The sequence below is a fragment of the Paraburkholderia tropica genome, assembly GCF_900109265.1.
Classification (GTDB): domain Bacteria; phylum Pseudomonadota; class Gammaproteobacteria; order Burkholderiales; family Burkholderiaceae; genus Paraburkholderia; species Paraburkholderia tropica.
In genome coordinates, this window is sequence record NZ_FNZM01000016.1 from 113,518 (window position 1) to 168,958 (window position 55,441).

53 protein-coding genes (2 of these 53 running past the window's edge) are annotated in these 55,441 nt (G+C 64.4%); 30 read left to right on the forward strand and 23 right to left on the reverse strand.

Annotation, left to right across the window (positions count from 1 at the left end):
* The 3 genes from BMY06_RS26015 to BMY06_RS26025 all read right to left on the reverse strand — a co-directional run.
* Positions 1-192: the 5' end (the start) of a cytochrome P450 gene (locus BMY06_RS26015; RefSeq protein WP_244144413.1), read on the reverse strand. The gene continues 939 nt to the left of window position 1, outside the view; the window shows 192 of its 1,131 coding nt (coding positions 1-192); it begins with the start codon at positions 190-192; the stop codon falls past the left edge of the window.
* A 136-nt stretch (positions 193-328) separates the two neighbouring features.
* Positions 329-952: a TetR/AcrR family transcriptional regulator gene (locus BMY06_RS26020; protein WP_074986153.1), complete on the reverse strand. Its 624-nt coding sequence runs from the start codon at positions 950-952 to the stop codon at positions 329-331.
* 480 nt (positions 953-1,432) lie between these two features.
* Complete coding sequence (locus BMY06_RS26025; RefSeq protein ID WP_074986155.1) at positions 1,433-2,074, reverse strand: response regulator; 642 nt, start codon at positions 2,072-2,074, stop codon at positions 1,433-1,435.
* A 205-nt stretch (positions 2,075-2,279) separates the two neighbouring features.
* Here BMY06_RS26025 and BMY06_RS26030 point away from each other — a divergent pair, with 205 nt between their 5' ends.
* Complete coding sequence (locus tag BMY06_RS26030) at positions 2,280-2,612, forward strand: hypothetical protein (protein WP_110328675.1); 333 nt, start codon at positions 2,280-2,282, stop codon at positions 2,610-2,612.
* 243 nt (positions 2,613-2,855) lie between these two features.
* Here the strand turns inward: BMY06_RS26030 and BMY06_RS26035 are convergent, their stop codons facing one another.
* Positions 2,856-3,395 carry a cytochrome b gene (locus BMY06_RS26035; RefSeq protein WP_074986159.1) on the reverse strand — a complete coding sequence of 180 codons (540 nt, stop codon included), beginning with the start codon at positions 3,393-3,395 and terminating at the stop codon, positions 2,856-2,858.
* A 284-nt stretch (positions 3,396-3,679) separates the two neighbouring features.
* On the opposite strand from BMY06_RS26035, the gene BMY06_RS26040 reads away from it, so the two are divergent.
* From BMY06_RS26040 to ppsA, 6 genes are all read left to right on the forward strand, one after another.
* Complete coding sequence (locus tag BMY06_RS26040) at positions 3,680-5,971, forward strand: heavy metal translocating P-type ATPase (protein WP_074986161.1); 2,292 nt, start codon at positions 3,680-3,682, stop codon at positions 5,969-5,971.
* A 248-nt stretch (positions 5,972-6,219) separates the two neighbouring features.
* Entirely contained in the window at positions 6,220-6,678 is a 459-nt protein-coding gene (locus BMY06_RS26045; RefSeq protein ID WP_074986163.1) for a peptidase associated/transthyretin-like domain-containing protein, read from the forward strand.
* A gap of 52 nt (positions 6,679-6,730) precedes the next feature.
* Positions 6,731-7,630 carry a universal stress protein gene (locus BMY06_RS26050; RefSeq protein WP_074986165.1) on the forward strand — a complete coding sequence of 300 codons (900 nt, stop codon included), beginning with the start codon at positions 6,731-6,733 and terminating at the stop codon, positions 7,628-7,630.
* Positions 7,631-7,945: 315 nt separating this feature from the next.
* The gene (locus tag BMY06_RS26055; protein WP_074986166.1) at positions 7,946-8,890 is read left to right on the forward strand and encodes a 1-phosphofructokinase family hexose kinase; all 945 of its coding nucleotides are present in this window, start codon (positions 7,946-7,948) and stop codon (positions 8,888-8,890) included.
* 440 nt (positions 8,891-9,330) lie between these two features.
* Positions 9,331-9,780 carry a universal stress protein gene (locus tag BMY06_RS26060; protein WP_074986168.1) on the forward strand — a complete coding sequence of 150 codons (450 nt, stop codon included), beginning with the start codon at positions 9,331-9,333 and terminating at the stop codon, positions 9,778-9,780.
* The gene (gene ppsA, locus BMY06_RS26065) at positions 9,729-12,233 is read left to right on the forward strand and encodes a phosphoenolpyruvate synthase (RefSeq protein ID WP_074986171.1); all 2,505 of its coding nucleotides are present in this window, start codon (positions 9,729-9,731) and stop codon (positions 12,231-12,233) included. The genes BMY06_RS26060 and ppsA overlap by 52 nt, the downstream gene beginning before the upstream one ends.
* 124 nt (positions 12,234-12,357) lie before the next feature.
* Here ppsA and BMY06_RS26070 read toward each other — a convergent pair whose 3' ends face one another.
* Positions 12,358-12,588: a ChaB family protein gene (locus BMY06_RS26070; RefSeq protein WP_234774610.1), complete on the reverse strand. Its 231-nt coding sequence runs from the start codon at positions 12,586-12,588 to the stop codon at positions 12,358-12,360.
* A 246-nt stretch (positions 12,589-12,834) separates the two neighbouring features.
* On the opposite strand from BMY06_RS26070, the gene BMY06_RS26075 reads away from it, so the two are divergent.
* Together BMY06_RS26075 and ftsH are read left to right on the forward strand one after the other, a co-directional pair.
* Positions 12,835-13,332: a hypothetical protein gene (locus BMY06_RS26075; protein ID WP_074986173.1), complete on the forward strand. Its 498-nt coding sequence runs from the start codon at positions 12,835-12,837 to the stop codon at positions 13,330-13,332.
* A gap of 42 nt (positions 13,333-13,374) precedes the next feature.
* The gene (ftsH, locus tag BMY06_RS26080) at positions 13,375-15,315 is read left to right on the forward strand and encodes an ATP-dependent zinc metalloprotease FtsH (protein WP_074986175.1); all 1,941 of its coding nucleotides are present in this window, start codon (positions 13,375-13,377) and stop codon (positions 15,313-15,315) included.
* Between the two features lie 32 nt (positions 15,316-15,347).
* On the opposite strand, the gene BMY06_RS26085 is transcribed toward ftsH, so the two are convergent.
* Positions 15,348-15,575, reverse strand: coding sequence for a sigma factor-like helix-turn-helix DNA-binding protein (locus BMY06_RS26085; protein WP_074986177.1), 228 nt, complete (start codon positions 15,573-15,575; stop codon positions 15,348-15,350).
* Between BMY06_RS26085 and BMY06_RS40510 the strand changes: the two genes are divergently transcribed.
* The 5 genes from BMY06_RS40510 (at position 15,574) to BMY06_RS26105 (ending at position 18,208) form a co-directional block, all read left to right on the forward strand.
* Complete coding sequence (locus BMY06_RS40510; RefSeq protein ID WP_260696524.1) at positions 15,574-15,708, forward strand: hypothetical protein; 135 nt, start codon at positions 15,574-15,576, stop codon at positions 15,706-15,708. The genes BMY06_RS26085 and BMY06_RS40510 overlap by 2 nt on opposite strands.
* Before the next feature lie 571 nt (positions 15,709-16,279).
* On the forward strand, positions 16,280-16,765 hold the full coding sequence (locus BMY06_RS26090) for a hypothetical protein (protein WP_074986179.1): 486 nt from the start codon (positions 16,280-16,282) through the stop codon (positions 16,763-16,765).
* 217 nt (positions 16,766-16,982) lie between these two features.
* Positions 16,983-17,195 (forward strand): hypothetical protein, encoded by a 213-nt coding sequence (locus BMY06_RS26095; protein WP_065060536.1) that lies wholly within the window; start codon positions 16,983-16,985, stop codon positions 17,193-17,195.
* On the forward strand, positions 17,192-17,650 hold the full coding sequence (locus BMY06_RS26100) for a CBS domain-containing protein (protein WP_065060537.1): 459 nt from the start codon (positions 17,192-17,194) through the stop codon (positions 17,648-17,650). The genes BMY06_RS26095 and BMY06_RS26100 overlap by 4 nt, the downstream gene beginning before the upstream one ends.
* A 33-nt stretch (positions 17,651-17,683) precedes the next feature.
* Positions 17,684-18,208 (forward strand): flavodoxin family protein, encoded by a 525-nt coding sequence (locus BMY06_RS26105; RefSeq protein ID WP_074986180.1) that lies wholly within the window; start codon positions 17,684-17,686, stop codon positions 18,206-18,208.
* Positions 18,209-18,505: 297 nt separating this feature from the next.
* Here BMY06_RS26105 and phaZ read toward each other — a convergent pair whose 3' ends face one another.
* Both phaZ and BMY06_RS38955 read right to left on the reverse strand, forming a co-directional pair.
* Complete coding sequence (gene phaZ, locus BMY06_RS26110; RefSeq protein ID WP_074986182.1) at positions 18,506-19,804, reverse strand: polyhydroxyalkanoate depolymerase; 1,299 nt, start codon at positions 19,802-19,804, stop codon at positions 18,506-18,508.
* Between the two features lie 267 nt (positions 19,805-20,071).
* Positions 20,072-20,446: a hypothetical protein gene (locus BMY06_RS38955; RefSeq protein ID WP_124263173.1), complete on the reverse strand. Its 375-nt coding sequence runs from the start codon at positions 20,444-20,446 to the stop codon at positions 20,072-20,074.
* Here BMY06_RS38955 and BMY06_RS26115 point away from each other — a divergent pair.
* The 3 genes from BMY06_RS26115 to BMY06_RS26125 are packed head-to-tail and all read left to right on the forward strand — an operon-like array spanning position 20,411 to position 22,357.
* Positions 20,411-21,064, forward strand: a complete 654-nt coding sequence (locus tag BMY06_RS26115; RefSeq protein ID WP_074986183.1) for a dienelactone hydrolase family protein — start codon at positions 20,411-20,413, stop codon at positions 21,062-21,064. The genes BMY06_RS38955 and BMY06_RS26115 overlap by 36 nt on opposite strands.
* A gap of 48 nt (positions 21,065-21,112) precedes the next feature.
* Entirely contained in the window at positions 21,113-21,628 is a 516-nt protein-coding gene (locus tag BMY06_RS26120; protein ID WP_074986185.1) for a BCAM0308 family protein, read from the forward strand.
* 15 nt (positions 21,629-21,643) lie between these two features.
* Complete coding sequence (locus BMY06_RS26125) at positions 21,644-22,357, forward strand: phosphoribosyltransferase (protein ID WP_074986186.1); 714 nt, start codon at positions 21,644-21,646, stop codon at positions 22,355-22,357.
* 161 nt (positions 22,358-22,518) lie between these two features.
* Here BMY06_RS26125 and BMY06_RS26130 read toward each other — a convergent pair whose 3' ends face one another.
* A complete protein-coding gene (locus BMY06_RS26130; RefSeq protein WP_074986188.1) occupies positions 22,519-23,160 on the reverse strand; it encodes an HD domain-containing protein in 642 nt (213 codons plus the stop codon).
* A gap of 126 nt (positions 23,161-23,286) precedes the next feature.
* The gene (locus BMY06_RS26135; RefSeq protein ID WP_074986189.1) at positions 23,287-24,285 is read right to left on the reverse strand and encodes a GlxA family transcriptional regulator; all 999 of its coding nucleotides are present in this window, start codon (positions 24,283-24,285) and stop codon (positions 23,287-23,289) included.
* A gap of 385 nt (positions 24,286-24,670) precedes the next feature.
* Here BMY06_RS26135 and BMY06_RS26140 point away from each other — a divergent pair, with 385 nt between their 5' ends.
* Together BMY06_RS26140 and BMY06_RS26145 are read left to right on the forward strand one after the other, a co-directional pair.
* Entirely contained in the window at positions 24,671-25,267 is a 597-nt protein-coding gene (locus tag BMY06_RS26140; protein ID WP_074986191.1) for a carbonic anhydrase, read from the forward strand.
* Positions 25,268-26,108: 841 nt separating this feature from the next.
* Positions 26,109-27,425 (forward strand): dicarboxylate/amino acid:cation symporter, encoded by a 1,317-nt coding sequence (locus tag BMY06_RS26145; RefSeq protein ID WP_065060544.1) that lies wholly within the window; start codon positions 26,109-26,111, stop codon positions 27,423-27,425.
* A gap of 102 nt (positions 27,426-27,527) precedes the next feature.
* On the opposite strand, the gene BMY06_RS26150 is transcribed toward BMY06_RS26145, so the two are convergent.
* On the reverse strand, positions 27,528-28,925 hold the full coding sequence (locus BMY06_RS26150; RefSeq protein ID WP_074986192.1) for an MFS transporter: 1,398 nt from the start codon (positions 28,923-28,925) through the stop codon (positions 27,528-27,530).
* Positions 28,926-29,249: 324 nt separating this feature from the next.
* Complete coding sequence (locus BMY06_RS26155) at positions 29,250-30,647, reverse strand: DHA2 family efflux MFS transporter permease subunit (RefSeq protein ID WP_065060546.1); 1,398 nt, start codon at positions 30,645-30,647, stop codon at positions 29,250-29,252.
* A 148-nt stretch (positions 30,648-30,795) separates the two neighbouring features.
* Here BMY06_RS26155 and BMY06_RS26160 point away from each other — a divergent pair, with 148 nt between their 5' ends.
* Both BMY06_RS26160 and BMY06_RS26165 read left to right on the forward strand, forming a co-directional pair.
* Complete coding sequence (locus BMY06_RS26160) at positions 30,796-31,656, forward strand: LysR family transcriptional regulator (RefSeq protein WP_074986196.1); 861 nt, start codon at positions 30,796-30,798, stop codon at positions 31,654-31,656.
* A gap of 95 nt (positions 31,657-31,751) precedes the next feature.
* Complete coding sequence (locus BMY06_RS26165; RefSeq protein WP_065060550.1) at positions 31,752-31,973, forward strand: hypothetical protein; 222 nt, start codon at positions 31,752-31,754, stop codon at positions 31,971-31,973.
* Between the two features lie 80 nt (positions 31,974-32,053).
* Here the strand turns inward: BMY06_RS26165 and BMY06_RS26170 are convergent, their stop codons facing one another.
* Positions 32,054-33,505, reverse strand: coding sequence for an MFS transporter (locus BMY06_RS26170; protein ID WP_065060551.1), 1,452 nt, complete (start codon positions 33,503-33,505; stop codon positions 32,054-32,056).
* A 389-nt stretch (positions 33,506-33,894) separates the two neighbouring features.
* Between BMY06_RS26170 and BMY06_RS26175 the strand changes: the two genes are divergently transcribed.
* Positions 33,895-35,019, forward strand: a complete 1,125-nt coding sequence (locus BMY06_RS26175) for a GNAT family N-acetyltransferase (RefSeq protein WP_080180385.1) — start codon at positions 33,895-33,897, stop codon at positions 35,017-35,019.
* Between the two features lie 57 nt (positions 35,020-35,076).
* Here BMY06_RS26175 and BMY06_RS26180 read toward each other — a convergent pair whose 3' ends face one another.
* From BMY06_RS26180 to BMY06_RS26200, 5 genes are all read right to left on the reverse strand, one after another.
* Positions 35,077-36,267, reverse strand: coding sequence for a glycosyltransferase family 4 protein (locus BMY06_RS26180; RefSeq protein ID WP_065060552.1), 1,191 nt, complete (start codon positions 36,265-36,267; stop codon positions 35,077-35,079).
* Between the two features lie 354 nt (positions 36,268-36,621).
* Positions 36,622-37,410, reverse strand: coding sequence for an ABC transporter substrate-binding protein (locus BMY06_RS26185; RefSeq protein WP_074986198.1), 789 nt, complete (start codon positions 37,408-37,410; stop codon positions 36,622-36,624).
* Positions 37,411-37,439: 29 nt separating this feature from the next.
* Positions 37,440-38,594, reverse strand: a complete 1,155-nt coding sequence (locus BMY06_RS26190; RefSeq protein ID WP_074986200.1) for a methionine aminotransferase — start codon at positions 38,592-38,594, stop codon at positions 37,440-37,442.
* Positions 38,595-38,734: 140 nt separating this feature from the next.
* On the reverse strand, positions 38,735-39,628 hold the full coding sequence (locus BMY06_RS26195) for a LysR substrate-binding domain-containing protein (RefSeq protein WP_074986201.1): 894 nt from the start codon (positions 39,626-39,628) through the stop codon (positions 38,735-38,737).
* On the reverse strand, positions 39,625-40,584 hold the full coding sequence (locus BMY06_RS26200; RefSeq protein WP_074986203.1) for a substrate-binding domain-containing protein: 960 nt from the start codon (positions 40,582-40,584) through the stop codon (positions 39,625-39,627). The genes BMY06_RS26195 and BMY06_RS26200 overlap by 4 nt, the downstream gene beginning before the upstream one ends.
* 707 nt (positions 40,585-41,291) lie before the next feature.
* Between BMY06_RS26200 and BMY06_RS26205 the strand changes: the two genes are divergently transcribed.
* The 3 genes from BMY06_RS26205 to BMY06_RS38960 are packed head-to-tail and all read left to right on the forward strand — an operon-like array spanning position 41,292 to position 42,837.
* Positions 41,292-41,828 carry a PAAR domain-containing protein gene (locus BMY06_RS26205; protein WP_074986204.1) on the forward strand — a complete coding sequence of 179 codons (537 nt, stop codon included), beginning with the start codon at positions 41,292-41,294 and terminating at the stop codon, positions 41,826-41,828.
* Positions 41,829-42,416: a glycoside hydrolase family protein gene (locus tag BMY06_RS26210; protein ID WP_080180386.1), complete on the forward strand. Its 588-nt coding sequence runs from the start codon at positions 41,829-41,831 to the stop codon at positions 42,414-42,416.
* Positions 42,382-42,837: a hypothetical protein gene (locus tag BMY06_RS38960; RefSeq protein ID WP_124263175.1), complete on the forward strand. Its 456-nt coding sequence runs from the start codon at positions 42,382-42,384 to the stop codon at positions 42,835-42,837. Before BMY06_RS26210 ends, BMY06_RS38960 begins: the two co-directional genes overlap by 35 nt.
* A 512-nt stretch (positions 42,838-43,349) precedes the next feature.
* Here BMY06_RS38960 and BMY06_RS26215 read toward each other — a convergent pair.
* From BMY06_RS26215 to BMY06_RS26225, 3 genes are all read right to left on the reverse strand, one after another.
* Positions 43,350-43,721 carry a copper resistance protein CopC gene (locus tag BMY06_RS26215; protein ID WP_074986207.1) on the reverse strand — a complete coding sequence of 124 codons (372 nt, stop codon included), beginning with the start codon at positions 43,719-43,721 and terminating at the stop codon, positions 43,350-43,352.
* A 33-nt stretch (positions 43,722-43,754) separates the two neighbouring features.
* Positions 43,755-44,666: a hypothetical protein gene (locus BMY06_RS26220; protein ID WP_231957575.1), complete on the reverse strand. Its 912-nt coding sequence runs from the start codon at positions 44,664-44,666 to the stop codon at positions 43,755-43,757.
* Positions 44,667-44,767: 101 nt separating this feature from the next.
* Positions 44,768-45,157 carry a DUF2946 domain-containing protein gene (locus BMY06_RS26225; protein WP_065060560.1) on the reverse strand — a complete coding sequence of 130 codons (390 nt, stop codon included), beginning with the start codon at positions 45,155-45,157 and terminating at the stop codon, positions 44,768-44,770.
* A gap of 251 nt (positions 45,158-45,408) precedes the next feature.
* On the opposite strand from BMY06_RS26225, the gene BMY06_RS26230 reads away from it, so the two are divergent.
* Positions 45,409-47,481: an NADPH-dependent 2,4-dienoyl-CoA reductase gene (locus tag BMY06_RS26230; protein ID WP_074986209.1), complete on the forward strand. Its 2,073-nt coding sequence runs from the start codon at positions 45,409-45,411 to the stop codon at positions 47,479-47,481.
* Positions 47,482-47,611: 130 nt separating this feature from the next.
* Positions 47,612-49,717 (forward strand): hybrid sensor histidine kinase/response regulator, encoded by a 2,106-nt coding sequence (locus BMY06_RS26235; protein ID WP_124263176.1) that lies wholly within the window; start codon positions 47,612-47,614, stop codon positions 49,715-49,717.
* 55 nt (positions 49,718-49,772) lie between these two features.
* On the opposite strand, the gene BMY06_RS39715 is transcribed toward BMY06_RS26235, so the two are convergent.
* A complete protein-coding gene (locus tag BMY06_RS39715) occupies positions 49,773-49,925 on the reverse strand; it encodes a hypothetical protein (protein ID WP_167371423.1) in 153 nt (50 codons plus the stop codon).
* 173 nt (positions 49,926-50,098) lie between these two features.
* Here BMY06_RS39715 and ku point away from each other — a divergent pair, with 173 nt between their 5' ends.
* Positions 50,099-50,962 (forward strand): non-homologous end joining protein Ku, encoded by an 864-nt coding sequence (ku, locus tag BMY06_RS26240; RefSeq protein ID WP_065060563.1) that lies wholly within the window; start codon positions 50,099-50,101, stop codon positions 50,960-50,962.
* A gap of 44 nt (positions 50,963-51,006) precedes the next feature.
* A complete protein-coding gene (gene ligD / locus BMY06_RS26245; RefSeq protein ID WP_074986290.1) occupies positions 51,007-53,652 on the forward strand; it encodes a DNA ligase D in 2,646 nt (881 codons plus the stop codon).
* Between the two features lie 31 nt (positions 53,653-53,683).
* Here the strand turns inward: ligD and BMY06_RS26250 are convergent, their stop codons facing one another.
* The gene (locus tag BMY06_RS26250) at positions 53,684-54,151 is read right to left on the reverse strand and encodes a surface-adhesin E family protein (RefSeq protein WP_124263177.1); all 468 of its coding nucleotides are present in this window, start codon (positions 54,149-54,151) and stop codon (positions 53,684-53,686) included.
* 203 nt (positions 54,152-54,354) lie between these two features.
* Here BMY06_RS26250 and BMY06_RS26255 point away from each other — a divergent pair, with 203 nt between their 5' ends.
* Positions 54,355-55,441: the 5' portion of a pyridoxal-phosphate-dependent aminotransferase family protein gene (locus BMY06_RS26255; protein ID WP_124263178.1), read on the forward strand. Its footprint extends 68 nt past the window's final position; 1,087 of the gene's 1,155 nt are visible here — the first part of the coding sequence; it begins with the start codon at positions 54,355-54,357; its stop codon lies beyond the right edge, outside the window.

A 55,441-nucleotide genomic window follows, 5' to 3' on the forward strand; every position in this document is an offset into this window, starting at 1 on the left:
CGTGCCCTGCAAGGCCTGGTTCACACCGTCGTTAAAGCCGACGCCCTGAGCGGACGAGAATCGCGCCGGGTCCGCAAGCGCGTCCTTGATGACATCGTAGCCAGTCAAGGCGTAGAGATTCGAGTGCGTGAGATAGACGACGTCGCCGAGTTCGCGCAATGCGCGGTATGTCGGGTAAGGATCGACGAGCACATCGGCGGCCCAAAGGTCGATACCGGATGAACGGGGTGTCACAGGCCAGCTCCTCATTGTGGATGGATGGCCTGTATTCTTAGTTTCGCTTTACATCATGTAAACCCAATGGATACCATGACAGGGTAATCCCGGATCAGGTCGCGCCCAGCATCTTCCACCACAGTTCGGCCAGGACATCGAGCGCCGGTTCGGACGTCAGATCCAGCTCGCCGCGCATCCATGAGAGCGCGGTCTGCTCCAACGCGACATAGGCCAGTTCACCGCGAAAATGTCGCGTGCCCGGCTCGTAGCGGTTGGCGGCATCAAGGCCTTCCCGGATGTCTGCCACCACTTCCTCGATCCAGCCGCGCATCAGTGCGCGCATTTCGGCATCGACCGCCGCGGCCTCGGTGACGGCCAGAAGATAAGGCTTGATCAACGGCCAGCGCGCGGCCTGCGCGCGCAGCCAGTCGTCCAGCTTTTCGTGCGAGCCTTCGCGCACGGCCGCGACCAGCGAACTGGCGGTGGAACTGCGGCCTGGTTCGTCGCGCCGCTCAAGGATGGTGTCGAGCTCGTGAATCACCGCGCGCATCAATTCGCGGCGCGACTCGAAGTGAGAGTAGAACGTGACACGCGTGGTGTTCGCGGCGGCGGCAATGTCGTCGACGGTGGTCGCCACGTAGCCGCGCGAAACAAACAATTCGAGCGCGCTTGAAAGGATGCGCTGTCGAGTCGCTTCCTTCTGAATTTGCCGCTGGTTTTTGGGTTGTGTGGTCATGGCGGCCACGATAACACTATCATCGGCGCCATCGGGCTTCTTCCGGAATTGTGCGCGTCAGCAGCGCGGCGTCCCGAGGGCGGTTAGCGCTGCGGCCTGCTACGGCGGCGACCATAGGGTCGTTCTCGGCTGCAACCCTGGCGAATGGCGCCCCCGCCGGGCAGTTGCAGGGGCGCCCTGCGATTCGCGCGATGTCGGCGAGATTGACCCTGACCCCTGCGTGCTGCTGAGCACGGCTTCGAGCGCTCGCGCCTCCATCGACGAACGCTGGACTCGCGCGTGCTGCGTGTGTTGCGCGATTCCGGAGCCTCCGACGATCGTATCGCCCCGACGGCAACAGCACGCCGGTCATCCCTTGCGTAATGCTCAGGGAACCTGAATATTGTGGGCGGAAGATAAAGGCGAAGAACCCGATTGAAGCGAATCAGTTTGTCGCGCGGGACTGGTCATGTGCTGCGCTCAGCCAGAGCAGCGTCACCCTCATGGATCGTCGTCGGGCACGAGCTTGTAGGCAATCGCATAACGGATAACATCGATATCGTTGCGAAGTTCCATCTTCCTGATGATGTTTGCGCGATGAGTGCTGACGGTTTTCTGACTGATATCCATGGTGGTCGCTATTTCGACTCCGGATTGCCCGCACGCAATGCGTTGAAAAATGCGCATTTCAGTCGCTGTTAGCCTCTCGTGGGGAAGTCCACGCGATGTTGCGGCATCGACTTGCGTTTCAATACGACCTGAAAGGTTGATATATACCCCACCGCCAGCAATTTTCCGCAGCGCCGCGATCAGTTCATGTGCCGGACTGTTCTTCGTCACGAAACCTGAAGCCCCCGCTGCGAGGCATTCGCGGGCAACACCAGGGTCTGAGTATTTCGTCACCACCAGGACTTTCGGAGATTGGACTGAGCGTCGAATTTCGCGGATCAGATGTTCGCCGCGCAAGCCGCTCATTGCTAGACCAAGAGTCAGTATGTCTGGAGAGGCGTGTGTGACCAGACGAAGCGTCCCGTCGCCGTCCGATGCCTCGCCGACAATGTCGAAACCGCCTGCCAATTCCAGCGCGCTTCGGATTCCTACGCGGATGATCGCGTGTTCGTCAGCTATGCCAACCCTGATCATGACGCGCTCCATGGTTCCGCGACTATGCGGGTAGATTCAGACTGTATCGCCAGAAGATGGGCGAGGCAACCAGGTCCGATACAGAGGGGATTCTGTATACTTTTTGGCCGGCGTGCATTTCGTGAAACAGTTGTTGCGCTATGCAATTGAAAGGCACAGACTCGGGCAAACCCTTCCAGTCGAAGGTGAATAGTATGGGGGGGATATGGGACTCGGAATGGATGTGGCCTGCGTCGGCTTTGAGAAAACGCGGGAAATCGAATCTGCGGCAGCGCAGGCCCTTTTAAAACTGCTCCACTTCGCTAATGAAGTCACGCATTGCAGTCTCACGATAACGCGCTCGGAGTCAATCTATCTCACGACGCTCGAGGTCTTCGCGAGCAAAAGGCAGCGGGTTTTTACCCAGAAGTACAGTGGCGATACTCTGCTGCCTTTGATCGAGCAGGTTTTCACTGAAACCGAAGCTCGGCTGTCCGCTTTTATTTTTCGCCAGGCAACAACCTGTTCATCGGCAGCGGACCTCGCCCGGGGCACCTGAATACGCCAAACAAGGCAAGCAGCACCACCACAAACAGGATTGACCGTGTCGCCACGGCGCATCTCTCAGCGGACAGGCCTCTCGTTTTTTATTCTGATTTTCCGCCGCGGCGCCACGCGTGACGCATGTCAAACTGCCGAGGCAATAGCGAGGATCGATTAAAGGCACTAAATGAAAAACGGCTCGTTCCTTTTGCAGGAAACGAGCCATTGGCAAACTGTTGACGCGATGACCGGATGGCGATTACCCGGTTATCCGTTGTAGCACCTTATCCTTCAGCACGAAACGGTGGAACAGTGCTGCGCCGACATGCACGCCGATCAGCACCAGCAGCGCCCAGGCGAGCGTGCCATGGATGTCTCCCATCGCATGTCCGGCGGTTGATCCCGTGGGCACGAGCGCTGGCAACGGTAGTGCGCCGAAGACCGTGTCTTTCCACCCTCGTGACGATGCGTTGGCCCAGCCAAGCAGCGGAACCGCAATCAGCGCGGCATAAAGCAGGAAGTGCGTGGAGCGAGAAACGGTGTCCAGCAGCGGTGGCAGTGTGCCCGGAGGTGGCCTGTGCGTGACGCGCCAGACGACCCGTACAGCCATGGCCGCAATGAGTGCCGTACCAATTGCAAGGTGCCACGCAATGAGTCCGACCGGTTGCGTATCGCGGTGCACGTCGGGCATCGTCCAGGCCACGACGAATTGAGCAGCAACCAGGACGACAATCGACCAGTGAAGAAGTCGGGCAACGAGTCCGTAGGTCTCGTCGCCGTTTTGCTTGATGGCAGACATCGTCACTCCTTGAAGAGTTTGGAACGTGTGTAGCGTGTATCTTGCACGAGAAGCCTTATCCAATGCTTAAGAGACCGCCCGCTGCGCGAACCTCGCAGGGTCTCGTCGTAAGGACGCCTGTTTGCAAACGAGTCTGGATTCAGATCGGAGTCGTCGGCGTCCCGCCTGGTTTGACGCCAGTCAAGAGGTGCTAAGAACCGGTTAATACACTGTGTCAGGCACACCTTACAGTCGTCCGGAAATTCGTACCGCAATCTGCCTCGAGAGAACCTGGTGGTTTCGCCATGCGACGTCTATTGCGTTCCATCGACTTCGTCCTTCTGCTCATCACGGCCCTGGGTCTGATAGGCGGCCTCATGCTCACTGCATCAGGCCGAGGCGTGATCGCCCACGCGGTATGGACCGTCGGGGCAGCGCCGGTCCTGCTGGCGTTGTCGATTTCCATTTTCCAGGCGTTGCGGCGCCGCGAAGCAGGCATCGATATCCTCGCGCTGCTCGCCATAGGCTTTGCACTGGCACTCGGCGAATTCCTTACCGCCGCGGTGATCGCGCTCATGCTGGCGAGTGGACGCGCGCTCGAACACTATGCACACGAGCGGGCGCGACGAGAAATGACGGCGCTGCTCGCGCACGCGCCGCACTACGCCAATCGCTTCGAAGGCGGCGAGTGGCTTCGCGTGGAGTTGGACGCCGTTGTTCCGGGCGATCGGTTACTGGTGCGAAGCGGCGAGTTTGTACCGGTCGATGGCACGCTCGCTGGCCACGCGCAGCTGGACGAATCCGCACTCACGGGCGAGTCCGTGCTCCAGTCGCGCCCGCCCGGGGAGGCCGTGCCCAGCGGCGTAGTCAACGCGGGAGCGCCGTTCGAAATGGTGGCCGCAGCGGCCGCCAGCGATAGCACGTTTGCCGGGATCGTCCGCATGGTGCAGTCAGCGCAGCAAGGCCGCAGTCCCGCGGCGCGCCTCGCCGACCGCTATGCACTGCTTTTTATCCCCGTCGCCCTGTTGCTTGCCGGAGCGAGCTGGCTTGTCACCGGCAACGTCGAGCGGGCGCTGGCGGTTCTCGTCGTTGCAACCCCATGCCCGCTGATCCTCGCGGTGCCCGTGGCAGTCGTCTCAGGCATGTCGCGTTGCGCAAAGCGCGGCGTACTCGTCAAAAGCGGCGGCGCGCTGGAGCGTCTCGCTCAGGCAGGCATCCTGTTTTTCGACAAGACCGGCACGCTGACGGGCGGCCATGCTCGTCTGGTCGCGGTCGTCACGGATCCCGGGACAACGGCGGACAGCGTGTTGCGGTTTGCCGCTTCGCTTGCTCAAGCGTCGGGGCATGTGATTTCCCAGGGGGTAACCACGGCCGCACGCGAACGCAAGCTCTCGCTTGCCGTGCCAGCCCGTGTTGTCGAACAGCCCGGCGCGGGACTGACGGGGGAGATCGACGGTCAGGTGGTTGCGATCGGCTCGTTTGCCTATGTATCGACGGTCGCGACGCCGGCGCCCTGGAGCAAGGCCTTCCTTCAGCGCGTTGCCAGCGAAGGCGCCTCGGCCGTGTTCGTGGGCGTCGACGGTGTCATGGCGGGCGCCATTCAGATGGCGGACCAGATCCGCCTGGAGACGCCACGAGCGCTGAGGTTGCTGCGTCAGGAAGGTATCCGGCGGCTCATCATGCTCACCGGCGACAGACGCGACGTGGCCGAAACCATCGGTGCAATGCTCGGCGTCACCGAAGTGTGCGCAGAGCAAACGCCCGCGGACAAGCTCGCCGCTATCCACGCCGCTCGAGCGCAAGGCACGGTCATCATGGTCGGCGACGGCATCAACGACGCCCCTGCGCTCGCGGCCGCCGACGTCGGGATCGCGATGGGCGCGCGCGGGGCCGCTGCGTCATCGGAGGCCGCAGACATCGTGCTGCTCGTAGACCGCCTGGATCGCCTCGTGGAGGCATTGAGAGTGGCTCGCCGTACCCGACGGATCGCGATGCAGAGCGTGGTGACCGGCATGGCGTTTTCGATTGCGGCCATGGTGGTTGCGGCCCTCGGCTATTTGCAGCCCCTGGCGGGCGCGATGGTTCAGGAGCTTATCGACGTGGGTGTCATCGCGAATGCACTGCGGGCGCTGCGGATACGCGCCACGGCGACGACCGGTAGTCTCGCGCGGGACGATGCGGACCGTCTGAAAGCCGGTCACGTCGAACTCGGGCCGGTGATCGAACAGATCCGGAAACTGGCGGACGAGTTACCGCGACTGCCGCGAACGACGATTGCAAGCGCGCTCGAGAGCGTGAACGCGTCGCTGTCCCGAGAGCTGGTTCCGCACGAACAGCGCGACGATGCGCAGGTGTATCCGGATCTCGCGCGCCTGCTCGGTGGAGAAGATCCGATGGCGGCAATGAGCGGCACGCATCGGGAAATATTTCGCCTTGCCCGTCTGCTTGGACAGATGACGGCGGAGATACCGAGCGAGGGCCCCGACGCGGACAGCATTCAGGAATTCCAGCGACTACTGTACGGACTGGACGCGATTGTGCGCTTGCACTGCACGCAGGAGGATGAACTGTTCCACGCGCTCGATGAGGGCGCCTAGAAACGCAACGGGTGTCCATACAAACAACCGGTCGGTTCTTCAAGCGTGCCGATGGATCACGCCCCGGCCACGTTCGGCCACGGAGCGACGGGGCGAGCGGAGGAGGCGCGCTGTTCGAGTTTGTGACAGGAACGGCAGCGCCAATTGATGCATATCAATTGCCGTTCGAGCGACATTTCTATTCTTGCTTCATCGATGCCACGCCGAGCACCGGGTCGTGGCGCAGTTCAAGCGAATGGAGCCCGTTCATGTTCACGCTTTTCCGCTTTTACGCCTTCCTCCTCTTTGCCGGACTGGTCGTTTTTTCCGGAAGCGTGGACGCAATGCCGGCGTCTGCACCCGTCCGGCACAACGGCATCAGCTACATCACAGGGGGCATTGGCCAAACCGAAGTCGAAGCGTTCAGAGCGCAGGCTCAACAGTACAACTTGCGCATGACCTTCACGACGAAGTCGGGCGCGTTCCTGTCCGATGTCGACGTGAGCATCTGGAATATGGCGCGTCATCGTGTTCTGCGAGTGCGCACGGAAGGGCCGTTCCTGTTTGTCCGCCTGCCCGCGGGCCGCTACCAGATCGAAATTCATCTTGGCCCGCAGAGTGCGACGAAGGCGGTGCAGGTTCCTGCGCGCGGAGGATCAGAGGCGATTTTTCGTCTTGACGATCCCGACACCTGCGGTGTGATTCTCCTGTGCAAACAGGCGCGATAGTCCGCGTAAAACCGCATGAGTCCGTCGGGCGGACATCTCAAGGACTTGACGCATGTCGCTGAGAATATGCATCGCCATCGATTCGTCAGAAGCTTCCCGCGAGGCGCTGAGATTCGTTCGCGACATCGCGCCGATTGGGAGCATCGTCCGCCTCGTTAGCGTGGTGCTGGGCGAAGCGTCGATTCTGCCGCCCGGAGACGCCACGATTCCGGTTCTGGATTCCTTGCAGGAAGAACGGGTTCGCGAGGCGAAGCGCGTGCTCGCGAACGCGACGGACTATCTCGCGCGCGCCGGCATTCGAGCGGAGACTCAGACGATCGAACTGCCCGGACGCGACACCGATATCGGCCGCGCAATCGTGACGTCGGCGGCTTCGTGGCAGGCCGATCTGCTTGTTGTCGGCGCGCGGCAGCATCGGCAATGGTTGCGATGGCTTGAAGGAAGAGTCTCCGGGGCATTGACGCGTTTGCACCGGTGTCCGCTATTGATCGTCCCCCTTTCCGGGGCACAAGCCGAACACGATCGGCCGACACGCATCCTCTTTGCGGTTGATTCCGCTGAGGACGCACGACATTGCATGGCCTATGGACTGCGCCTCGCGACGCGAGCCTCGCATCTGCGCGCAGTGAACGTTGCTGCACCGGCTCCCGTTTGGCCAGTGGCGCACGATGCCCCGGACGTCGGGCGCGCAGCGAAAGCGCTGGTCGCGGCAAAACAGTGTCTCCAGCGGGCTTCGGACAACGTGACGACGGCCACCATCGGCGCGGCGGAAACGAGCGACGACATCGCGCGCGTGCTGGTGCGGGAGGCGGTGGAATGGGCCGCTGATCTGCTGGTGATGGGGATGCACAGCAGCGGGGGGCTGACTCATCTGGTGGTCGGCAGTGTCGCCAAAGAGGTCGCGCGTCTCACGCGGACGCCACTGCTGCTGGTTGACGCTCCGGCTCCTTGAATCCCCGTGTTTGATTGATCCACTTTGGTCGTACCGCAAACGATGCGGCCGTGAAGGCCGGCGTTCATGGATTCGCGATGTCGCGTTTGGCGCGCATTGCGCGCAGGGTTTCGACGTTGTCGTCCGCCGCTTGCGCAGGCATGTCGACGGCGGTTATGTCGAAGCGCCTTGCATTCGATAGAAGCGGCCCGTTCGCGCGGCACGTCTTCAGTACGTCGCGCAGCGGGGCGCGTTCCAATGAGGCGCTGCTGAAACTGCCGTAAGCATTTTCTGGACACCGCAGGCAAACGCCTGCACAAGGGAAGGGGGGCGCAGGTGATCGAGATCGTGACACTGACACTGAATCCTGCCGTCGATCTCTCGACGGCAGTGGAGCGGGTCGTCGACACGCACAAGCTGCGCTGCGACGCCGCGTGCCGATACCCGGGCGGCGGCGGCATCAATGTCGCCCGCGTGATCCAGCGGCTCGACGGAAGGGAGGCGAACTGCCTCGCTCTCTATCTGGCGGGCGGCTCATCCGGGAGCCAGCTCGAACAGATGCTGACGGCGGAGCGCGTCAGCAGCCGGCGGCTGCGCATTGCGGGTGAAACGCGCGAGAACTTCTCCGTGAGCGAGCGCGCCACGGGCCGCGAGTTTCGCTTCGTTCTGCCCGGCCCGCAGATCAACGCCGATGAGTGGGCGGGCCTGTTCGCGGTGCTCGATGCGTTAATGCCCGCGCCGCGCTATCTCGTGCTGAGCGGGAGTCTGCCGCCCGGATTGCCGGCCAGGGCCTATGCCGATCTGACCCGCTATGCCCATCTGCGTGGCACGCGCGTGGTGCTCGATACCTCGGGGCCGGCGCTCGCGCTCGCACTCGAAGCGGGTGTCTACCTCGTGAAGCCCAGCCTCGGCGAACTGGCCGCACTGGCTGGAAAGCCGCTTGCCGACGAAACCGATTGGCTGTCGGCCGCCCGTCGTCTGGTCGAGGAGCAGCGCGCGCAGATCGTTGCGTTGACCTTGGGGGAACGCGGCGCGCTGCTTGTCTCGTCCGAGGAAACCCTGCGCGTGCAAGCGCTGCCTTTGGCCGTATTGAGTGCAACCGGCGCCGGTGACAGTTTTCTGGCCGGCCTGCTGGTGGCGCTGCGTCGCGGCGACAGCTTGCGGGATGCCGCGCGTCTCGCTCAGGCTGCGGCCTCTGCCACGCTGCTCAAGAGCGGCACGGCGCTGTGCGACGCGGATGAAGTGAAGCGGCTGCACGCCGCCATCCGGGATGCGGCCTGACGCCTTGCCGCGCCTGTTCAGACGGCGCCTGACCGGCGACGCGACAGCGGCACGACCAAGGTCGCCGATTTGAGCAGCGCGGAACGCCGTGGAGCCTTTGTCCTTCCACGCCGGACGACGACAGGCGTCCGTCACGGCGAAATCGCGGGAGCTCGACGCCACCCCCGAGAGCAGGCTGTCGCCGGCGGCTCCGTCCGTATCGCTGATTGCTTCCACAAAACTGATGTTGACCCGATGGCGGGCCGGCAAGATGCCGGCTCGCCTGCCTACGCTGCGGACTCTCGCCAGGTTCATCAAACGCCCGTCCGGATGCGCACGGCCACGCGCCCCGTTCGGCCCCGTTTGTCTCTTGACGCAAGTCAATGCCGCGGCGCGGCCCAACCCGATGATGAAAAGCACGCAAGACCACACGGGCGTGACATCCCGATTCAGGAGCCGACATGTGTGACAGGATTCTGGTGGCGTTCGACGGCTCCGAGACGTCGAGACACGCGCTCGCCGAGGCGCTGCGCGTCGCTCGCCTGACAGGCGCGCAACTCTACGTCGCGCATGTGATCGACATTCTGGCGCCCTTCGGCATGGGGCTGACCTACGTGCCGGCGGACCTGATCGCCGCCTACCGCGAAGGCGCGCGCAGGGTGCTTGAAGTGGCGCGCGCCGAAGCAAAGGGCGCGGGCGTGAGATGCGAGACGGAGCTGCTGGAACTGCAAAGCGTCACCGACAGCGTGGCGGACTGCCTGAACCGCTGCGCCACGCGCGTGGGCGCGCAACTCGTCGTGCTCGGCACGCATGGCCGTCGCGGCGTGCGACGCGCCGTTCTCGGCAGTATCGCCGAGGAATGTGTGCGCGTGACCGACTGCCCGGTGCTGCTCGTGCGGGGTGCCTTGTGAGCGCCGGCGCCTCTTCCGCCGTGGTCTGGCTCGCGGAAGTCACGCGCGCCGATCTCGGGTGTGTCGGCGGCAAGAACGCGTCGCTCGGCGAACTGATTGCGCGGCTCACGCCACAGGGCATTAAGGTGCCGCCCGGTTTCGCGACCACGGCGCAGGCGTATCGTGACTTTGTCGCGGCAAACCGGCTCGATGAAGTGATCGCCGCCGCGCTCGACGATCTGGAGACGGGGCGCCGCACGCTCGCGGAAATGGGTACACGCATCCGCGCAGCGGTCTTGCGAGGAGAATGGCCGGCGGCGATCGCGGACGCTATCGCCGCTGCCTATGCGGAGTTGAGCCGCCAGAGCGGCCAGGACGTGCTGAGCGTTGCCGTGCGCTCCAGCGCAACCGCCGAGGATCTGCCCGAGGCGAGCTTCGCGGGGCAGTTCGAGACCTTCCTGAACGTGTCCGGCGCCGCCGCCGTGCTCGACGCATGCCGGCGCTGCTACGCCTCGCTCTACACCGACCGGGCGATCAGCTACCGTCAGGCCAGGGGTTTCAACACGCTCAAGGTCGCGGTGTCGGTGGGCGTGCAGCAGATGGTGCGCGCCGACCTCGGCGGCGCGGGCGTCATGTTCTCGATCGATACCGAGACCGGCTTCGATCGCGTCGTCCTGATCGATGCGGCCTGGGGCCTCGGTGAGAACGTGGTGCAGGGCGCGGTGGATCCGGACGAATACGAGGTATTCAAGCCGCTGCTGAAAGACCCTGCGTTGGCGCCCATCGTCGGCAAGAAGTGCGGCGCCAAGGCGATCAAGATGATCTGCACACGCAGCCGCATGCAGCCGACCAAGAGCGTGCGGACCTCGCTGGCCGAGCGCCGCGCCTGGGTGCTCAACGACGATGAAATCCTGAAGCTGGCGCGCTGGGCCTGTCTGATCGAGACGCACTATGGCTGTGCGATGGACATGGAGTGGGCGCGGGACGGCGCGACGGGCGAGCTCTTCATTGTGCAGGCGCGTCCGGAAACCGTGCAGTCGCGCCGCGATGCCGCAAGCATCAGGACCTGGCATCTCGACAGGAGCGGGCCGAAGCTGCTTTTGGGCGTCAGCGTCGGCGAGGCGATAGGCGCGGGCGAAGTCTGCGTGATCGAGCAGCCTCGCGACATGGCGCGCTTCGTGGACGGCGCGGTGCTGGTCGCGCAGACCACCGACCCCGACTGGGTGCCGATCATGCGGCGCGCGTCGGCGATTGTCACCGACCATGGCGGACGCACCTCGCACGCGGCGATCGTGAGCCGCGAACTGGGCTTGCCGGCGATCGTCGGGAGCGGCAATGCCACGCGCGTGCTGCGCAACCGCCAGAAGGTCACCGTGAGTTGCGCACAGGGCGAGGAAGGTGAGGTCTATGAGGGCATCGCCGACTTTCACGCGGACGAGATCGACTTCTCGAGCTTGCCGCCCACGCGTACCGGCATCATGCTCAACTTCGCGAATCCGATGGCGGCGTTTCGCTGGTGGCGCCTGCCCGCCGATGGGGTGGGACTCGCGCGCATGGAGTTCGTGATCGGCAACCAGATTCGCGTTCATCCCATGGCGCTGGTTCACTATGACCAGTTGAAGGACGAACAGGCAAAGCGCACGATTCGCAACCTCAGCGCGGGCTACGCGGACAAGACGGCCTATTTCGTGGACCACCTTTCGCGGGCGCTTGGGCGCATCGCGGCCGCGCAGTTTCCGCGTCCCGTGATCGTGCGCATGAGCGACTTCAAGACCAACGAGTACGCGAACCTCGTGGGCGGCGCCCAGTTCGAGCCGCGCGAAGCCAATCCGATGCTTGGTTTTCGCGGCGCCTCGCGCTATTACTCGCCGCTGTACCGTGAAGGATTCGCACTCGAATGTCGTGCGATCCGGCGCCTGCGCGAAACCATGGGCTTCACCAACGTCATCGTGATGATCCCGTTCTGCCGCACGCCCGAGGAGGCCGACCGTGTGCTGGAGGTCATGAAGGGGAACGGGCTGGAGCGCGGGCGCGATGGCCTGGAGATTTATGTGATGTGCGAGATTCCGTCCAACGTGGTGCTCGCCCGGGAGTTCGCGAAGCGCTTCGACGGCTTCTCGATCGGCAGCAACGATCTCACGCAGCTCACGCTCGGCGTGGACCGCGACTCGGCGCAACTGGCGGGCCTTTTCGACGAGCAGAACGACGCGCTCAAGTGGATGGTGCGCACCGTGATCGAAGAAGCCCATCGATGCGGGGCGAAGGTCGGGTTGTGCGGCGAGGCGCCCGCGCATCATCCCGAGTTTGCCGCGTTCCTGGTCGAATGCGGGATCGATTCGATTTCGGTGAGCCCCGACAGCTTCGTGGCGATCAAGCGTGCCGTCGCGGCCCGCGAGGCGGCGCACGATGCGGACCTTGCCGTGCCGGCAGCCGAGGCGTCGCGCCGCGCCCACGGGGTCGAAATCACGCCTTAGCCGTCTTTTCAATTGGGGCGGCTCATGCACGGCCCGGTTGCCCCCGATACTCGCTGAAAAGAGCGGCGGCGCAGGGGTGGCAATCGCCTCACGCCGCTTTCATGCCCCGGACAGGGCCGACCCTTCAGCGCGGCACCCACCAGGTATCCGATGTACCCGTCCGGACATAGAGGCGCTTGACGGCGGCCCAGGCGATCCGGCGCGCCGCTTCTTCCTGGCGTGGGTCCGATGCGTGGGCGGCCCACGCATGGTTGAAGGCGGCACGAAAAATATCCTGTGCGTGCGACGGCAAATGATTGCGGACGCTCGCGGGCAAATCGTCGTTCGTTGCGTAAGGCATGGCGAAGGTGCGCATCGCGCGGGAAGTCAATCGGGCAATCAGAAGACTGGCGCGCGCCGCGAGGGCGGCCTCTGATGCAGATCAAGCAAGGCAGCGCACGCGGGATCGCCATCGTGGCTATTTCGGATGCTGATCTCGGCTGATGCAGGTCAATTTTGCGGAGGACCCGTTCGCTAGATTGAACAAGGATGGGATTCGACGAACGGATCAGGGCCTGGTGCGTCGTGAATCCGGCACGCTTTGATTGATCAGGAGAATGACATGAGCCCTATTGCTCCAGACACGCCGCTTCAACCCGTTTTCCTGTCGGACATGGGCGCGCGCATGGTGCAGATCGGTTTCGATCAACTCGCGTCCGCGCTGGCGTTCCAGGCGAAGTGCCTCGATCGCGACCGCACTGCCGCGCAGCACCTGTGCGAGGTATGGATGCAGGCGCGCACCCACGATACGGGGGCCGTCGCGCAGGCGTGGCAAACGATGACGCGCGAGTATCTTGCGGCGTGCGTGGCCTTGTGGGGGCAAGGGATGGTGGCCGCCGCGGAAACCCAGGCGTCTTATGGCGCGATGCTTCGCGACACGGTGCTCGGCGCCCGGAAGGTGTGGTTGACGGGTGCGCCGGGCCTGGCGACAACGCCGGCCGGAACCGGCGCGCAGTCGGCGGACTGGATGGCATATCTCGCGTCGTTGACAGCCACGTACCCGGACGGCGAGGCGCGCCCCGCCACGTCGCTGCACCACGCGAGATCGGCAGGGGCGTGATCGCCGAACGCCTGCCCCTGCGCAACGAGGGGAGAGCTCAGTATGGAGAAGAAGTTCGATTACGGCAGCATCGCTTTCTTTGTCGGGCTGCTGTTGATGGTGGCGCTGCAATTGTTCTGGTCCACGCCTTCCGTGCCCCAGATGGCGTACAGCGACTTCGTGCGTCTGCTCGACGCGCATCAGGTCGACAATCTCGTGATCAGCCCGACGCGCATCACGGGCGAACTGCGCTCGGAACACGCCAGGGCGACCCTGCCTGCGTCGGAGGCCGCGAGCTTTGGAGACGGGCCGGCGCCTTATCCTTTTGCGACGGTCCGTGTCGCCGACGACGCGCTGTCGGGCCGCCTCGGCGCCGCCGGCGTGCGCTATAGCGGCGCAGTCGACAGCAACTGGGGCAGCGCGCTGCTCGGCTGGCTCGCGCCGCTCGTGCTCTTCGTGATCGTGTGGCAGGTCATGTCGCGGCGGGGCGGCGGCGCGCGCGATTTCATGGGCATTGGCAGAAGCGGCGCGCAGGTCTATGTCCAGCGCGACACGGGCGCGACCTTCAACGACATCGCGGGCATCGACGAAGCGAAAAAAGAGCTGCAACAGATCGTGTCGTTCCTGTGCCATCCGGAGCGCTATCGCCGGCTCGGCGGCAAGATACCGAAAGGCATCCTGATCGTCGGCGCGCCCGGCACCGGCAAGACGCTGCTCGCCAAGGCGCTCGCGGGCGAGGCGGGCGTGCCGTTCTTTTCCATCAGCGGTTCGTCGTTCGTGGAAATGTTCGTCGGCGTCGGGGCGGCGCGGGTACGCGACCTGTTCGAGCAGGCGCAGCGGCAGGCGCCGTGCATCGTGTTCATCGACGAACTCGATGCGCTCGGCAAGGTGCGCGGGGCGAACCTCATGTCGGGCAACGACGAACGCGAACAGACGCTCAACCAGTTGCTCGTCGAAATGGACGGCTTCGAGGCCAATGCCGGTGTCATCCTGCTGGCGGCGACCAACCGGCCCGAAACACTCGACCCCGCGCTGCTGCGCCCGGGGCGTTTCGATCGCCATATCGCCATTGACCGTCCGGACCTGACCGGACGCCGACAGATCCTGGCTGTGCATACGCGCAAGGTGCCGCTGGCACCGGATGTCGATCTGGATGAGCTGGCGGCGCGCACGCCCGGCTGCGTGGGCGCCGACCTCGCCAACATCGTGAACGAGGCCGCGCTGCACGCCGCCGAAGCCGACCGCGCGACGGTCGCCATGGCGGACTTCGACGAGGCCATCGATCGCGCGCTCGCGGGTTCCGAACGCAAGAGCCGCGTCATGAACGCGCAGGAAAAGCAGACGATCGCATGGCACGAGGCGGGACACGCGCTCGTGGCGCAAAGCCGCGCCCATTGCGATCCGGTCAAGAAGGTGTCGATCATTCCGCGCGGGGTGGCCGCGCTCGGCTATACGCAGCAGGTGCCGACCGAGGACCGCTACGTGCTCAGGCGCAGCGAACTGCTCGACCGGCTCGACGCCCTGCTGGGCGGGCGGGTTGCGGAGGAGCTGGTGTTCGGCGACGTGTCCACCGGCGCGCAAAACGATCTGGAGCGCGCGACCGCCATGGCGTGGCACATGGTGGCGCGCTACGGCATGAGCGAGCGCATCGGCCTCGCGAATTGCGCCGACCAGCCCGGGACGGCACATGCGCTCGGCGCCACGGACGGCCCGCGCTGCGGCGAGCATACGGCGCAGCGCGTCGACGACGAAGTACGCAGGCTTCTGAACGAGGCGCACGAACGGGTGGTGCAGACGCTCGCCGAACGGCGCGAGGCGCTCGACCGGATTGCGTTGCGTCTGCTCGAACGGGAAATGCTGGATCACGACGAACTGCTCGCGCTGATCGCCAACGAGCCCGAGCCGGCCGGCAGCGCGCGGCAGGGCGCGCCCGAAAGTGCGCCGGAAAGTGCGCCGGAAAGTGCGAGGTCCAAAGAAGTGGGCAACGTCGAACGCGCGGCATGAGGTGGCGCGCGAGTGCCGTTCAGGCGTTGCGTTTACGGCTCCGGATCGAGATAGTCGTGCGCGGCGCGCACGCGTTCCGACGTCCGCAACGCCTCCAGTGCCCGCTGTTCGGTGCGGCGAACCTGCTCACGCGAGATACCGGTGCGGCACGCGATTTCATCGTAGGTTTGGGGCTCGACGCCAATCCCGAAGCGCCGGCGCACGATATCCGCCTGCACGGCAGACATGTCGTCGAGCCGTGCCTGCACGAATTCGCCCATGCGCGCGCTGGCCGAGCGTATCCAGCGGCGTGGCGGTCGCAGGGTCGGGAATCAGATCGATCAGTTCCGTTTCGCCGTCGGGCAACACGATGTCGAGCGACGACGACTCGACGCGCACGCCGCCAAGGTCTGAGCGTTGCAGGCGTTTGTCGGTCTTCATGTCGTTCACGCAATACACCGTAAGGCTAATGGCGAGGCGTACTGACTTCCTCGTGACGGCAGCCGCCGGTTCACAAACACAAATTCGCCGCGGGCTGCCTGATGCCGTGAATCATTGTGCGTTCGCGCGCGGTTGAATAAGGGAAAACCGCAGTGTGTGCCACCCGCCGCATCGGTCGATCGGATCGCGCGGCAACATCCGGGGCCAGTGAACAAGCGCGTGCGAGGCTGCACGCAAAATGACCGCTGCGGCGCATGCCCGGTGCGGCTGTCGCAGCCATGTGATTCGGATTGGGCGGCCGATTGATTTGAGTCAAGCCGACAGCCGCGGTAGCGGACACGATGGTTTCATCCGCATGGAATTGCAATTGCCATCGCGCGATGAGCGTGTACTTTCTCGCCGGACATACAGCCGGCGACAGGATGAACTGGCGCGGTTTCGCATCGGCGAAGGCATCGTCGATATACGGTCTGCCGTATGGTCCGCAGGGACGACGGCGGGTGTGCTTCGGCTAACGCGAAATTGACACGGCACGGAGGCGCGTATGAACTGGCTGGCAGAGTACTTTTCACGCAGGACGCCCGTACTCGATGTCGCGATGTGGATCTATCCCCCGCCTGCACTCGGCCCGGAAGGGCCGGTCGTTCAGGCGCCGCATTGCTTGCCGTACCCCGGTGTCGAGCTGGCCTTCACCGCAGGCGAAGAAGTCAGGCGCGGCACACGCAGCGACGAGATACCGGCGCGCTATGCGTGGTTCGCTGAAGTCCATCAACCCGACATGTCGCGGGTGAGGGAAATGGCAAGGGGCGTGGAAAATCACGGATTCTTCCGGTCGATCGAAATTTATCCGCCTTCGCGTTACAACAACGATTGCCTCATTCGGGTCAACGATGCTTTCGCGTTCGTGCCCGTTTTCTCCGCTGATGGCGCGCCGTGCTTTTCCGGCAGTTGCATGGCGCAGCCCGGCGAGCCGTCCTCGTCGTCCTGCGTGCGTTTGCCGTGGCTTTTCCGCGGCTATATCAGCATCTAGCCGAGCAATGGGTCGACCTCAAGCTCGATGTGAAAGCGGGGCCGGCGGACGATCTCGCATGTGCGCCGGGTCACAGGTGTGATCGACGAGGTTCGGAGGCGCGGCGAGATCCGGCCGAGGCAGTCGAGAACGGCGGCGTGTGGTCCGCGCGAAAAGCGTGGCGTTCGCTGTGTGCATCATCATGGATATTCTGTACACCGAATGAGGTAAAGCTGTCATGTATCGCATCTTTCGTAAGCTGGAACGGTGGGCATTCGGCATCGTGACGGCGTCGGCTGTGGCATGTGCGGGTTTCATCGTTGTCGAGCGGTGCGGCGCGTCCTTCGCGAGTGCCGCCCATGCAGCGCTCGGCAGCGTGTTCGCCTGCGAGCCGGTCAGCCAGCCGGCCGAATGCGACGCCTTGCTGGCCGAGTGGAGAGAAGTCAAATGAATGCTTGTTCACTGTGTACCCGCGAGGTGGCCACCTGCGGTCCGCAAACGTCCATTGTCGAAGCGGCGGCCCGCATGCGCGCCCTTCATGCGGGCGATCTGGTGGTGGTGAGCGAGGAGGCGGGCGCGCGCCAGCCGGTTGGCGTGCTCACCGATCGCGACATCGTGCTGGCGGTGGTGAGTCCGGATGCCTCGCCGACGACGCTCTATGCCGGCGACGTGATGTCGGCGCCCGCCGTGCTCGCCCACGGCACCGACGACTTATGGATGCTCGCGCGGCGCATGCATCTGCACGGCGTACGCCGTCTGCCCGTGGTGGGCGCGGACGGCTCGCTGGTCGGCATCGTTACGCTGGACGACCTGCTGCATGCGGCCGCGAACCTGCTCGATGAATTGCGCCTCATCGCCGCTCGCCAGCAGCATTTCGAAGCGAAGCGCCGCGGTGACAGGGCTTAGCCCGCGCATCGGCAAGATTCCATGGATTCGGTCATGAATACCCCAACGCGCATCCTCGTCGTCTTTTACTCGCGCAGCGAGACCACCGCCGAGTTGGGCGGGCGGCTCGCCGCCGAGCTTGAAGGCGATTACGAACGGTTGCATGAGGTCGAATTCCGGCGGCGTGCCGGGCCTTTCGGCTTCCTGCGCTCGATTGTCGATGTGGTTCGCCAGCGCACGGCGCATCTTCAGCCGATGGCCCATGTGCTTGCGAACTACGACGTCGTGCTGATCGGTACGCCGGTGTGGGCCGCTCGCGCTTCCACGCCCGTGGCGACCTGGCTGGCCGAACACTGGCACGAAGTGCGCGCCACCGCATTCTTTTGCACCATGGGCTCACGCGGCAGCGAACAAACGTTCGCGCAGTTGCAGCAGCTCGCGCACCGCGCACCGCTCGCGACTTGTGCGATTTCCGCGCGCGACATGAAAGAGGATATAGCGGTGGAGAAGGTGGCCCGCTTCGTCCTTGCTATCAAGGACGCGCTCTCGGCGCGCGAGGACGAGGCGGCGGCCCGCTAAACGGGGCGTCGACGCAGTCAGCTCGTTTGTGAGCCGTCGTTTCCCGCGTCATCGTGGTCCGTACAGGTTCGCGCCTGTCGTTGGCGGAAAGTGCTGCGTTGAGTGCTCGCCTGCGCTTCGGCCCCTGTGGCCGCCATCGTCGACAGCGGTCACCCCTGGTCGCCCTGTTGCTTGGCTGATCAAGCCGTCAAGATCGTGACGGCACGCGCTTCGCTCGCGACCGCGATGCGTTGTCAGACTCGCGACGAGCAAGGCCGCAGGGGCGAGGCCGGCAGGCCGTACCGTCTCCACGCCGGACTAGCGCAGCGCCGGGCGCGTCGTCTTCCGGGCGCGCTGGGACAAGCGCCAGGCGGCCTCGGCATTCGCGAAGGTCGCCTGTAACACGGGGTGCACATCGGCATGCCAGCGCTCGCCTGTAAACAGCCCGTAGTGATCGCAGCCTTCCACGTCGAAGCGACGATGTGCATCCGGCGCAATGGCAGGGCACATCGCATGCGCCGCGTGCGTTTGCCCGGCTCCGGTGACGGCATCGCGCGTGCCTTCGACGGTCAGCAGCACCACGTCCCGCAACGCCGACGGCTCGACGAGCGTGCCGTCGGCACCGTTTGCTCCGGATGCGACGCGCCACGTGCCGTTCGCGAGCATCGCACGCTGGAACACGATGTCCACGGTGTCGAGGATGTACTCGGCGGCCATGTCGATCAGCGCGGTGTATTCGCTCAACGCGCGCCGTGCATCGGCGAGTGCGCGGACGTCGCCCCGCGAACTCGCATCGGCGTAAAGCTCGATCAGCGAAACGTACCGATGCGGATAGAGGATTACGATCTCGGCTTGTTGCAGATAGGCCGGAAAAACCCGTCGGCCGCGTCCCGCAAACTGCGCAGGCACCACATCGATCAGATGACGCTCGCACCAGTCCAACGAATGCGATGTGGCGGCGAAACCGAGCGTGCCCGGGTTGAGGCGCGCATCGAGCGGGCCGCCGATCAGCGTGATGCTGGCGGGTGGGGACAAGGCACGCTGCGCGCGCAGCGACAGCGCCCCGAGTGCGGGAAACGTCGACTGGCAGACTGCAAGGACGTGCAACGGCCGCGTGTCGTTCGCGAACTGGCCGATAAAGTCGTCCAGCATCGCCACGTATTCGTCGAGGCCGAAGCGTCCCGCTGCGAGCGGCACGTCCCGAGCGTTTTTCCAGTCCGTGATGTAGACATCGCCATCGGCGAGCAGCGTCTCGACCGTCTCGCGCATCATGACGGCTGCATGGCCGGCCAGCGGCGCGCATAGCAGCAGCGCGCGCCGGGGCCCGGCGTCCGCGCCGCGGCATGCGAAGCAGCGCAGGTCGCAGAACGGCGTGCGCGCGACGATGCCGCATTCAACCGCGGTGCGGCGACCTTCGAGCGTGACGGTGTCGATGACGAAGGGCGGTGGCGTGTCGGTGAAGCCGGGCAGGGAATCGTAGAGGCCGGCATAGCAGGAGGAGACCGCGTGAGCGAGCGCGGGCGCCGGCCACCCATCGCACACATGCTCGGCATATTCCGACGCCGCGCGCCACGCACGCAGCCATCGGCGCTGCTGTTCGATCAGGGCATACCACATGATCGAGCCCGATGGTCCGGCCTGCCGCGTGTGTTCCGATGCGGCGCGAGCGCTTCCAGCGCTAATTCGCCGCCGATGGGTGGGACTGCTTTCAGGTCGGCGATCTCGCGGAGCAACCCGGCGATATCGGTACTGGGGATAAGCATGGTCTCGGCTCGTCGGGTAACCGGGCGGTGCAGGGTTGCAGCGCAATGTCGTGCGGCGGCATGACCGCCTCCTCACTCGATCACAGCATGGACGGCCGTGTCGCAGGCGCGTTGATGCAGGTCAGTTCTCCCGTAGGGCCGGAGTCAGGGCGCGCGATTGATCAACTTCAACTTGAAGGAGCCGGCGAAAGACGGCGACAGGTGGATCGGAGGAAATCCGTGAGAGGGATTCAGCGTTGCAGACATTGAGCGGGACTGCCGGCTTGCGCTGCACGACGTTTTGCAGGCAGCGGTGCTCAGAAGGCTTCGCTGCTATCCGGATGAGCACGGCTTTGCCGGAGGCAGCCCTTTCTCCTTGCCACGAGCAATTGATCGAAGTCAATCGGCCGGCTAACGCGGCGATGATGATGAACACGAGCGCGGTGCAAACCGCATACGTCTGCCGTGCCTGGAGATGCAGATGGAAATGCAGGATGTGCAGATTCCTGTCGATCATGTGGCGCTGGGCGGGTTACTGGAAATACCCAGCCACGCCCGCGGCGTCGTGGTATTCGCGCACGGCAGCGGCAGCAGTCGATTCAGCCCGCGCAACCGGCAGGTGGCGGCTGACTTGCATGGCGCGGGCTTCGCCACGTTGCTGTTCGATCTGCTCAGCGCCGAGGAGCAATTGCACGACGGCGATGGCACCTATCGCTTCAATATCTCGCTGCTCGCGCGGCGGCTCGCCGCGACCCTCGTCTGGTTGCGGGAATCGCCCGACTTCGCATCCTTGCCACTGGGTCTTTTCGGCGCCAGCACGGGCGCGGCCGCCGCGCTCGTTGCGGCCGCGCAGACCGGCTGGGTAAAGGCCATCGTCTGTCGAGGCGGCCGCCCGGATCTCGCGGGAACGGCACTGGCCTCGGTTAAGGCGCCCACGCTGCTGATCGTGGGCAGCCTCGACGAGGACGTCCTGCGCCTGAACCGCAAGGCCGCCACGCAAATGACCTGCGAGCACCGAATCGAGATCGTGCCCGGCGCGACGCATCTGTTCGAGGAGCCGGGCGCGCTTGAGGAAGTCACCTGCCTCGCAAACGAATGGTTCGAGCGCTGGCTCGGTGCGTGCGAGCCGAATTGAACGCGCCGTTCGTTTGCCATCCAATTTTCCCGACGTGAGTGAACCGATATGAACCCGATTCGCAACGAAAGCGCGGCGACTGGAATGCGTCGCGACAAGCGACTGCAACCGCACACGAACGACAGCTATCGCGCCCCCGCCCGCGTGATGAGCGGCACGGGCTGCCGCGAATGTGGCGCTATCTACGAAAATGGCCGGTGGATTTGGAGCGCCAGCGCGGAAGTGACCCGACAACTTCTGTGTCCCGCCTGTCGAAGGATTCAGGATCACGCGCCGGCGGGAGAGTTGTGGCTCAAGTCTTGCGACTATCTGAACGCGCACCTCGATCAGGTCGTCGCGCTGCTCTCCCGCGAGGCGCGCAACGAAGCAGGCCTGCATGCGCTCGAACGCATCATGGACATACAGGTCCAGTCCGATGGCGTGCGCGTTTCGACGACGGGCCCGCATGTGCTCCGCAAGCTCACCGCAGCGATGCTGCGGGCGCACCACGGCAGACTCTCGATCGAATATCGCGACGGCGAACGGCTGTTGCGTGCCCGATGGAGCCACGAAAGCCGGCCCTGAAGAGGACGCCAGATCATGAGCGAGGTATTCCGCGATCGTGCCGATGCCGGCAGACAGCTTGCAACGGCGCTCCAGCGCTACGCAGGCCGCGATGATGTCGTGGTGCTGGCGCTGCCACGAGGTGGCGTGCCGGTTGGTTACGAAGTAGCGAGGGCCTTGCGATGTCCCTTGGACGTGCTGATCGTGCGCAAGCTCGGGGCGCCCTATAACCCTGAGCTGGCGATGGGCGCCGTGGCGAGCGGCGACGCGCTCTACGTCAACGACGCAGTGATGCGCGCGCTTGGCGTGAGCGAAGCGCGGTTCGCCGAGACCCTTGCGCGCGAGCGCATCGAGCTGCAGCGCCGTGAGTCGGCTTACCGGGGACAAAGGCCGCCTGTGGCGGTGCTCGGGAAGACGGTTATTGTCGTGGATGACGGAATCGCAACGGGCGCGACCATGCATGTGGCCCTCAAGGCGCTGCGCGCGAGTCGGCCGCGAGCGCTCATCATCGCGGTCCCGGTCTGTCCGGTCGGTGCCGAAGCGCGCTTCACCGAGGAGGCGGACGATTTTGTCTGCGTGATGCAGCCGTACCATTTCATGGGCATCGGGCAGTTTTACGCGGACTTTTCCCAGACCGGCGATGACGAAGTTCGCGCTTGTCTGGACGCCGCGCAGGAGTGGCAGCTTTCGGCTGCATGCGGCGATGCCGCCGGCGCGCGGCCCTTGCCTCCCGACGGCAGGCCGGACTGAGCGGACGGCCGTGGCAGCAAGGAGGGCAGGGACGGTATGCGCTCGGAAATCACGCGGATAAGGCAAAGGCGTAGGCGCTATCGAACCGATCACGATTGCCGCCCCATCACAAGACATGGGCCGCGGCCTCGCGGGTTGCTGCTTGATCTCGTTGCGTCAGCTTAGCTTTCGAACGGCGCGGCGAGCAGCAGATCGCAGACATCGGGGATTTCAATGCCCGGCGCGAGGCGACGTCCAATGTCGGCCAAGCCCGTTCCAATCGCAGTATGGGGTTTCCGTCTCGCCACTTCGGCGAGTGCCTGCGTGAACGCCTGTTTGAAGCCGAGCCGGGGATAGAGCGCGAGGGTGTCGTCGATCAACTGCGGAGATATCTCGTCCATCCTGAGTCCCATCACGTCGACGTGGGCGCCGAAGTGCACGAGCGCGACTTCCGGCTCCCGGCGATCGGCGATATCCGCGGATGAGTGAAGCGCGATCGCATCCCAGACAACATCGACTTTCGCCTTCGGATAGTCATGCGCATGCAGGAACCTGCTCGCCGCGTCGGCGCCATCGACCTCAAAGCGTTTATCTGCCGCGTGATGCGCCGACAACCCGAGATCGTGAAGCAGCGATGCGAGATAAACGAGCTCACGATCGTATTTCATCTGCCGCTTTTTTCCGATGAACTCCGCGAACCACCACGTCCGGTGAACGTGATTCAAAAGCGGCTTCGTGTGGGCTGATTCGGCGAGCGCGGCTGCTCGACGTGCAAGCTCGGAATCAGGAGCCGTTATGCCTCCGACGGTGACAGGGTGTTTCATACAGGATCCTTGAATGTTCGGTACGACGAAGATAGGGCGTACCGAACCCGTCAGCAATGACAAACACACCTCGTTTCCGGCCGATGGCTCGTCGTCGGCATGCCGGCGTGAGGCTTCTCGTGCGTGTTATGCCTTTGGCGGTCCGAAGCGTCGGCGGTAGTCTTGCGGAGCCACACCGTACACTTTCGTGAAGGCCCGGCGCATACGCTCGTCGTCGCCAAAACCCGTCCTGCGCGCGATGACCTGGATGGGCTCGTGCGCAGACTCGAGTAGACGTCTGGCCGCTTCGATGCGCAGTCGCTCTACCGCCCTCGCCGGGCTTTCCCCGGTTTCGCGAAGATAGACGCGAGCAAAGTTGCGCGGGCTCATCCGTGCGGCGTCGGCGAGTGCGGGAATGGACAGGTCCGCGTCCAGATGGGTACGAATCCAGTCATGGAGGTCTTCGAACCGGCCGCGCGCGTCGCGCATCTGCTGGCGCAGTTCGATGCTGAACTGCGCCTGGCCACCGGGTCGCTTGAGAAAGAGAACCATGCCGCGTGCAACATTGAGCGCCGCGAGATGGCCCAGATCGTCCTCGATCATGGCCAGCGCCATGTCGATCCCGGCGGAGACGCCGGCGGACGTCCAGATATGGCCGGACGTGACGAAAATCGAGTCGGGCTTCACGTTGATAGCCGGATGTTGTTGCTTCAACCGGTTGCAGGCTGCCCAGTGAGTCGTCACATCCCGATGATCGAGGACGCCGAGTTGCGCGAGGACGAACGCGCCCGTGCACACCGAACCGAGCCGACGCGGTCGTTCCAGATAGTTCGCCAGCGTTGCACGCAGCGATGCCGTCGCGGCGGCGGGCATGATCAGGTCGGCGCCGGCGATGAGCAACGTGTCGACAGAGTCCATCATCGTGTCATCGATGCACTCCGTTTCAAGCTTCACACGCGTGTCCGTCCGCACCGAACCGCCTGACTCGGAGGCCAGCACGACCTGATACGCGGAGCGACCGTCGTCAAAACAGGCATCGCTGAAAGCTTGCAATGGACCTGATATGTCCAGGAGCTTGGCGCCTTCATAGGCGACGATGACAACCTTGCGCGGCGCTCGACCATCCGGATTGTCGGTTCTGGACATTTGCTGACGTATCAAAGTACGGGGATCGCCGATCGAACCGGACCCAGCCTTATGCGGGCCATGACAAGACCTGGCTATGGCGGCCGGCCGTGGACCAGCGCACACGCTACCGGAATCCGGCGTAGCGGCGCAAGGCCAACCATACCTCATTTTCTGCCAATGTCCGGGCGCGCCGCCAGGTCTTACGCGAGGTCTGCGGTGCGAAAGCAGGCGGATATCGCGGCCGATTCGGAGTGAGCGGGAAAAGAAAACGAGGTCTTGCCCAGAACGAATTAGCGTTCTGGCAGAAAACGAGGTGTGAATGTCTGCGGCACATCGATCAATGATCCTATAGTGATTCAGCTAATCGCATCAGTCCATGAATGTGGAAAATGGAGCAAGGAAAATGAGCCAATACAGCGAATTCGAATTCAGGAAGCAGCCGTGGTTTGACGCGGCGTGGTTCGATCGGTCAAATTTTCAGGGATTCAGTCGCTTCATTCCGATGAAGACGATCGTGGTCCACTGCTTTGATCCGAGGGCATCTGAAATACCGCAGGCTGTCGCGGACTATTTCGGTGATGAGGTTTATCCCGGTGAGAACATTCTCGACGAAGCGGGCAACCGCATCGGTAACACGCGTACGTTGTTTGCGGTGTCTAACGCGGGTGGGCGCGCGCTTTCGGCTTTGCAGTCGGTCGCCACGATGGACTACCTTTTCAAGGTTCAAAATGTCGTTGTGGTGCATCACTCGTTTTGCGGCGCTACGGCTTTCGAACCTGAAGACCTCGTTGATGATTTTCATCATCATCACCATGCCGATATTTCAACGCTGTTCGATCACGATAGCCTCGCCATTTCGAACTTCGAAGATTCGATCAAACACGATGTCCGCTTACTTCGCGACAGCGCAGCCGTTCCGGCGAACGTCAAGCTTTACGGTTTCTTTTACGAGATCAATTCGGGAAAATTGACGGAGGTGGTGCGCGACATTCCGGCCTGAAGCCGGCTTCGGGGCCGCGCATGGGGGATCGCCGCCGGCCGCGTCTTCCTGAATTGCAATGTATCGGCCTGTGTAGATATTTAATTAAAACGACGGAGCATTCGTAGACATCGCCGATGTTCAAACAGCAGGCAGCACTTCAGCCGGTGTGGCTTCAGATACCGTTTCAACATCTCGAAACGTAGCTGGGCTCGTTGAAAAAAGCCGCCACTTCTGCCAGAAGCGGCGGCTAGCACACACGCCGGCGCTGAGGCGCCGATGATTGCGGAATGTCTAAACGCAATCACAGTTCAATTTAGCAACCCGAAAAGCTTTCGTCCATATTTAGAAACGTTTGAGTACCGTTTATTTGTGTAATGCGGATGCAGCCTCATGCGCATTGCATCGCATGGGCGCGGGTCGAACTGAGTGCTTTTTCCTGCTGAGACGCCGCCCACCGGTGGAGCATCGGCTTTAGAACATGTAGAGACCGGAACGATCCCCCTGGTTAAACCTTGCGCTGAGTCGCCAACAGAATTGAGATGTTCAAAGTGAATAATAATTTCACACCAACATTGAGATTGTAATCGGCATAAAAGGATTTTTTGGGGTTTCAGAATAACCGCCGATTGCGTGGTGAGCTTCACAGCGATGGTCAACTTTGTTTGTCGCAAATCGTCAAGCCAAGGTTGTCTGCACCAAACCAGCATGGGTTTGCGTCTCACCAACACCCGACATTCCGCCACACCAGGGTTTTTGACAGGTTTGCAACAACTGGTGCAACAAAGTACAGTGTTGCAACAAATGTATTCGTAAGCCTGTTGCCGGCCGCTCGTCTGCGCGGCCAAAAAGGAGTGTCGCAATGAAACGTACGAAGCTGACCGGCTGGATCGTGATCGGCATGCTATTGGGGATTGCCGTGGGTTACGGCTGTCATCGCGCGATCGACGACGCGCAGAGCCTGAAGTCGGTCGCAGACGGCTTCGCGCTCGTCACCGACCTGTTCCTGCGGCTCATCAAAATGATCGTCGCGCCGCTGGTGTTCGCCACGCTCGTGGTGGGCGTCGCGAAGATGGGCGACGCGAAGGCGGTCGGTCGCGTAGGCGTGCGCACGCTCGCGTGGTTTCTCGGCGCGACCTTTGTTTCATTGCTGCTGGGGGCGCTGGTCGCGAACTGGCTGCAACCGGGCGCGGGGCTGAATCTGCCTCTGCCCGATTCGCACGCCGCCACCGGCATTCAGGCGGGCGCGATTTCGATCCGCGAGTTCGTCACGCATCTGGTGCCCAAGAGCGTGGTGCAGGCCATGGCCGAAAACGAAATCCTGCAGATCGTGGTGTTTGCGGCGTTCTTCAGCCTCGGCATCATCGCGATCGGCGAGCAGGCGAAGGGCATCGTCAAACTGCTCGAACAGATTTCGGCGGTCATGTTCAAGGTGACGGGCTACGTCATGGCGTTTGCGCCGGTCGCCGTGTTCGCCGCGCTCGCACACGTGGTGGCCATTCAGGGTCTGGGCGTGCTGCTCAGCTACGGGCGTTTCATGGGCGTGTTCATTGGCGCGCTGGTGCTGCTGTGGTGCGCGATCGTCGCGGCGGGCGGTCTCGTGATCGGTGGCCGTGTGTTCGGACTCGTGCGCTCGGTGCGTCTGCCGATGCTGCTGGCGTTCAGCACGGCGAGCAGCGAATCGGCGTATCCGAAGCTGCTCGAACAACTCGAACGCAGCGGCGTGCCGCGCCGCATTTCGAGCTTCGTGCTGCCGCTCGGCTATTCGTTCAATCTCGACGGCTCGATGATCTATTGCACCTTCGCCACGCTCTTTATCGCGCAGGCGTATGGCATTCACCTGTCGTTCATGGATCAGGCGGCAATGCTCGCGATCCTGATGCTCACGAGCAAGGGCATGGCGGCCGTGCCGAAAGCGTCGCTCGTCGTGATTGCGGCGACGCTCGGGCAATTCAATATTCCCGAAGCGGGTCTGCTGCTCATCATGGGCGTGGACACGTTCCTCGATATGGGGCGCACGGCGACCAACGTGCTCGGCAACAGCGTGGCCGCCGCCGTGGTGACGAAGTGGGAAGGCCAGCTTGGCCCGGTGTTGAGCGAGGACGAGTACGAAGCGCTCGCGACTGCGCGAGAGGAAGCGCATGCCGGCGCGGGTCTGGTCGAAGGCGTGACGACGTAATCCGTATCGTACGTAATCCGAATTAATCGTCGATCAAGATCATCCGGATAAAAAACGGCGGCCCGCATCACGCGGCGCCGCCGTTTTTTATTACCTTGCCGTTTAGCGGCTGATGTCTTCGAGCGAACGTCCGCGCGTCGCCGGTCCGAGCAGCACCATCACGATCCCCACCAGCATCGACACGCCGATAAACATCGCCACGCCCGGCACGCCATAGTGGTGCAGCAGAATGCCGATCGCCAGCCCGGCGAACGCGGCGGCGATGCGGCTCCACGAATAGACGAAACCCACGGCGCGCGCCCGCACGCGCGTCGGGTACAGCTCGGCCTGGTAGCCGTGATACGCGTACGACATGATGTTCGCGGCGAGCGTGAACAGCACGCCCAGCACGATCAGCAGCCACGGCTGCGAAGCCTGCGCGAACAGCGCGATCACCACGGCCATGATCAGCAGGCCGCCGACGATCTGGGTCTTGCGTTCGAGCTTGTCCGCGAACCAGAAGCCGATGAGCGGCCCGAACGGATTCGCGATGGCGATCACGAACGCATACGCGAGGCTCTGCGTGACGTGAATGCCGCGCTCGATCAGCAGCGTCGGCACCCAGGCGGCGAAGCCGTAGAAGCCGATCACCTGCGCCATGTTGAAGATCGAGAGAATGACCGTGCGACGCAGATACGGCGGCTTCAGCACTTCGGTGAGCGAGCCGGCACCGGCAATTTCCGGCGCGGCGCGCTCGGGCGCGGGCAGCGGCGTGCGGGTTTCGGCTTGCACGCGGCGCTCGATATCGGCGACGATGCGCTCCGCGTCGGCTTCGCGGCCGTTGCGCGCGAGCCAGCGCGGGCTTTCGGGAATGCGTCGGCGCACGAACCACACGACGATCGCGCCCAGCGAGCCGATCAGGATCACGACGCGCCAGTAGTCGAGGCCGAGCGGCTGTGTGTCCTTGAGCGCATAGGCGAGAAACGCGACCACCGGCACCGCGCAGAACGTGATGACCTGATTGAGCGCGTAGGCGCGGCCGCGTTCGCCGCGCGGAATCAGCTCGGAGATGTACGTGTCGATCGTCACGAGTTCGATACCGATACCGATGCCCGCGATGAATCGCCAGATGTTCAGCGCGAGGCCGGTGGTCTGGAACGCCATGATCGCCGTGCAGACGATGTACCAGATCAGCGACCAGGTGAAGATCATGCGTCGGCCGAAGCGGTCCGCGACCTGGCCGAACACGAGTGCGCCGACCCAGAGACCCGCGAAGGTCGAGAATACGAAGGTGCCGAAGCCCGCCACTTTCAACGGCCCCAGCGCCGAAAAGAAGCCGAGCGACTCGGGCGTGAAGAGTCCGGCGTGGACCATGCCGGGCGCCACGTAGCCGGTGAAGAACAGGTCGTAGAACTCGAACACGCCGCCGAGCGACAGCAGGATCACCATGGTCCAGACGGTGCGTGACGGCGGCAGCCGGTCGAGGCGGGCCGCGATCTCCGCCGATGTTGGAGTCGACATCGAATTCCTTTTATGAGTTTCAGGTGCGAGCAGTGAGACCTGGCGCGGGCGAGCATGAGCGCGCAGGAGTTATGCCGCAGCTTAATTGAGGCGGCGCTTCACGGCACCTGGTTGAAACCCAGCTTGAAGGCGGGCGGCGGGGATCGTCGGTCGCGCGGGGACGTAAAGAGAAGCGCGAGCAGCGGCGTTTCGAGCGTCGATTGCCCGATGCCGCTGTTGGGCCATTGCGCGGCAAACGCGCTTGATCGGGGAGATCGCGCCTGCGCGGCGCGATGCCTGTCGTGAGGTCTGGCGTGAGGTCTGGCGCGATGCCTGGCGTTGCGCCTATCGACCGCCCGCCGCCACGGCTTTCACCGTCGCGCGCGCCGGCGGCGCTTCCTCGATGCCGCGGAAGATCAGCGCGGAGATCAGCGTGATCGCGCCCACGGAAGCGAAGCTCACGCGAAAGCCCAGCGCCACCGAGTCCCAATGCGCGGCGACGAGGCTCACGAGCGCGCCACCGATGGTCACGCCGAGGCCCATCGCGAGCATCTGCACCATCGAAAAGAGGCTGTTGCCGCTGCCCGCGTCTTCGTGCGAGAGACCCTTGAGCGTGATGCTGTTCATCGCCGCGAACTGCATCGAATTGGCCGCGCCGAAGATCGCCAGCACGACGAGTGAGACGATGACCGGCGTGCCGCGCGAAATCAGTGCGAACGCGACGATCGAGCCGCCGACGATCAGCGTGTTGACGAGCAGGAAGGTGTCGTAGCCGTAGCGGCGGATCAGCGGCGCGATCCAGCGTTTGGCGACCGTGCCCGCGAGCGCGGCCGGCAGCATCATGAGGCCGGAATGCAGCGGCGTGTAGCCGAGTTCGAGCTGCATGAGCAGCGGCACGAGAAACGGCACCGCGCTGGAACCGACGCGGCAGACGAGATTGCCGATCAGACCCACGCTGAAGTTGGGCTCGCCGAACAGCGCAAGCTTGAAAAGCGGATCGCGGCGGCGGCGCGCATAGGGCACGTAGGCGAACGCGGAGGCGAGGCCGAGCGCGAAGAGTCCCGCCGACCAGGCTGCGCGATGCGTCTGCACCGGCGCGTCGAAGGCGAGCGAAAACGCAATCATGCACAGCGAGACCAGCGCGCAGCCGATCACGTCGAACGGCGGCGCGGCGGTGCCCGAACTGCGCGGCAGATAGCGCCACACCATGAACAGACCGGCGGCGCCGATCGGCACGTTGATCAGGAAGATCCAGTGCCAGGTGATGGCCTGCACGAACCAGCCGCCGAGCGTCGGGCCGACGATCGGACCGACCTGGCCCGCGACCGAAATCAGCGCGAGCGCGGAGACGTATTGCTCGCCCGTCACGGCGCGCAGCACGGCGAGGCGGCCGATCGGCATCAGCATCGAGCCACCGACGCCTTGCAGTACGCGCGCAATGACGAGTTCGCCGAGCGTATGCGCGCTCGCGCAGCACAGCGAGCCGAGCACGAAGATGAGGATGGCGGTGAAGTAGACGCGGCGCGTGCCGAAGCGGTCGGCGAGCCAGCCCGAAGCGGGCGTGAGCATGGCCATGGTGAGCGTGTAGGCGACGATCACCGGCTGCATCATGAGCGGTTTGACGCCGAGGCTGTGCGCCATGGAAGGCAGGGCGGTGTTGACGATCGTCGTGTCCAGCGCCTGCATGAAAAAGCCTGCGGCGACGATCCACAGCAGCGCCGTCTGGCTTGAATCCTTGTTCATGGGAACGTCTTGGCGGGGCGCGAACGGTGGGGAAACACGGGCGCGCAGCGCGGAAATCTGCAATGACGCCATGATATTGTCATCGCGGGCAATCGGGAACCCCACTCAGGACGTTGACTGTTATCGGTTTTGCCGATAACAATGCGGCATGCTCAATCCCACCTGGCTCAAATCCTTCGCGACTGTCGCGGCCTGCCACAGCTTCACTGCTGCGGCGCGGCAACTCGGCCTGACGCAGTCGAGCGTGAGCGACCATATTCGCCGGCTCGAACAGGAAATCGGCCGCCGCCTGTTCGTGCGCGACACCCATACGCTCGCGATCACGCCCGACGGCGAGGCCATGCTCGCGCACGCGGGCGCGATCCTCCAGGCGATCAACCGCGCCGAATCGCAATTCCGCGCGCCGCGCCTGAAGGGCCGCGTGCGGCTCGGTTCCTCCGACGACATCGCGCTCGGCCCGCTGCCCACCGTGCTCACAGCGTTTCGCAATGCGCATCCGGACGTCGAGCTGGAAATCATCATCGGCATGACGGGGCGGCTTTACGAGCTGCTCGACGCGGGCGCGATCGACCTGATGGTGGGCAAGCGGCGGCTCGGCGACAAGCGCGGCGTGGCGCTCTTCACCGGGCGGCTCGAATGGCTCGCGCGCACCGGCACGATGGTCGATCTCACGCAGCCGCTGCCGCTCAATCTCGTGGCCGAGCCGAGCGTCACGCGCGCCGTGGTGCTCGACGCGCTCGCGCAAACCGACTTTCGCTGGCAGATCGTGTGCACGAGCAGCAGTCACTCGGGCTGCGTGGCGGCGGCGCGCGGCGGTCTGGGCATCACGGTGCGGCCGCAGTACCTGGCGGCGCGCGGTCTCGCGCCGCCGCTCAATGTCGCGAGCCTGCCGGTGTTGCCGGACGTCGAATTCATCGCGCTCGCGGCGAAGCGCCTGAGCCGTCCCGCGCAAACGCTGATGCAATTGCTGCACGACAGCGATCTGCGTGGCTCGTGGATCGGCGAATGAGGCGCGCCCGTTTCCGCACGATCGGGCGCGCGCCGCACGCGCGTCTGGTGTAAGATCCGCCGCCTGGCATCAGGTATTAGCGGCAGGTGAATGATATGGATCGAAAAACAGCGGAGCGTCTGCTCGTCGACGCGGACAGGATTGCCGAATTCGTTCTCGAATGTTTCGATCTGACGCTCGACGCGCCGCAAGGGCGCGAGCTTTACGACCGCGCGTTCAGCCTCTACCTGAAGCGCGAAGCGGGCGACGTGCCGCTCGCCGATCTCTACGACGCGCTCAAGGGCCACGGCGAGTTGCCGGAAGCGCCCGCGGCCTGAACGTGCATCGCGCGCGGGCTCGCGGCCCGCGCATCGCGTTGCAAACGTCCGTTTTCCAGACTTAGCCCACTCAGCCCGATTCAGCCTGACTCCCCCGCGCGCGCCGCATAGGCACGCACGGGCGCATCGGCATCGTCCTCGGCCAGCGCTTCGAGCGAGAGCCCTTTCGTTTCGATGCCCATGACCGCCACGGCCAGCGCGGCGACGACGAACGACAGCGCGCCGAGCGTGAACACGCCGCTTTGTCCGAAGACCGGCAGCACGACGCCCACGGCGTACGGGCCGATCAGCGAGCCGACGCGCCCGATCGCCGAGGCGAATCCCGATCCCGTCGCGCGCGCGCCCGTGCCGTACAACTCCGGCGTGTAGGTGTAGAGCACGGCCCACATCCCGAACATGAAGAACTGCATCGCGAGCCCCGAGCCGATCAGCAGCGCGGCGCTTTGCAGATGCAGCGCCGTTTGTCCGTAGACCCACGCCATCGCGCCCGCGCCGACGAGCGAGGCCACGCAGGTCGGCTTGCGGCCGATGCGTTCGACGAGCCACGCCGCGCACAGGAAGCCGGGGATGCCGCCGAGCGAAATCAGCACGGTATAGAGCACGGACTTCGTGACAGTCGCGCCCGCTTGCTGCATCAGCGCGCCGAGCCAGGACGTGAGGCCGTAAAAACCGAGCAGCGCGAAGAACCACAGCGCCCAGACCATGATCGTGCGGCGCCGGTACGCGGCGCTCCAGATTTCGCGGAACGCGCCGTGCGGCCGGTTCAGCGCCGATCCTGCCGGGGACGTTTGACGCGCAGGCGCGGGCAGCGTGGCGACGCCGAGCGTGCGCATGACCTGGGCTTCGATCTTCGTGGTGACGGCATCCGCTTCGGCGCTGCGGCCGCGATGTTCGAGCCAGCGCGGCGACTCCGGCACGATGCGGCGCACAATCAGCACGAACAGCGCGGGAATCGCGAGCAGCGCGAACACCGTGCGCCAGCCGAAATGCGGCAGCACGAAATACGAGGCGACGCCCGCGGCGATGAAACCGAGCGGCCAGAAGCCGTCCATCAGCGCGACGAGGCGGCCGCGTTTCGCGGCGGGCACGAACTCGGAAAGCAGCGTTTGCGCGACGGGGAACTCCATGCCCATGCCGACGCCGAGCAGCACGCGCCAGAGGATCAGCGCATCGACGCTGTGTGCTGTAGAGCACAGATACGAGGCCGCGCCCCAGAGCACCATGCTCCACTGGAAGACCGGCCGTCGGCCGAATCGGTCCGACAACAGGCCCGCGAGCGCGGCGCCCAGCACCATGCCGAAAAAGCTCGCGCTCGCCACGAGTCCCGCCGTCGCGCTCGACAGGCCGAACTCGGTCTTGATCGAGCCGAGCACGAAAGTCATCGTGCCGAGATCCACGGAATCGAAGAAGAACGCCACCGCGATGATCAGGAAGATCGTGCGGTGATACGGCGAATACGGCAGACGTTCGAGCCGCGCGGCGGCGTTGGCCGATGTCGCGCGTGCCGGTGCATGGGGCGAATGGCGTGTCATGTCGTTCCTGTCGTCTGGAAGCGCGACCCGGTGCGCGGGTGCGGCGCGCGCCGGTCGATGACCGGGCGATCCAGTAGACGCCGCCATTAATGTCAGACATAGAACAGAACCGGCGTGGGAATGGAATGCGGGCGTCGCGCCGCAGCGAGCCATTGCGGTGCATTCATGTCCGCGCGGACTAAATCTTGGCGTAAAAGGCCAGCCGTCAGCCCGTAGACTGATCACCGGAAAAACCGCCGCACATCGCGCTTTCGCGCAGACCGAAGCCGAAGCGCACAGCAAAGTTCAGATCAAAAGACCCAAGCCGAGGCTGAAAGCCGAGCTTGAAGACAGCACGGAGACAACGCGTTGCAATACGGGTGGCAGCGCGGAATGAGAACGGGTGAACGATGACGACCATAAGAGACCGCTTGGTGTTCGGGGAACAGCCGCAGATTGCCCCGCTATCTCTGCCGCAGCCGCAGCAATCGCAGCCGTCGCCACAACCGCAGCCGTTCGCCAGGCTATCGAGGCAGGCGCGCGCGCGCGAAGTTGCGTCGGCCGCGTCGGCCGCGTCGTCGTCGGCCGATGTGGAGTCGAAGTTCGCGCGCGCGCATTCGATTTTTCACGAACGCTGGTGGCTCGACATCGCGACGCAAGGCAACTGGGCGCTCGCGACCGTCAAGCAGGACGACGCGGTGCTCGGCGAAATGCCGTACGCGCTGATCCGCCGGCGCGTGTGGCGCATTTCGCATCTGCCGCCGCTCACGCGCACGCTCGGTCCGGTGATTGCGCCGGTCACGGGCAGCGCGGCGCGTCAGCGTCGTCATCAGCTCGAAGTGACGGCGCGGCTGATCGAGCAATTGCCTGCGTGTGACAGCTTTTTCCAGGTGCTCGATCCGCGCGTGGACGACGCGATCGCGTTCGCGCTGCGCGGCTATACGGTGTCGGCGCGCTACACCTTCCGTCTCGATGCGCAATGCACGCAGGACGAGGCATGGTCGCGGCTCGACAGCAAGACGCGCAACGTGATTCGCGGCGCGGCGCGCGAGCTGACCGTCGCGCCCATCGCGACGCCGGGCGAATTCCTCGGCTTTTACGAGGACAATCTGCGCGCGCGCTCGCGCAGCAACGCCTATGGCAGCGCGGTCATGCGCCAGCTCGTCAACACGTTCGTCGAACGCAAGTCGGGCACGCTGCTGGGCGCGTATGGGCCGGGCGCGAAGCTCGTCGCGGCCATCGGTCTCGTGTGGGATCAGCAGGCGATGTATTTTCTGCTTTCGTCGCGCATGCCCGAGGCGCATTGCGGCTCGATCAGTCTGCTGATCTGGAGCGGCATCCAGCGCGCGATCGAAAGCGGACTCATCTTCGATTTCGACGGTTTTTCGAGCCCGTCAACATTCAGCTTTCTCAATGGTTTTGGCGCGACGCTCACGCAGCGGCTCGGCGTCGAACGGCATGGCACCGCGTATCTGCTGGCGCGCACGCTCAAGCGGCGGCTCGCGCCGGGTTCCGTGTTTGCACCGAATCTATAAGGACGTTGGGAATGCGGCGCGTTCGATCCGGGCGCGCCGTGAATGCAGACGATTGAATCAAACCAGTTCGTGCTGCGCGTGCGGCGTGGCGCGACGCGTGGTGGCCTGCGCGAGTTCGAGCGCGCTGGAAGCGAACAGCAAGGGCGACCAGCGCCGGATCGCATCGCGCGCGCCATTGGCGAAGCGCTCGCGCAACGTGCCGTCGCTGCCGAGCTGGCCGATCCGCTGCGCGAGCGTGCGCACGTCGCGCGGCTCGACGACGAAACCGTTCACGCCGTCGTGCACGATCTCGCCCGCTACCCCGCAGGTGCGGGTGACGATGGCCGGGCAGCCCGCCGCGAATGCTTCGTTCACGCACAATCCCCACTGGTCGAATTCGCTCGCGAGCACGATGAAGTCCGCGAGCGCGTAGAGGTTCGGCATTTCGTGATTCGGCAGCGAACTGAGGATCGACACGTCGGCGTCGAGTCCGTGCGCGGCGATGCGCGCGCGCAGTGCCGCATCGAGCGGCCCCTGACCCACGAGCACGAGGCCGATGCCGCGCTCGCGCAGCCCCGTTTGCGCATAGGCGTCGATCAGCACGTCGACGTTCTTGCGCGCCACGAAGCGGCTCACGCACAGCAGGAAACGCGGCGGCAGGCGGTAGCGTTCGCGCACGCTGCGGGCGTTGTCGCGCGCGCGTTGTGCGAGGCGCGCGAAATAGTCGATGTCGACGACGTCGAAGCCGATGCGCGAACGCGTCATCGGGATGCCGAGCGAGAGCGCGTAGCGGCGGTGCCGTTCGCCCGCGACGAGCGCGCCGTCGAAGCGGCTCACGATCATCCGCTTGAGGCGTTCCTTGGCGGCGCTGCGCACGCCGTCGTCGGCTTTCGAATCGGACATGTAGATGAGCTTGAAGCGCCGCGTGAGATGGCGCAGCGCGCACAGCAGCGCCGAATACTGCGTGTTGTAGCCGAGCGTGATGACCACGTCGGGCGCGAACGCGCGCAACCGCGCGACGAGGCGCGAGCAGTCGCGCAGGCCGAGCCCGTCGCTGTCCGAGCCGTCTTCGACGAGCGTGATGGCGTGCGGTGGCCGGTTCGCGAAGAACGCCGCGCGGCGCTCCTGCGGGAAGCCGTAGACGCCCGAGCGCGCGAAGACTTCGAGCAGCGACACGTCGTGCCCGCTGCGGGTCGCGGCGTCGACGAGGGCTTCGTAGCGAGGCACGTGGTAGTCGCCCAGGTTGCCGACGACGAAGAGAATGCGCATGGACAATGACCGCTCACGATTGAGTTGGCAGGGACGTCCGCCGCGCCACGCGCCTGCGTTCCGCGATCAGCGGTCCGAGGCTGTCGCGCCTGTAACGTCATCGTAACCGCGCGTGCGGCGCCGCAGCGCCGCGCCACGCCGTACTGGCTGTCAGCGGCGAGGGTTTGTCCGAATCGATCGGGCTAGGGCGGTGCGCCGCCTCGCGCGGCGCGTTTTGTCAGGCAAGCGCCGGGGCAGGCTGGCGCCCCGGCGTTACGTTGCAAGACGACGAGCCGGCGACGATGGTGTGACCCCGCCGTGCCGGCTTGCCGCATGCGCTTGCCGCGACGGCGGCCGCAGCGCGATCGATCGCGCTTACTTCGGCGAGACGTCGATATCGCCGAAATATTTGCGGGCGAGCGTGTTGACCGTGCCGTCCGCTTCGAGCTTCGCGATCGCCGTGTTCAGACGCTCGCGCAGCGCCGCGTCGCCCTTGCGGATACCGAACGCCACGCCGTTGCCGAGGATCCTGTCGTCGCGCACGGGTTCGCCCACGAACGCGAAGCCCTTGCCGTCGGGCTGCGAGAGAAAGCCTTTCTGACCGGCGGGCGCGAGCAGCAGCGTGCCGTCGAGCCGGCCGGACACGAGATCGGCGTAGATCTGGTTCTGGTCCTGGTACGGCACCACGTTCACGCCCGCCGGTTCCCAATGCGTCTTCGCATAGGTTTCCTGAATCGACGCCTGCAGCACGCCCACGCGCTTGCCTTTGAGCGACGCCGCCGTGGCCACGAGGCCGCTGTCCGTGCGCGCGATCAGGCGGCTCGGCACGCGATAGATCACGGTCGTGAAGTCGATCGCTTCACGGCGTTGCGCGGTGGCGTTCATCGCCGAATTGATCGCGTCGAACTTGCGGCCCTGGAGTGCGGGAATCAGCCCGTCGAATGAAGTTTCGACCCACGCGCAATGCAGCTGCGCACGCGCGCAGACGGCATTGCCAATGTCGATGTCGAAGCCTTGCAGGCGTCCGTTGGCGTCCTTCGATTCGAACGGCGGATACTGCGCCTCCACGCCGAAGCGCAGCGAACCGGAGTCGGCGAATGCGGGCAGCGCGGGCAGCGCGGCGAATGCGCACGCGAGCGCGAGCAGCGTGGTGAGGGGCTTCATCGTGATCTCCTGGCCGGGTCTTGAGTGATTCAAATCGTGCAAAGGCGGCGCGCGCCTTCGAGCAATGTTTCGTCATCCTTCGCAAAACTCAGGCGAATGACGCCGTGATCGGTGCCGTCGGTGTAGAACGCGGACAGCGGAATAGTCGCCACGCGGGCGTCGCGAATCAGGCGCAGCACGAAGTCGCTGTCGCGCTCGTCGGAGAAGGCGCGAAAGCGCGCGAGCATGAAGAAGCTGCCTTCGCTCGGCAACAATTCGAAGCGTGAACCGGCGAGCGCGTGCGCGAGCAGATCGCGTTTGCGCTGATAGAACGCGCCGAGGTCGAGATACGAGGACGCATCGGCGAGCGCCGCGCTGAACGCGTGCTGCATGGGCGTGTCGGCGGCGAAGGTCATGAACTGATGCACCTTGCGGATCTCGTCCATCAGCGCGGCCGGTGCGAGGCAATAGCCCACGCGCCAGCCCGTGACGTGATACGACTTGCCGAACGACGAGACGATCACGCTGCGTTCGGCCAGCTCCGTGTAGCGCGCCATGCTGCAATGGCGCGCGCCGTCGAACACCACGTGCTCGTAGACTTCGTCGGAGAGAATCACGATGTCGGTGTTGCGCGTAAGGGCCTTGAGGCGCGCGATGTCCTGCGCGCCGAGCACCGTCGCCGTGGGATTGTGCGGCGTGTTCACGATGATCATGCGTGTGCGCGGCGTGATCGCGGCGGCGACTTCGTCCCAGTTCACGCGGAAATGCGGCTGCGCGAGTTGGATGGCGACGGGCGTCGCGCCTTGCAGGCGCACGATAGGTGCGTAGCTGTCGAACGACGGCTCGAAGTAGATCACCTCGTCGCCCGCGTGCACGAGCGCGCTGATCGCCGAATAGAGCCCCTCGCTCGCGCTCGCCACGACCGTCACTTCGCTCGCGGGATCGTAGTGCGCGTCGTAGAGCGCCGCGTACTTGGCCGCGAGCGCTTCGCGCAGCGCGAGCACGCCCGCCATCGGCGCGTACTGGTTGTAGCCCGCGCGCATGGCGGCGGTCACGTCGTCGATCAACTGCGGATTGGGCGCGAAGTTTGGCGCGCCTTGCGAGAGATTCAGGGCGTCGTGTTCGGCGGCAAGCTGGCCGATGACGGTGAAGATCGTGGTGCCCACGTCGGGCAGCTTCGAGCGGGAGGAGGCGGCGCTGTGCATCGTCCGGAAATGGGAGAAAAACGGCTATTTGGCCTAAAAGCCCGCGCGGGGGCAATCGAATTTTTCTCATGTGCGCCATGCGTTCGGCTCATGGGCCGCCTGCGCCGGGTTCGCACGGACGCTGGCGGTCTGGTTCGGCTTCAGGCAGACGGCGCCGCGCCGTGCGCGCGGTCGCGTTCCATCCACGCGCTGAATAGCTGGATCTTCGGCTGCTGCGCGGCGAAGTCGGGATAGACGAAGTAGTAGCGCGAACCTGTCGCCACCGCGAAGTCGATCGGCTGCGCGAGCCGCTGCGCGGCCACGTCCTCGCTCACCAGCGTGCGGTCGCCGATGGCCACGCCGAAGCCCTGCATCGCCGCGCTGGTGGCGAGATCGAGCGATTCGAAGGTGGGGCCGCGATGGGCGTCGACGTGCGCCGCGCCCGCGCGGGCGAGCCACAGCTTCCAGTCGGCGTGATCGCGTGTGGGATGCAGCAGCGTGAGGTGCGCGAGGTCGTCGGCGTGCGCGATCGGATGGCTGCGCAGGAATTCCGGCGTGCACACGGGCGTGAGGTATTCGTCGAACAGCGGCACCGCGTGCACGTCCGCGCCCGGCGACGGACCGTAGATGATGGCCGCGTCGAAGGGCTCGGCCTGGAAGTCGACTTCGTGCTGCCAGGTCGTGGTGATCTGCACCTGGAGTTCAGGGTGCTCAGTCTGGAAGCGCGTGATGCGCGGCAGCATCCAGCGCATCACGCAGGTCGGCATCTTGAGCGCGAGTTCGCCGCGCTGCCGCGTGAGCCGCATCGACACCTCCTCAATGCGCCCGAAACCCTCGCGCACGGCGGGCAGCAACTGCTCGCCCTCGGCGGTGAGCGTGAGGCCCTTCGGCGAGCGGCGAAACAGCGGCAGCCGGTAATACTCCTCGAGCGCGAGAATCTGGCGGCTGACGGCGCCCTGCGTGAGACACAGATGTTCGGCGGCGCGCGTGAAACTGCCGTAACGGGCGACCGTTTCGAAGATCTGCAGCGCGTTGAGCGGCGGCAGGCGCCTCATGACGCGCTGTCCTTCGTGACCAGCACGAGCGGCGTCTCGACCCGGTCGGGCAGGTCGTCCTGGCGACGCTGCTCGATCAGCGCCTGCAAGACGACGTCGATGCCGTAGACGGCCTGTTTGTCCGCGAACTGGTCGACGGTGGCGAGCACGCGGCCATCGGCGAGCATCGGCTTGATGGCGGCGCTGGCGTTGTAGCCGGTGATCAGCACGCGGCCGCGCAGATGCGCCATGTTGACGGCGTCCACCGCGCCGCGCGCCATGTTGTCGTTCGCGCACAGCAGCGCGCGCAGGCCGGGCTGCGTGGCGAGCATCGCGGTGGCCGCGGCGCGGCCCTTGGCGTAGTCCCAGTCGCCGGGCTGAGCGTCGACAATTCTCACCGAAGCGGCCCGCATCGCCTCGCGAAAACCCACCTCGCGCTGCTGCGCGTTGCGATCGGACGCCACGCCGCCGATGATGGCGGCGCGCTCGCCCGCATGCAGCCGCCGCGCGAGATAGTCGCCGACGAGCCGCGCACCGCGCCGGTTGTCGGGGCCGACGAAGGGTACGTGGAGCCGGGCTTCGCGCAGTGCGTCCGCGTCGAGCGGATTGTCGATCGTCACGGCCAGCACGCCCTGGCGTACGCACGTTGCGACGGCGGGCACGAGGCGGCGCGAATCGGCGGGCGCGAGCACGATGGCGCTGACCGATTTCGCGGCGAGCGATTCGACGTAGGCAGCCTGCTGCGAGACGTCGGTCTCGCCTTCGGTGCTGCGCACGATCAGCTTGAACGGATAGGGCGAATGCGCCTGGAAGGCGGTGGCCGCCGCGATCATGGCGGCGGTGAACGGATCGTTGCCGGCTTTGAGGACGAGCGCGACGGTGATGTCGCGACCCGCGCCGCGCGCGAAGGGCGAAGCCGCGCCGCAGGCCGCCAGGGCACTGGCGATCAGGAAACGGCGGCGCGTGAGCTCGTGCATGGCGGGTTCGGCCGGATGCCGAAAAGCAGGTTCGGATGGCCCGGAGTTTACGCGATTGGCGCGCGCCTGGCGAGGCGGGGAAGCGAGCGGTGGTGGCGCCTGGCGCTTTTGTTAAGTGGGCGTGGTGGTTTCGCGTGGTGTGCTTGTAGCGGCACAGTTCGACGATCCCGAGCAGCGAGAAGATCGCGAACGCGATGCCAGCCACCATAGCGAAGAGGCTTTTTGCCTGCACTAGCAGGAACATCGGATACGGCGTGACCTTCGAGAGAATCGCTGCGCAGGTGAGGAAGTGCGTTTCGCCGAAGCGTTGTGCGAGCAGCACTTACAACGCAAACATACCGCTGCGTTCAGAGGCGTGGCGCGTCGAGCCGGAAGCGCTCAATACTGCTCGCGCATGATGAAAGACACCCTGAGCGTCTTGAGCAGTCGAAGAAGCAAAAAAATCGGCTGTTTCGGGCCGGTTCATTTATTCGAACGACGTTCTGGGATCCGAATAAAGCGCGATGCCAGCCGAATTTGTCGGATGTCAAATTGCGTTCCGTTCGTGATGCAAATCGACTAAATCAACCCCCATTTTAAAGCTTGTCTGATGGTCTGCTCGCTTGCGCAGTCCGACGATTGCCGGTTAGCGGCGGATGGTCCGCCGCGACTGTGCCGGTCGTGTATCTGCACAGTATCCGTAGCTGCAATCGAACGGAGGCACGCACATGAGGCGTTTTCTGTTAAGGCTAGGCGACAAATCTACGGCAGGCGGCGTTGTCCTTGAGGGAGCGGAAAACTGCTCGCACCACGGTATACCGATTGCGTTTATCGGCGCAAAGGTCTGGTGCGAAGGCTATGAATCGAGCGGTTACATCGAGTCGGTAGGACCGCACCATCCGGCAACGATGCTCGGCAAGCAACAGGCGCTGGAAGGCGATATCTGCATCTGCAAGTGTTCACCGCCGCCTGTATTCAGCGCATCGCAAACAAGAGCCTCTCACAGCTGGGAAGACGAATGGGGGGACATGGGGTATGCCGCGAGCCTGGTGGCGTCACAGGGCGAACGGCGCGCCACACACCACGAACGATTCAGGCTATGCGATCGCGCAGGAAAGCCGATGCGCGATACGTACTACACGCTGCGGTTATCAACGGGCGAGATTGAACACGGCACCACTGACGAGCATGGCCGCACCGCGCGCTACGCGACGGATAGCGCGCAACCGATCCGGTTTTATATTGGGCACAGAGAGGAAATATAAATGCCTGACGCACTTGGAAGTTCAGTAACCAACGCGGACCCGAATTCATGCGTTACCGTGCAATCAGACAGACTATGCAAGCCTTGGACACTTTCAAACGATGGTTTAGCATTCGTGGCAGTATGCGAGAGTGGGGTTCTGAATGGCACCTATCAGGGAATGCCCGTCGTTGATGGGATGATCTTAAAAGTCTACATCGACAGCAAGGGGTTTCCTACAGTTGGATTCGGTCATAAGGTTTTGCCAGAAGATCACCTACATGTAGGCGATACGATTTCGGTCGAGCGGGCGCGCGAACTCTCGAAGAAAAATCAACGTGAAGCGACCTCGGCAGTCAATCGAAAAATTCACGTCCCGCTAATGCAACATGAATTCGACGCTTTAGCTAGCATCGCGTTCAATGCCGGTGGCGGTAACGGATTCAATGGTATAGCGGATAAGGTCAATGAAGGCGTATATACAGGCGTTCCCAATTTCATACGAACATACCGAGCGCATGGGATCGAGTGGCGTCGGGCGCTTGAGGCACGCCTGTTCCGCTATGGAAACTACGATGCGCGTCACGGGCCGGGGGGCGCAATTGAATAAAATTATTATTTTCGTTCTGTTGATGTTTTTGGTAGTTATGCAAAACGTACAGGCCGATGAGAATGTAAATTACTCCAATTGCCTGCAATACGTAGGTGGCGGCGGTTTGGGTGACGTTGATTGCTATGGTGGACACACAAAATCACTCGAATCGGAAAATCAAAAATTGATTGCGTCGATCAAATCATCGTCCGGAATAAAGGCAGACACGAAAGCGAGGCTGGATAGATACATAAGAGCCGAAGACGTGGCCATGAAAGGCTGCGCGCTTGCTCCACGGTTGGCTCTGGATTGGGCTATTGTTGACGTGAACAAAAATCACGTTGATATGTATGACGCTATGGAGTCCAGTTGTCGATATCAAATTCGAAAACAGGAGAATGAATTTTTGCGAAATCTTTTGTCTATCAAAACAGGCTGACATTGACGATTGATTCCGCTAATTCAATGCCCCGCTTCCAGGTGTAGGCATACATGCGCAGCACGTGCCACTCTGAGGATGATTCAGACAACTGGCGCGTGTTGCCGTTGCAGCAATTCTACTTATCAGAGCATGGCCGGGTTTGCCCACGCTCCTTCTGGTGCTTGATGGCTTTCGCCATAACGTTCGAAGACGAAGATTCAATGATTGTGCGCAGCGGGGCCGCGCGACTACGCCATGTCCCGCTGAAATTCGATCTGCCCGTCAACGATCGCAGTCTCACGTTCCATTTCAATTAACCCGTGAGTGCTCGCGTATCGATTCGATCACGGCGCGGTGCACTTCGCCAAGCAATGCGTGCGAACGCACAGCTTCACTTCGATTCATCGGAAGGGCTCCAGAAAGCAAGGGCGGCACCATAGTGTTCGCCCTTGCGGCCCTTCAAGTCAATTTCAACGTTCTTATATTTTTCATTAATGGCGCGAATAATCATCGCGCCCCGCGCCGCGATTTCAGCGCACGGTGAAGCTGTAGTGGCCCGTGGTGCGATGGCCGTCGGCGGCCACGGCGATCCACTTGACCGCGTATTGCCCCGCGCCGAGCGGATTCACCGCCACCGACATGCGTTTCTTGTTGCTCGCGTCGACCGCGGCCTTATCGTGAATCACCGACTTGCCCGCGGCGTCGGTGACGTCGATCGAGCTGAATGCGGGTTCGAGTTCGTCGTCGAAATCGATCGTGACGGTGGATTGGCCCGCGGCGACGCTCGCGCCGGCGGCGGGCGTTTGATGCGTCGGATAAGCGTGCGCCCAGGCGAGTTGCGCGCCTGCGAGAGCGGCGATGGCGGCGAGCGCGCGAAGCGAACGGATAGCGTTGAAAGTCATGATGAAGTCCTCGATAAAACTCGATGCTGCGGGTTATTGAAAGAGCGGCTTGCCGATGCTGTGCGGCGCCACGTCGTCGAAGAAAATATGCGTTTGCACGAGGATGCCCACGTGCGAGCCGCTCGCGCGGTTGATCGGAATCTGTGCCTCGATGCCGAGCTGGCCGTAGCGGTTCATCCAGATGAAGCCGGGATTCACGGTGCCGGTCGTCTGTCCCTGGCTGCGCGAGAGCGGCACCTCCACGAGCGGAATCAGGTTCGAGAGCGGTTGCGGCAGGCCGAGATCGTGTACGTGCTGCTGCAGATACGGCAGGCTGTACTGGAACGTGAAGCCGTAATTGAAGGCGTTCGGCTGGCCGCCGCCCGTGGTGAGCGCCGGGCCCGCTTCGCCGGTGATGGCGATCGGGCGCAGCCACGCGAGCGCGTCGGGCAGGTCGCCCATGCCTTTGCCTGCGTAGATCGTCGGAGAAATGGTGGAGAAGTTGTCGGCGATGGCGCGGCTGCCGGTGCCGCCGATGTCGGCGTCCACGCCCACCGAGGTCATGAATTCGTGCGCGTCGTTCACGTAGAGCAGATATTTCAGGCCGACGCCGAAGTTGTCGAAGCCGTGCGCGGTCGGGTTGTTCTGCATGACGTAGCCGCCGTCGACGGAGAACGCGAGGCGCGGCGTGATGAGCTTGTCGTATTCGAAGTCGAAGGTGTTGACGCTCTGGTCGCCCGCGTCGCCGGGCACGCGCTGGTGGCCGAATTGCAGGTCGGCTTCGTCGCCGACGCCGGGATCGTCGACGGACAGGGTCGCGGGAAACACACGATCGCCTGCGATTGCGTGTGCGTGGGCCAGGTGCGGTGCGAGCGCGAGGCAAGCGAGCGCGAGCGTCAGCGCATACGCGCCGCGGCGTCGTGCGGGCGCGTCGAACGCGCTCCGGCACGGCAAGGTTGGGAACATGAAGCGTCCTGTAACGAAGAGGGTCGCGCGCCGTGTGGATGGCGCGCGCGAACGCGCGGCGGCACGCTAAACGCGGGGCCGCGCAAACGGTCAGGCTTCGTTCAGGCGAGTGGCGGGGCGCGCGCGAGCGCGAAGGTGAGCGGCTCGATGCGCCGCTGGCTGCCGAAGCGCGCGGCCACGCGCGCGTGCACGAGGCGCGTGGCGAGCGGCAGCGCGATCGGCACGCCCGGCACCACGGGCAGATGCGCGAGCAGGTTGCAGTAGCCGCAGTCCTGCATGTCGCCGGGGCTGGCGTGCGGGTTGGCCTGGTTGTCGCCGTGCGCGGCCATCGTCGCGCCGCGCATCGACGGCATGTTGCAGTGCATGGCCGCCATGCCGGCCGGCGCGGCGGTCGTGGCGGCGAGCAGATGCGAAATCACGGGCGCGAACGTCGTCAGCAGGATCGCGAGCGTTCCTAATAGACTGACGAACTGGAGGCGGAGCCGGCGCACGGTGATCAGCGAACGAGACGGGAAAAAACGAGGCGTTCATTATGCCATGCGTGCGGCGGCGGGCTGTCTGGCGCGGGCAAGGTGCGACACTGCGTAAATAGGCAATGTATTTCCTTATTGGTACTTGAGTATTCGATATTCATAGCGATTTGAATTCCATAAGGCCGCAAAAATACGTCAAGATATTGACGTAAAACGCCCGTCACCCTAGAGTACGCACGATACCCCACAACAACATCGAGACATCCGCCATGTCGATTTTCGACCGGCTTTTGACCCCGCTTGCGGTCGGCCAGACCGTGCTGCCCAACCGCATGGTGATGGGCGCGATGCACACGCGGCTCGAAACGCTCGACCGTCCGCACGCGCGCCTCGCGGCGTTCTACGCGGCGCGCGCGGCAGGGGAAATCGGCCTGATCCTGAGCGGCGGTTTTTCGCCGAACGCCGAGGGCGTGATGGAAGCGGGCGGCCCGCTGTTCGACCGCGCCGAACAGCTCGACGAGCATCGCGCCGTCACGCGCGCGGTGCACGCGGCGGGCGGCAAGATCGTGTTGCAGATCCTGCACGCGGGCCGTTACGCGAAGGTGCCCGAGTGCGTCGCGCCGTCGGCGATCAAGGCGCGCATCAACGCGTGGACGCCGCGCGCGCTCAGCCTCGACGACATCGGCCGCACCATCGCCGATTTCGCCCACACGGCCGCGCTCGCCGTCGAGGCGGGTTACGACGGCGTCGAAATCATGGGCTCGGAAGGTTATCTGATCAACGAGTTCGCGGCGGCCGCCACCAATCATCGCGACGACGCCTACGGCGGCAGCTTCGACGCGCGCATCCGTTTCGCGCTCGACGTCGTGCGCGCGGTGCGCGAGCGGCTGGGCGCGGCGCCCATGCTGATCTACCGGATTTCGTCGATCGATCTCGTCGAAGGCGGCTTGAGCGGCGCGGAGATCGCCACCTTTGCGCAGCGCGTGGAAGCGGCCGGCGCGGATCTCATCAACACGGGCGTGGGTTGGCACGAATCGGCCGTGCCGACGATCGCGGCTTCGGTGCCGCGGGCGGCCTGGCGCGAGGCGATCCGCAACGTGAAGCGCGCGGTGAGCATTCCGGTGATGGCGTCGAATCGCATCAATATGCCCGAGGTGGCCGAGGAACTGATTGCGTCGGGCGTGGCCGATTGCGTTTCGATGGCGCGTCCGCTGCTCGCCGATCCCGAGTTCGCGAAGAAAACGCGCCTGGGTCTCGCCGATGAAATCAACACCTGTATCGGCTGCAATCAGGCGTGTCTCGACCGCATCTTTACCGAGCGCACGGCCACGTGTCTCGTGAACCCGCGTGCGGGGCGCGAGATCGAGTTTCCGGAGGGCCGGGCGCGCGTGGCGAAACGCGTGGCGGTCGTCGGCGGCGGCCCGGCGGGCATGGCGTTCGCCGTGAATGCAGCGGAGCGCGGCCACGCGGTCACGCTCTACGAGGCCGCGCCGCGTCTGGGCGGCCAGCTCAACATGGCGAAAGTCGTGCCCGGCAAGGCGGAGTTCAACGAAACGCTGCGCTATTTCACGGCGCGGCTCGCGAAGCTCGGCGTGGACGTGCGGCTCGGCGAAGCGGTCAGCGCGGCGGCGCTGGCGGACGCCGGGTACGACGAGATCGTGCTGGCCACCGGCGTCACGCCGCGCGTGCCCGATATCGCGGGCGTCGATCACCCGAAGGTGGTGTCGTACGTCGACGTGTTGACCGGCAAGGTGGACGTGGGCGCGCGCGTGGCGATCATCGGCGCGGGCGGGATGGGTTTCGACGTCGCCGAATATCTGCTCGGCGATGGGCGCGAATCGCTCGATCCCGAGGCGTTCTTTCGCGCGTGGGGCGTGGATATCGCAAATGCCGGCGCGGGCACTGGCGGTTTGACGAAGGTGAAGAACGCGACGAATGCGACGAATGCGACGAATGCGACGAATGCGACGAATCCCGCCAAACCGCGCCGCAGCGTGCACCTGTTGCAGCGCAAGGCCGAAGCGCCGGGCAAGGGCCTCGGCAAATCGACGGGCTGGATTCTCAAGGCGCGCCTGCGCCGCGCGAATCTCGTGACGATCTCGGGCGCGGCCTACGACGCCATCGACGATCAGGGGCTGCATTATCGCGTCGATGGCGTGGCGCAGACGCTGGCCGTCGATCACGTGGTGCTGTGCGCGGGCCAGAACGCGAACCGCGTGCTGTTCGACGAACTGGCGGCGCGCGGCATCCACGCGAAGCTGATTGGCGGCGCCGACGTGGCCGCCGAACTCGACGCGCTGCGGGCCATCGATCAGGCCACGCGGCTCGCCGTCGAACTCTGACCCAGCGCCGTACGCAAACCCGCTGCCGCGCCGGAGCAAGCCTTTTCACCGCGCGCACCGCTCAGGACTGGAACTTGCGCCCTTCGTCAGCGAGCGAAGGGTCACATCATCCACGAATGCAGGAGGAAGCGTGTCTGGCGCACGGAATGCGAGTTTCATCCGGGGGAACAGCGAGATGTCGGGGCGCGTGCGTGACTTCGACTGGGACGCGACGCCGTTTGGCGCGCTCGCGGACTGGCCGCCGCCGCTGCGCGCGGCGCTCAGTCTGTGCCTCGGCGCGCACGCGCCCGCCGCCATCTGGTGGGGCGACGACGCGCGCGTGCTCTACAACGACGCCTATATCCCGTTCCTCGGCGCGGGCAAGCATCCCGGCGTGCTCGGCCTGCCGGGCGCCGCGGGCTGGCCCGACGCCTGGCCGCAACTCGGCGCGCGCATCGAAGGCGTGATGCACAGCGGCAACACCGCCTTGAGCGAAGACGAGCAGGTCTTCTTCGCGCGCCATCTCGCGCAGGAGGAGGTCTATGCGAGCTGCGCCTACGAACCCCTTTACGCCGACGACGGCTCGGTGGCCGGCGTGTTCTGCCTGTGCAGCGAAACCACGCCGCGCATGCAGGGCGAACGCCGGCTCAAGACCTTGCGCGGCCTGAGCACCTGCGCGACGGACGAAGGCGCGGTCGCGGCGGCCTGCGAGTGCGCGGCCGACGTGCTGGCGGCGAACGGCTACGACGTGCCGTTTTCGGCGATCTACGCCGCGCCGACGGGGCGCACCGAACTCGAACTCGTCGCGAGCAGCCGGCTCGGCGCGCCGCTCGTGGCGCGCCTGCATACGCTCGCGGACGCGCAGGCGCAGGCGTGGCCGCTGCGGGAAGTGCTCGCGCAAGGCGAGTCGCGCGAATTCATGCTGACGTCGCTCGACTGGAGCGGCGACGCGCAGGGCGGCTGGCCCGAAGCGCCGCTTTCCGCGCTGGCGATTCCGTTGCGCCGTGCGGGCGTGCAGGATATCTGCGGCATTGCGGTGCTGGGCGTGAGTCCGCGTTGCGTGCTCGACGAGAGCTATCGCGCGTTTTTCGATCTCGTCGCGGCGAGCGTGGAAGCCGTGGTCGCGAGCGCGCTCGGACGCGAGGCGCTGCAAGCCGCGAATCGCCAGAAAACCGAATTTCTGGCGATGCTCGCGCACGAGTTGCGCAATCCGCTTGCGCCGATACGCCATGTCGCTGACCGGCTGGGTTCCGAGGGACTCACCGGGCCGCAGGCGGCACGCTGCATCGAAATCCTGCGTCGCCAGGCGGCGGTGCTGAGCCGTCTTGTCGACGATCTGCTCGACATGTCGCGCATCACACTTGGCCGCGTGCAGTTGAACAAGCGCGGCGTGTTGTTGCAGGAGATCATCGCGCAGTCGCTGGAGAGCGTCGATGCGCTGATCCGCGAGCGGCAGCATCGGCTCACGGTGACGAGCGAGGGCGCGGCGCGCGTGGACGGCGATCCGCAGCGGCTCGTGCAATGTCTCGTCAACGTGCTGACGAATGCCGCGAAATACACCGGCAAAGGCGGCGAATTGCGCATCGAATCGTTCGAGCGCGAGGGCTTCGGCGTGCTGCGCGTGCGCGATACGGGGCAGGGCATTGCACCGGAACTGGTCGAACATATCTTCGACCTGTTCGTGCAAAGCGAGCGCACGCTCGACCGCGCGCAAGGCGGCTTGGGGCTCGGGCTTTCGCTCGTCAAGAAAGTGATCGAGATGCATGGCGGTCATGCGTACGCGACGAGCGACGGCGTCGGGCGCGGCACCACGGTCACGCTCGAAGTGCCGCTGGCCGATTGCGATGCGACGACGCTCGAAGCGGAGGCGGATGCGCCGCTGGAGCAAAGCGGCCCGCTGCGCGTGCTGGTCGTCGACGATAACGCCGATGCCGCCGACTCGCTCGTCATGCTGCTCGAAGCGGAAGGTCACGCGGCCACGGCGGTGTACGACTCCGATGCCGTGCTCGCGTCGGCGCGCCAGTTCGCGCCGGACGCGATCGTGCTCGACATCGGCTTGCCGAAAGTGGACGGTTATCACATGGCGCAGCGTCTGCGCGCGACGCCGGATCTTGCGCACGTCGTGTTGATCGCGGTGACGGGTTACGGCCAGCCGGAAGATCGCGCGCGCGCGTTCGAAGCCGGTTTCGACGATCATCTCGTCAAGCCGGCGACGCTCGATGCACTGCGTCGCGCGCTCGCCAAAGCAGGGCGATGATGCTCGCGGCGCGTGAGTGAAAACGCGCCGCTGCGTGTTGCGCCTGATGATCGGATCAATGCTTCGCTTTCTTCGGAATCTTCGCGCCCGATTTACGCGCCTGATTCAAGGCAATAGCAACCGCCTGCTTTTGCGGTTTGCCCTCCTTCATTTCCGTCTTGATGTTCTTCGAGATTGCCTCGCGAGATTTGCCTTTGTTGAGCGGCATGACGACCTCCTTCGCAGATAGCGGCTATGTTGAGGAATGAAGCACTCATGCACGCATGCGGCGTGCCGCGCGCACGTTTCGAGACATGTGCGCGGACGACTTGAAGCGCACGGCGGGCATCGTGTTTGCTCAATGCAGATTCCCCATGCCCGACGAGGCGACAGGAGGCCATCATGCCGCGCGCAATCTGGAAAGGCGCTATCAGTTTCGGACTGGTTTACGTGCCCGTCGAACTGTATCCGGCCACGCAAAGCGAACGCACCGGTTTCAGTCTGCTCGACCGCCGCAGTTTCGATCCGGTCGGTCATCAGAACATCAATAAACGCACGGGCAAGCCCATCGCACGCGACGACATCGTGCGCGGTTACGAATACGAAAAGGGCGCATACGTGGTGATTTCCGATGAGGAAATCGAAGCGGCCAGTCCCGAAGCGACGCAGACCGTGGATATTCTCGCGTTCGTCGAAGCCGCGCAGGTTTCGTTTCTGTATCTGGACACGCCGTATTGGCTCGCGCCCGACAAGCGCGCGGGCAAGACCTATGCGCTGCTGCGCGATGCGCTGGCGGCGAGCGGCAAGATCGGCATTGCGAACGTGGTGATGCACAGCCGTCAGCATCTGGCGGCGCTGGTCGCCACCGGTCCGGCGCTGGCATTGCAGACCTTGCGCTGGTCGACCGAAGTGCGCGAGGACGAAGCGATTCCCGCGCTGCCGAAATCCGCGAAGGAAGCGGGCGTCAGCGCGCACGAGATGCAGATGGCGCGCAAGCTCATCGACGACATGACGACCGAGTGGCAGCCGGAGTCGTATCACGACACCTATCGCGATGAAATTCTCGCGCTCGTCGAGCGCAAGGTGCGTGAGGGCAAGGCGCACGAAGTGGAGCAGGTGCATGCGCCCGCGCACGAGCGTCGCAGCGCCGACATTGTCGATCTTTCCGATCTGCTCAAACGCAGTCTCGGCAAACGCAACGGCGCGGCGAGCAACGATTCGCCGCCGCGCAAGAGCACGCCCCGGCGCGGGAAGCGCGCGGCGTGACGATGGTGCGACGAATGCTGCGCCAATGAAACAGGATGGTCGCGATGAAGCGCAATCTATCGGGCAATCTGCGGGCTTACGAAGCAAAACGACGCTTCAATGAAACGCCTGAACCCGCGCCGACACGCGGGCGTGCGCGTCGCAACGGCAGCGCGTCGTTCGTGATTCAGCGCCACGACGCGCGGCGGCTGCACTACGATTTCCGGCTCGAACTCGACGGCGCACTCAAGTCGTGGGCGGTGCCGAAAGGCCCGAGTCTCGATCCGTCGGTGAAGCGGCTCGCCGTACATGTCGAAGATCATCCGCTCGAATATGGCGCGTTCGAAGGCACGATTCCGGCGGGTCATTATGGCGCCGGCACCGTCGAGATCTGGGATCACGGCAGTTGGCAACCCGAAGGCGGCATGCGCGCCGCGCGCGAGGGATACGCGCATGGCCATCTGAAATTCACGCTCAATGGCGACAAGCTGCACGGCGGCTGGGCGCTGGTGCGTAGCCCGATGGGCGACAGCAAGCAGGAGCGCTGGCTCCTCATCAAGCAACGCGACGACGATGCGGTGAGCGAGGACGCTTTCAAGGTCACGGACGAGCGCGGCGAGAGAAACTGCCATGCGAACCAGCGTGAAAAGACTCCGGCAAAAACGAAAGCGCGCGATGCGGTGAAAATGAAAAACACGTTGGCCGATTCGGGCGCCGCGAAAAAACGGGCTTCGAAAGCCGCTGAAAAACCGTTGAATCAAACCGCGCTCAGCAAGCTGCCCGGCGCGGTTCGCGCGGCAATACCGCACACGTTCGCGCCTCAACTCGCCACGCCCGCCGACACATCGCCGAAAGGCGAGGATTGGCTCTACGAGCTGAAATTCGATGGTTATCGCGTGCTCGCCCGCGTCGACCGGCGTGAGAAAGGCGGGCGCGCTGTACGCATTTTCACGCGTAGCGGTCTCGACTGGAGCGCGAAGTTTCCGCGTCAGATGGAAGCGCTTGCCGCGCTCGATATCGATTCCGCGTGGCTCGACGGCGAAGCCGTCGTCCTCGACGATCAAGGCGTACCGGATTTTCAGGCGCTGCAAAACGCCTTCGAAGAAGGGCATGAGGACGCCATCGTTTTCTGGCTGTTCGATCTGCCCTGGCTCGACGGTTTCGATTTGCGCAAGGTGCCGCTAGAAACGCGCCGCGCGCAGCTTGCCGCCTTGCTCGAACGCGGCGATCAGGACGTGCTGCGTTTTTCCGCTGCATTCGACGGCGATCCCGACGACTTACTGCAAGCCGCGTGCGCCGCAAATCTCGAAGGGCTCGTCGCGAAGCGACGCGAAAGCGCCTATACGTCCACGCGCAGCGCGTCGTGGCTCAAGCTGCGTTGTGCGCGTCGGCAGGAGTTCGTGATTGGCGGCTACACGGAACCGGCGGGCAGCCGCACGGGCTTCGGCGCCTTGATTATCGGCGTGTATGACGAGGCGGGCGCGTTGCACTATGCGGGTCGCGTCGGCACCGGTTTCGATACGGCCTTGCTGGAAAAACTCGCGCGCGAGTTGAAAACGCGGACGCGCAAGACCACGCCGTTTGCCGAGGTGCCCGCGGCCGAGCGGCGCACGCATGTGCATTGGGTGAAACCGGAACTCGTGGCCGAAGTGCGTTTCAAGACCTGGACGAGCGCGGGCGTGGTGCGTCAGGCGTCGTTCGTCGGTCTGCGTCGCGACAAGGCGGCGGCATCGATCGTTCGGGAGCCGCAGTCCCAGCCTGTGAAAGTGAAGGCGCGTGCATCGTCGCCTGCACACGCCATCGACAAGGAAGACAACGTGGAAGACGAAGTTTCAGGCGTGCGCATCACGCATCCCGAGCGCGTGATCGACGAACGCAGCCGCACGCGCAAGATCGACCTCGTGCGGTATTTCGCGTGGATCGCGCCGCATTTGCTGCCGGGTTTGCGCAATCGCCCGGTCGCGCTGGTGCGTGCGCCGAAGGGCGTCGACGGCGAACTGTTTTTCCAGAAGCACGCGAACAAGTTGCAGATTCCGCATGCGACGCAGCATGCCGATCTCGACCCCGGACACGCGCCGCTGCTCACGCTCGACAGTCTCGAGGCGCTGATCGGCGCCGCGCAAATGGACACGATCGAGCTGCATACGTGGAACGCGCTCGCGAGCCATATCGAAAAGCCCGACCGTCTGATTTTCGACCTCGATCCCGATCCGTCGCTCGACTGGGCGCGCATGCGCGAAGCGGCGCAACTCACGCGCGAATTGCTCGAGGCGCTCGGTCTGCGTGCGTGGTGCAAGACGAGCGGCGGCAAGGGGCTGCACGTTGTGGTGCCGATCACGCGCCACAGCAGCTGGGACGAAGCGAAGGACTTCGCGCAGGCCGTGGCGAGGCATATGGCCGCGACCTTACCCGATCGCTTCAGCGCGAAGATGGGGCCGCAGAACCGCAAGGGCCGTATTTTCGTGGACTATCTGCGCAACGGGCGCGGGGCGACCGCAATCGAGGCTTACGCGCCGCGCGCGCGTCCCGGCTTGGGCGTCTCGACGCCGATCGCCTGGGACGAGCTGCCGCGCGTGACGAGCGGCGATCAGTGGAACGTTTCGAACCTGCGTGAGCGCCTCGACGCGCTGCGCACCGATCCGTGGCACGACTACGCCGATGCGAAGCAGCGCATCACGGCGGCCATGTGGACGTTGCTCAAGGGCGAATGACGCCCTTGTCGGCGATGCATTTCATGTGCGCTCAATGCGCACACACGGCGGTGAGTGCGTTGTCCCACTCGGTGTCGGGATCGACGTCGAAGAACTTGCCTGCGCCGACCGTGGGCATCATGTCCACGCGATCGATCAACTGGCCTTGCGCGTCGTAGCTCAGGCGCGTCATCAGCGACGCCTGGTGTTTCGTGCAATTGAAGGCCACCCGTTGCTTGAGCAACGAGGCAGGCGCAACGCCATGCGCAACGGCCGTGGGCCGGTCGTAGCGGATCTGCACCCACGCGCGGCGAATCGCGCCTTCGCGCACGATGGACGACGTATCCACCGATTCAGTCCACGTATTGGGCACCGAGCCGACCGGGGTCCAGGTTGCGGCGTGGGCCACGGGCGCGGCCACGGCCAGCATCAGGCCGGTCAAGCAGGTCAGCAATGGTTGCGCGGAGCGGGGCAACAGGGCGCGCGTGGGACGACGTGAGGTGGACGCTTCGGTACTCATAGGGTCTCTGCGGATAAGTCGGCTTGCCGGGCGGCGACGAGCGATCGCCATTGTAAGCGCCTGTGGCAGAGGCAAGCGGTTTCGCTTGCCGCGCGCGGAAATCCGCACGCCGGATCTGCTGCGTCGCACCATCCCCACGCATCGCCGGCTTTCGCTAGAATCGATCTTCGTCACGGCATGATCGAAGCGAGCATGCTGCTCTCATGGTTCATCCTTTAACGGAGGCGAGCGTGCCTGGTTTACTTCCCAATGTCGACCGCGAAGGGCTTCTCGAGTACTCGGTGGTGTACACCGATCGCTCGCTCAATCACATGTCGCAGCGCTTTCAGGGCGTCATGCGCGATCTCTCCGCGAGCCTGAAAAAGGTCTATCACGCGAAGGCCGTCGCGATCGTCCCGGGTAGCGGAACGTTCGGCATGGAAGCCGTTGCGAGGCAGTTCGCCACGGACAAAAAATGTCTGGTGATCCGCAACGGCTGGTTCAGCTATCGCTGGACGCAGATCTTCGACATGGGGCGCATCCCGTCGGAGTCGGTGGTGTTGAAGGCGCGTCCGGTCGAGGCGGGCCACCAGGCCGCGTTTGCGCCGCCGCCCATCGACGAAGTGGTTGCCGCCATCAAGGAACACAAGCCCGATCTCGTTTTCGCGCCGCATGTGGAAACCGCGTCCGGCATGCTGTTGCCCGATGCGTATCTGCGCGCGGTGGCCGACGCCGTGCATGCCGAGGGCGGGATGTTCGTGCTCGACTGCATCGCGTCGGGAACGGTGTGGGTCGATATGGAGGCGAGCGGCGTCGACATCCTGATCAGCGCGCCGCAAAAGGGCTGGAGCGCGCCGCCGTGCTGCGCATTGGTCATGTTGAGCCCGCTTGCGCGCGAACGTATCGACTCGACCACCAGCACGAGTTTCGCGTGCGATCTGCGCAAATGGCTGCAGATCATGGAAGCCTACGAGGGCGGCGCTTTTGCATATCACGCCACGATGCCCACGGACAGCCTCGCGATACTGCGCGACGTGATGAAGGAAACCGAGAGCTACGGCTTTGCGAAAGTGCAGGCCGAGCAACTCGAACTCGGCGCGCGCATTCGCGCATTGCTCGCGGAGCACGGTTTCCGGAGCGTGGCCGCCGAAGGTTTCGAAGCGCCGGGCGTGGTGGTTTGCTATACCGATGACGACGGCATACGCTCAGGCAAGAAGTTCGCCGACGCGGGTTTGCAGATCGCCGCCGGCGTGCCGCTGCAATGCGACGAACCGGCCGATTTCAAAACCTTCCGTATCGGTTTGTTCGGGC

What these genes read in the sequence shown, in the direction of transcription:
- BMY06_RS26020 (WP_074986153.1), bottom strand. Translation starts at nt 952, where the DNA reads ATGACCACACAACCCAAAAACCAGCGGCAAATTCAGAAGGAAGCGACT.
- BMY06_RS26025 (WP_074986155.1), bottom strand. Translation starts at nt 2,074, where the DNA reads ATGATCAGGGTTGGCATAGCTGACGAACACGCGATCATCCGCGTAGGA.
- BMY06_RS26030 (WP_110328675.1), top strand. Translation starts at nt 2,280, where the DNA reads ATGGGACTCGGAATGGATGTGGCCTGCGTCGGCTTTGAGAAAACGCGG.
- BMY06_RS26035 (WP_074986159.1), bottom strand. Translation starts at nt 3,395, where the DNA reads ATGTCTGCCATCAAGCAAAACGGCGACGAGACCTACGGACTCGTTGCC.
- BMY06_RS26040 (WP_074986161.1), top strand. Translation starts at nt 3,680, where the DNA reads ATGCGACGTCTATTGCGTTCCATCGACTTCGTCCTTCTGCTCATCACG.
- BMY06_RS26045 (WP_074986163.1), top strand. Translation starts at nt 6,220, where the DNA reads ATGTTCACGCTTTTCCGCTTTTACGCCTTCCTCCTCTTTGCCGGACTG.
- BMY06_RS26050 (WP_074986165.1), top strand. Translation starts at nt 6,731, where the DNA reads ATGTCGCTGAGAATATGCATCGCCATCGATTCGTCAGAAGCTTCCCGC.
- BMY06_RS26060 (WP_074986168.1), top strand. Translation starts at nt 9,331, where the DNA reads ATGTGTGACAGGATTCTGGTGGCGTTCGACGGCTCCGAGACGTCGAGA.
- ppsA (WP_074986171.1), top strand. Translation starts at nt 9,729, where the DNA reads ATGTGTGCGCGTGACCGACTGCCCGGTGCTGCTCGTGCGGGGTGCCTT.
- BMY06_RS26070 (WP_234774610.1), bottom strand. Translation starts at nt 12,588, where the DNA reads ATGCGCACCTTCGCCATGCCTTACGCAACGAACGACGATTTGCCCGCG.
- BMY06_RS26075 (WP_074986173.1), top strand. Translation starts at nt 12,835, where the DNA reads ATGAGCCCTATTGCTCCAGACACGCCGCTTCAACCCGTTTTCCTGTCG.
- ftsH (WP_074986175.1), top strand. Translation starts at nt 13,375, where the DNA reads ATGGAGAAGAAGTTCGATTACGGCAGCATCGCTTTCTTTGTCGGGCTG.
- BMY06_RS40510 (WP_260696524.1), top strand. Translation starts at nt 15,574, where the DNA reads ATGCGCGCGCTGGCCGAGCGTATCCAGCGGCGTGGCGGTCGCAGGGTC.
- BMY06_RS26085 (WP_074986177.1), bottom strand. Translation starts at nt 15,575, where the DNA reads ATGGGCGAATTCGTGCAGGCACGGCTCGACGACATGTCTGCCGTGCAG.
- BMY06_RS26090 (WP_074986179.1), top strand. Translation starts at nt 16,280, where the DNA reads ATGAACTGGCTGGCAGAGTACTTTTCACGCAGGACGCCCGTACTCGAT.
- BMY06_RS26095 (WP_065060536.1), top strand. Translation starts at nt 16,983, where the DNA reads ATGTATCGCATCTTTCGTAAGCTGGAACGGTGGGCATTCGGCATCGTG.
- BMY06_RS26100 (WP_065060537.1), top strand. Translation starts at nt 17,192, where the DNA reads ATGAATGCTTGTTCACTGTGTACCCGCGAGGTGGCCACCTGCGGTCCG.
- BMY06_RS26105 (WP_074986180.1), top strand. Translation starts at nt 17,684, where the DNA reads ATGAATACCCCAACGCGCATCCTCGTCGTCTTTTACTCGCGCAGCGAG.
- phaZ (WP_074986182.1), bottom strand. Translation starts at nt 19,804, where the DNA reads ATGTGGTATGCCCTGATCGAACAGCAGCGCCGATGGCTGCGTGCGTGG.
- BMY06_RS26115 (WP_074986183.1), top strand. Translation starts at nt 20,411, where the DNA reads ATGGAAATGCAGGATGTGCAGATTCCTGTCGATCATGTGGCGCTGGGC.
- BMY06_RS38955 (WP_124263173.1), bottom strand. Translation starts at nt 20,446, where the DNA reads ATGATCGACAGGAATCTGCACATCCTGCATTTCCATCTGCATCTCCAG.
- BMY06_RS26120 (WP_074986185.1), top strand. Translation starts at nt 21,113, where the DNA reads ATGAACCCGATTCGCAACGAAAGCGCGGCGACTGGAATGCGTCGCGAC.
- BMY06_RS26125 (WP_074986186.1), top strand. Translation starts at nt 21,644, where the DNA reads ATGAGCGAGGTATTCCGCGATCGTGCCGATGCCGGCAGACAGCTTGCA.
- BMY06_RS26130 (WP_074986188.1), bottom strand. Translation starts at nt 23,160, where the DNA reads ATGAAACACCCTGTCACCGTCGGAGGCATAACGGCTCCTGATTCCGAG.
- BMY06_RS26135 (WP_074986189.1), bottom strand. Translation starts at nt 24,285, where the DNA reads ATGTCCAGAACCGACAATCCGGATGGTCGAGCGCCGCGCAAGGTTGTC.
- BMY06_RS26140 (WP_074986191.1), top strand. Translation starts at nt 24,671, where the DNA reads ATGAGCCAATACAGCGAATTCGAATTCAGGAAGCAGCCGTGGTTTGAC.
- BMY06_RS26145 (WP_065060544.1), top strand. Translation starts at nt 26,109, where the DNA reads ATGAAACGTACGAAGCTGACCGGCTGGATCGTGATCGGCATGCTATTG.
- BMY06_RS26150 (WP_074986192.1), bottom strand. Translation starts at nt 28,925, where the DNA reads ATGTCGACTCCAACATCGGCGGAGATCGCGGCCCGCCTCGACCGGCTG.
- BMY06_RS26155 (WP_065060546.1), bottom strand. Translation starts at nt 30,647, where the DNA reads ATGAACAAGGATTCAAGCCAGACGGCGCTGCTGTGGATCGTCGCCGCA.
- BMY06_RS26160 (WP_074986196.1), top strand. Translation starts at nt 30,796, where the DNA reads ATGCTCAATCCCACCTGGCTCAAATCCTTCGCGACTGTCGCGGCCTGC.
- BMY06_RS26165 (WP_065060550.1), top strand. Translation starts at nt 31,752, where the DNA reads ATGGATCGAAAAACAGCGGAGCGTCTGCTCGTCGACGCGGACAGGATT.
- BMY06_RS26170 (WP_065060551.1), bottom strand. Translation starts at nt 33,505, where the DNA reads ATGACACGCCATTCGCCCCATGCACCGGCACGCGCGACATCGGCCAAC.
- BMY06_RS26175 (WP_080180385.1), top strand. Translation starts at nt 33,895, where the DNA reads ATGACGACCATAAGAGACCGCTTGGTGTTCGGGGAACAGCCGCAGATT.
- BMY06_RS26180 (WP_065060552.1), bottom strand. Translation starts at nt 36,267, where the DNA reads ATGCGCATTCTCTTCGTCGTCGGCAACCTGGGCGACTACCACGTGCCT.
- BMY06_RS26185 (WP_074986198.1), bottom strand. Translation starts at nt 37,410, where the DNA reads ATGAAGCCCCTCACCACGCTGCTCGCGCTCGCGTGCGCATTCGCCGCG.
- BMY06_RS26190 (WP_074986200.1), bottom strand. Translation starts at nt 38,594, where the DNA reads ATGCACAGCGCCGCCTCCTCCCGCTCGAAGCTGCCCGACGTGGGCACC.
- BMY06_RS26195 (WP_074986201.1), bottom strand. Translation starts at nt 39,628, where the DNA reads ATGAGGCGCCTGCCGCCGCTCAACGCGCTGCAGATCTTCGAAACGGTC.
- BMY06_RS26200 (WP_074986203.1), bottom strand. Translation starts at nt 40,584, where the DNA reads ATGCACGAGCTCACGCGCCGCCGTTTCCTGATCGCCAGTGCCCTGGCG.
- BMY06_RS26205 (WP_074986204.1), top strand. Translation starts at nt 41,292, where the DNA reads ATGAGGCGTTTTCTGTTAAGGCTAGGCGACAAATCTACGGCAGGCGGC.
- BMY06_RS26210 (WP_080180386.1), top strand. Translation starts at nt 41,829, where the DNA reads ATGCCTGACGCACTTGGAAGTTCAGTAACCAACGCGGACCCGAATTCA.
- BMY06_RS38960 (WP_124263175.1), top strand. Translation starts at nt 42,382, where the DNA reads ATGCGCGTCACGGGCCGGGGGGCGCAATTGAATAAAATTATTATTTTC.
- BMY06_RS26215 (WP_074986207.1), bottom strand. Translation starts at nt 43,721, where the DNA reads ATGACTTTCAACGCTATCCGTTCGCTTCGCGCGCTCGCCGCCATCGCC.
- BMY06_RS26220 (WP_231957575.1), bottom strand. Translation starts at nt 44,666, where the DNA reads ATGTTCCCAACCTTGCCGTGCCGGAGCGCGTTCGACGCGCCCGCACGA.
- BMY06_RS26230 (WP_074986209.1), top strand. Translation starts at nt 45,409, where the DNA reads ATGTCGATTTTCGACCGGCTTTTGACCCCGCTTGCGGTCGGCCAGACC.
- BMY06_RS39715 (WP_167371423.1), bottom strand. Translation starts at nt 49,925, where the DNA reads ATGCCGCTCAACAAAGGCAAATCTCGCGAGGCAATCTCGAAGAACATC.
- ku (WP_065060563.1), top strand. Translation starts at nt 50,099, where the DNA reads ATGCCGCGCGCAATCTGGAAAGGCGCTATCAGTTTCGGACTGGTTTAC.
- ligD (WP_074986290.1), top strand. Translation starts at nt 51,007, where the DNA reads ATGAAGCGCAATCTATCGGGCAATCTGCGGGCTTACGAAGCAAAACGA.
- BMY06_RS26250 (WP_124263177.1), bottom strand. Translation starts at nt 54,151, where the DNA reads ATGAGTACCGAAGCGTCCACCTCACGTCGTCCCACGCGCGCCCTGTTG.